We start from the raw sequence: 57,671 nt of genomic DNA, 5'->3' as shown, positions 1-57,671 counted from the left end.
CTTAGACCCCAAAATTAAGGAACTAATTATTATTAAATAGGAAGCATAAAAAAACCCGGAAGGTTGCTTCCGGGTTTTTCATTATATAATTTCTACTAGTTCTTAACCTTAGTCTTTCCGTCAACATCTGCCAGTTTATTTCTGGTGATATTGTTCATTTGAATATCAGAAAGCACATTGATGGCTTCTTCTATATAAACATCTTTACTTAGACTCTCATGCCATCTCTGTCTTTTTTCTTTCAGAATAGTATCTGTAGTGAAAAGCTCTTCTTCATATGGTAGTGAAGTATAAGTTAGATTCGTTTTATAATCTTTTATAGCATCAAACTGCTTAGCCATTTCTTTATCTTTTTCAGCCTGCTGAGCGTATTCAGCATAATTTAAAGGATAGCTGCTATCTTCACTCTGAGTTTTCACCCACTTCGCATTCTCCTCGATAAGCTTTAATTGATCGTTTGTACTCATTCTTTTCTTACTAGCTTCAATAGCTTCATCGTATCCTACATAACCATTCCAGATACTATAATCTGCCGCATCTATCTTATCCCATGGAAGAGGGTTTTCCTGATCTTTCTCACCTATATCCACAAAACTATATCTGTCTGGAACCACAACATCACTTTTAACTCCTTCAAGCTGAGTAGAACCACCATTTACACGATAGAACTTCTGGGTGGTGATCTTAAGTGCTCCCATATCTCCCATTTCATTATTTCGAAGCCACCTGTTAAGGTCTATTACATTCTGAACTGTTCCTTTACCATAAGTTTGTTTACTACCAATGATAACCGCTCGTTTGTAATCCTGCATTGCTGCAGCCAGAATTTCTGAAGCTGAAGCAGAAAGCTCATTTACGAGGATAACCAATGGCCCATCCCATAGTACCTGAGGATCTTCATCTTTAAGTACCTCTTTTCTGGCACCATTAGATTTCACCTGAACAATTGGACCTTCTTCTATAAACATCCCTGCGATATCTACCACCGTCTTAAGAGATCCTCCACCATTATTTCTAAGGTCAAGCACAAGGCCTTCCATTCCTTCTTTCTTCAATCTAATAATATCCTCTTTGATATCTGAAGCCGCATTACGTTCATCATAATCGGTCATATCAAAGTAGAATTTAGGAAGATTGATCACCCCATATCTTCTATCATCCTTTTTAACCATAGATGACTTGGCATAAGTTTCTTCGATTTCGATCACGTCACGAGTTAAAGTAACTTCTTCAATATTACCCATTACTTTTTTACGAACTGTAAGGGTAACCTTCGTATCCTTAGGGCCTTTAATAAGATCAACAGCGTCATCCAGCCTCATTCCCACGATACTTACCGCCTCTTTTTCATCTGACTGTTTTACTTTAAGGATAACATCTCCTTCACCAATTTCTTCACTTCTCCAGGCCGGCCCACCAGAGATCACTTCAGTTATAGTAATATCATCACTATCCTTAATTAATCTGGCACCAATTCCTTCTAACTTACCAGACATGGCAATATCAAATCTATCCTTGTCTTGCGGAGCGAAATAGAAAGTATGCGGATCAAATTCTTCTACGATCGCATTGATATATACTGAAAAATAATCCTCTCTTTCCAGGTCGTCTGTAAAATCGTAATACCTGTCTATATTAGAAAGTGTGGTTTCCCTGGCTTCTTTTTCAAGATCTGCATCAGATTTCATTTCATAAGACGCATCATCTTCTTTCTTCTTTTTCTCATCCTGTCTCAGATCGTAATAGGTAATAAGTGTATTGAATTTCAATTGCTCTTCCCACCTCTTCTTCATTTCATCTTTAGAAGATGCATATTCCAGACTATCATAGTCCGTATTAATTTTCTCATTTTCATCAAAATTGAATGGCTCTGAAAGGATCTCTTTGTAAAGAGACCTGGCTTCTTCCATTCTTTTTCCCAAACGGCCATAAGTAAGGTTAAAAAAGTCTATGTTCTTTCCCTTAATCTGGTCATCTATTTTACTCTTATAAGCATCAAATTCCTTAATATCTTCAGCATAGAAAAAACGTTTAGAAGGGTCTAATCCTTCCAGGTAATCTTCATATACATTCGCTGAAAAATTGTCATTGATATCCTTCGCATCATAATGTCCCTGGTTAAGAACATAAGTAATAAGGTCAATAAGAAGTTTATCCTTGTTTGGATCGTCAAATTTCTTAGTGGTAAAGCTACATGAGGCAGCAGCCATTAAAAGAACAACTGCTATGATCTTGATATTCCTTTTCATAATTCGTTTAAATTTCGTCATCGTTTGGTTACCATAAGTATAGTAAAAACTGTGCCAATAAGTTAGATAGGCGATACTAATTTGTGATAGCACTAATATAAGCTTTCCTTATTTAAATTCTTATTTTAGCAGAACCAAATAATTATGCATGAATAAGAATAAACCACTTATCCTGGTAACTAATGATGACGGTATAACTGCTCCAGGAATAAGGACTCTGGTAGATGTTATGAAAGAATTAGGAGATGTGATCGTGGTCGCTCCAGATAGCCCGCAAAGCGGTATGGGACATGCCATCACTATAAGCGACACTCTTTTTTGTGAGCAGGTAACGATCAAAGAGAGTTACAAGCACAAGGAATATAGCTGCTCTGGTACTCCAGCCGATTGTGTGAAAATTGCCACTCAGGAGATCCTGCATAGAAAACCAGACCTTTGCGTAAGTGGAATAAATCATGGCTCCAACTCCTCTATTAATGTAATTTATTCAGGAACAATGAGCGCCGCCGTGGAAGCCGGAATAGAAGGAATACCTGCTATAGGTTTTTCACTCCTGGATTATTCATTGAATGCTGACTTTGAACCAACAAGAAAGTTTATTAAAACTATCACCAAAAACGTTCTAAAGAATGGCTTACCAAAAGGTGTTGTTTTAAATGTGAATATCCCGAAATTATCAGAAACTGAAATAAAAGGTATAAAAGTATGCCGACAGGCAAATGCCCATTGGGAAGAAGAATTTGATAAAAGAACGAATCCGCAGGGACGTGAATATTACTGGCTAACCGGAACCTTTGTAAATAAGGATGAAGGAAATGATACTGATGAAAAAGCTCTTGAAGAAGGCTATGTATCGGTGGTTCCTGTTCAATTCGATCTAACCGCACATCATTTTATAAAAGATTTAAGTAGCTGGTCTCTTAATGATTAAACAAAATATTTTTACCGGATTTCTAACTGGGATAGCCGCAAATATTGCCGGTGTGATGCTATACATCTCCCTGCTTTCAAATGCCGATATCGATGCAACCCTGAAAGATGCCGTTGCCAATGATTATCTAGGGAAGATCATTGCTTTAGGAGCAGTACTTAATTTTCTTCCATTCTTTGTATTCCTTAAAAAGAAACAAAATTATCACGCACGCGGCGTCCTGTTGGCAACTGTAAGTATTGCAGTGGCTGTAGCAATCTATAAATTCGTATAACATGAAATATTACATCATCGCCGGTGAAGCTTCTGGAGATCTGCATGCCTCGAATTTAATGAAGGCTTTAAAAGAAGTAGACTCAAATGCTGAATTTCGATTCTGGGGTGGTGATCTAATGGAAAACCAAGGCGGTACTTTGGTGAAACACTACAAAGAACTAGCCTTTATGGGCTTTTCTGAAGTGATCATGAACCTTAGAACCATCTTCAAAAATATAAGTTTCTGCAAGCAGGATATTAGCGAATACAAACCGGATGTCATCATTTTTATTGACTACCCCGGCTTCAATATGCGTATTGCAGAATGGGCAAAAAAAGAAGGGTATAAAACGCATTACTATATTTCTCCGCAGATCTGGGCCTGGAAAGAGAATAGGATCAAGAAGATAAAAAGGGATGTGGATGAGATGTATGTGATCCTCCCTTTTGAAAAGGAATTTTATACTGAAAAGCATAGTTTCCCGGTACATTTCGTTGGCCATCCCTTGCTGGATGCAATCGAGAACAGGCCTCCCGTAGATACCGAATCTTTCAAAAGAAATCACGACCTGGACTCCAGACCGGTTATAGCATTGCTGCCCGGAAGTAGAAAACAGGAGATCGAAAAAATGCTAAAAGTAATGCTTAGTGTTACCACAGAATTCCAGGATTATCAATTTGTGATTGCAGGAGCACCGAGCCAGGATGAAGAATTCTATCATACTTTTATGAAGAAATCTAACATCAAACTTATCATGAATAAGACTTATGATGTACTGGGAATTTCTCATGCCGCGCTGGTAACATCAGGCACGGCGACCCTGGAAACCGCACTTTTTAAAGTTCCGGAAGTAGTTTGCTATAAAGGAAGCTTTATCTCATACAATATTGCAAAGCGTATTATCGATCTTGATTATATTTCACTGGTGAACCTTATCATGGATCGTGAGGTGGTAAAAGAGCTTATTCAGAATGAATTCAATTCAAAAAACCTAAAGCTCGAGCTTGAAAAGATTCTGAAAGAAGAAAACCGCAAGCGAATCTTCAGTGATTATTTTGAATTAGAACAACGTCTTGGTGGTAAAGGAGCTAGTAAAAATACCGCCGAACTGATATATAATAAGATCTCTGAATAAAAGAAAATCCAGTATACGGCGTTATGGTAAACCACCCAGCTTCGGCAAAACAGGACAATTAAAAATTAGGAAGATGAACAGACAGTCTCTTTTAAAAATCTCTTCAATATTGGTTATAGCAATATTCTTTTCTTCCTGTGGATCTTCACGTAGCAGTGTGGTTACAACTAAAAAAGAAGAAAAAAAGAGAACTGAAAACGTTGCAGAACCTTTTAAGCATGATCCTACTGCCCAACCAGAAGATAAAATTGCTTATAAGGTAATTCGTACTGCAAAGAAATTTGAAGGTACTCGATATAAATATGGAGGGACAGACAAAAAAGGAATGGATTGTTCGGGCTTGGTATATGTATCCTTTCAGGAAGAAGGAATTCCTTTGCCCAGAACATCGAGAGATATGTCGCTCCAGGGCAAAAGATTATACCTTAAAGAAGTTAGTGTGGGTGACCTCCTATTCTTCGAAACCAACAAAAATCGAAAAGTGATAAATCATGTGGGGCTGGTGGTAGAAGTAAATGAAGATGGAATTTATTTTATTCATTCATCCTCCTCCAGAGGCGTGATAATTTCTTCGTTATCAGAATCTTACTGGCATAATAATTTCGTAATGGCCAGGCGAGTGATCTAATTTTTAATTACCTTCTGAAGGCAAATCACTCCAGGTGAAAAACTTTCAGTTTATATTTCTAAGACTAGCTATTTACCTTATCGCAGGTATTTTGCTTGCATTTACTGTTGAGATTACCAAAGCTCAAATATTATTTACCGGGATTCTTATCCTGGTTCTTTATCTATTCAACTTCTATAGGGCTCAAAAAACACTATTCCCGGATGCTCTGGCCGGTATCACAACCTATTCCCTTATCTTTTTCCTGGGCTTTTCAACAGCCTATTTCAATAAACCAGAAAACCAGCCAAGGCATTTTCTAAACCATAATATAGAGGAAACCGATAGTCTTTTTCTCCACGGCAAAATTTTAGAAGAATTAAAACCAACTGCCTATTCAAAAAAATTCATTGTCGAAGCAAGGCAGATAATAAGTCAGAATTCTAAAAATGCTATCAATGGTAAAATTCTACTGAACATAAATCATGACTCTTTAATCACAACAGAAATAAATCCTGGTAGCATGATTTTGATTCCCTGGAAAACTGAACAGATCAATGCTGCATTAAATCCATATCAATTCAGTTACCAGGATTATATGACCAACCTTCAGGTAGAGCGACAGCTGAAAATTAATATTCCAGAGCTAAAAAGAACAGGATATGAATCCAATATTAGATCACTGGCCTGGAATACCAGAGAAGAGATCATTTTAATTTTAAGAGATCTTGATTTTGGAAAAAATGAGTTAGCAGTATTTCAAGCGCTGATCCTGGGGCAACGCAGAGATGTAAGTGACAAACTTTATAAAGATTATGCATCTGCAGGTGCAATTCATATCCTGGCCATCTCGGGATTACACATTGGCATCCTTCTAATACTACTTAATTTTTTATTCAAACCTATAGAAAAGGTAAGACAAGGTAAAATTATAAAAGCTTTATTGATAATTCTTCTACTCTGGAGTTTTGCTTTTCTAACTGGTTTAAGTGCTTCGGTAGTTAGAGCGGTTTGTATGTTTTCATTTCTTGCTATAGGACTGCAATTAAAAAGAAAGACCAGCAGTCTTAACAGTCTTTTCCTGTCTCTATTCTTTCTTTTGTTGATAAACCCCTACTATATATTCCAGGTTGGATTTCAGCTAAGTTATCTGGCTGTTTTTAGTATTATCACTTTTCAACCAATCATTTATAGATTATTCAGTTCAGACTTTAAGTTAATAGACTACTTCTGGAAGTTAACTTCGGTAAGTATGGCAGCCCAAATAGGGGTTATTCCCTTGAGTATTTATTATTTCCATCAATTCCCAGGCCTGTTCTTAGTAACCAACCTCTTAGTTTTACCATTCCTGGGGCTTATTTTAATTTTTGGAATCACTGTAATTCTGATGGCTTCATTGAAAATTCTACCTGGTTTCCTGGAAGATGCATTCAGTCTTTTACTAAGAATTCTAAATGAATTCATTGGGAAGATCGCTGAATTTGATGCATTCGTAATTTCGAATATTAGATTAAGTCTTCTACAGAATCTAAGCCTTTATGTGATTGTACTTTCAGTATTACTTCTGATCAGGAAATTGAATTTCTATCGTTTAAGTTTCCTACTTATTAGCATCCTTATATTCCAGGCAGCTACCTTCTATTCCAAAATTAGTATTCCTGAAAATGAATCGATCGTATTTCATAAATCAAGACAGTCAGTTCTAGGAGAAAAGGTTGGAGATGAACTCAAAATTTATTCAGATTCGCTAAATAATACTAATATTCTGAACGATTATTTAAGGGAAAGGCAAATTGAAAATATTGCCTACCAAAATTTGCCGCATATCATCAACCTATCTGGTAAACTTAGCCTGGTTATCGACACTGCTGGGAATTATAGATTAAACAATTTTAAACCCCAGCTTCTAATATTAAGGAACTCCCCCAGGATCAATCTCGATAGGTTGCTCACTATGTATTCTCCTGAACAGATCATTGCAGATGGAAGCAATTACAGCTCTTATATTAAAAAATGGAAAAACACTGCGCTAAAACAAAAAATCCCTTTTCACCATACCGGCGAAAAGGGAGCATTAATTATTAAAAATGAATAATGTCTAACTTGAAAAAGTACCTTCAAATTCTTCCTGATATTTTTTCCACTCCTCGTCTGTCTTTACCTGCTTGTAATCATTGGTAGCGAAGATCTTCAGGAAGATTTCCAGTTTTTGCGGCGTAAGATATCCTTTTACCGGACTTAGAAACCCAGCATTTTCATCAAAAAATACCATTGTAGGATATGCGCTCACTCCCATGGCAATCGCAAACTCGTGAACGGCATTTCTACCCTTCTTTTCAGGATCGTAACCTGGATTTTTGAATACCTTATCCTTAAATTTTATTACTTCATTACCTTCCGCATTGAATTTCACGGCATAATAATGCTTATTAATATACTTAACGACGTCTTTATTAGTAAAGGTATTTTTATCCAGCAATTTACAGGGGCCACACCAGGTGGTATAGGCATCTACAAAAATCTTTCTGGGAGCTTTCTTCTGGGCCTCCAAAGCTTCATTCATACTCATCCAATTAATTTCCTGAGCCTGAATGACTGAAAAAGAGGAAATTATAATGACTAAAAAGAGTATATTTTTCATGGCTTAAATTTAATTCAAAAGATTTAAAACAAAAAACGTTCCTAAATAATTAGGAACGCTTTTCTATTTTAATATCAGCAAGTTTACCTGATACCGTGCATTTTCTTAATAAGGATCTTATTGATCATGATCATAATAAGTCCCATTACCACGGGAATTATAGTAAAGATCAGGAAGAAAACTGATAGTCCATATTTCTCAGAAATACTGTCAATAGCTCCACCGGTATAACCTCCAAGGATACCAGCTATAAAATTAGCCAAGAACCATATTCCAAACATTAAACCAACTAATTTTGGTGGTGAAAGTTTACTTACATAACTAAGACCTACAGGAGAAACACATAATTCTCCAACAGTATGGAAAAAGTAAGCTACGATTAAAAATATCATACTAACTGCGGCTGTCTCAGCTCCGTCTGGAATAGACATTGCTCCGTAGGCTAATGCTGAAAATCCAATACCTAATAAGATTAATCCAATACCAAATTTGACTGGTCCTGATGGATTGTATTTGCTTTCCCAAATCTTAGAAAAAACAGGAGCTAATAATATTATAAATAGCGAGTTTAGAACAGAGAACCAAGAAGCAGGAACCTCTGCACTATCCGCACTAAATTCTCTATATAGCATCCAGATCACTATTCCCCAAATAATCGCAAAACTTAAACCTAAAAAGATATTAGATTTAGCATATCTCCCAAATATTTGACGGAAAAGCATTAATAGAACATAAGTTATTACCAATAGTGGTACTATGGTAATTATTGTATTTATAATCTTAAAAGTAAGCGCCTGGCCACCTTCTAACTCTCTATCGGTATAGTCAGCTGCAAATATGGTCATAGAACCACCTGCTTGCTCAAATGCCCACCAGAAGAATATTGTAAAAAATGCGAATACGGAGATTACAATAATTCTATCTCTTTTAACGACAGGAGAAGGTTCAGGTTTTTTTGATTGATCTAAACTATCGTCTACTATCGCTTTGCCCTCGCTATCTTCTACTTCACCTTTTACTGTATGATCATCTACATAATCATCTTTATCCTTTTTTGGTTTCAAACCTATATTTCCGAAGATTTTTTGAGCAAAATAGAATTGCAACATACCAAAGAACATAAAAATTCCAGCAAGACCGAATCCCCAGTGCCATCCTACATTTTCACCAATATAACCACAAAGCAGAATCCCCAGAAAGGCACCTGCATTTATCCCCATATAAAAAATAGTATAACCAGCATCTTTTTCTTTATCTTCAGTTTTGTAGAGCTGTCCTACCATGGACGAAATATTCGGTTTGAACAACCCGTTACCCAAAATTAAAAGAACCAGTCCCAGATAGAAAAAAATATTTGTAAATCCTTCAAGAGCCATAGAAGCGTGACCTAGAGTCATTATTAACGCTCCAAGAACAACAGCTCTACGGTATCCCAGAAGTTTATCGGCTATTAATCCACCAATAATTGGTGTGATATAAACAAGCCCAATATACCAGCCATAAAGCTCGAGTGCGTCTGCTCTAGCCCATTCCCAACCATTATCCATTATTGAAGAGGTAAGGAAAAGGACCAATAGGGCTCGCATACCGTAGTAGGAAAAACGCTCCCACATTTCAGTAAAGAATAATATAAATAGGCCCGAAGGGTGTCCCAGCACCGTTCTTTGATTGTATTCAGATCCTCCGAATTTGAATTCCATTTTTATCTAGTTTTAATTATAATTTTTCCAGTATAAAATCTGTCATAAGAGTATACAGATGCAATCTTGTGTTACCACCGTAGATCCCATGGTTTTTGTCAGGATATATCGCCCATTCGAATTGTTTGTTAGCCTGTATAAGTTCTTCTACCATTCTCATAGTATTCTGAACATGTACATTATCGTCACCACCACCATGAATGATCAGGTATTCTCCTTTAAGCTTATCTACATGGGACAAAGGTGAATTATCATCATATCCTGAAGCATTCTCCTGCGGAATTCCCATATACCTTTCAGTATAAACCGAATCGTAAAATCTCCAGCTGGTTACCGGGGCTACAGCGATGGCTGCAGTGAACACATCATTTCCTTTAAGGATAGCATTAGAAGACATATATCCTCCATAACTCCATCCCCAGATCCCAATTCTCTCTGAATCTATATATTCTCTTTCACCTAATTTTCTGGCAGCAGCGATCTGATCTTCAACCTCATATTTTCCAAGTTCTTTATAGGTCACCTTTTTAAATTCGGCTCCTTTATAACCTGTCCCTCTACCATCTACGGTTACAACAATATATCCTTTATTCGCTAAAAGTTGATGCCAGTAGTCATTGGATCCATAATATGAATTAGAAACCGATTGTGATCCCGGTCCTGAATACTGAAACATTAATAGTGGATATTCTTTGTTCTCATCAAAATCTGAAGGTTTGATGATAGACATGTTAAGATCGTTTCCAAGAACGTTTATTGTAGTTAATTCTTTAGGAGCGAAATCATATTCAGAAACCTTGTCTAATAATTTCTGATTATTTAAAATTTCACGTACCTGCTTACCATCTTTTGCTTTATGCAAAGTATATACCGGCGGAGTATCAACGCTATTGAAAGTATTGATGAAGTAAGTGAAATCTGCGCTAAATGATGCTGAATTGGTTCCAGTTCTTTCGGTTAGCTTGGTCTTATTTTTACCATTTGGTTTGATCGAAAACACATCTCGATTTACACTCCCATTCTCGGTACTTTGAAAATAGATCCTGTCTGCCTTGGCATCATAACCATAGTAATTTGTTACTTCCCAGTTTCCGCTGGTTACCTGATCCATAAGATCTCCATCTTCATCGTAGTGATAAATATGGTTATACCCATCTTTTTCACTGGTCCAGATAAAGCTGTTATCCTTTAAAAAAGTTAAGTTATCTGTGATATCAACATAAGCAGCATCTGTTTCATTAAGAATAACCTCGGTGTCATTATCATCTGCATCCACAAAGATCAGGTCTAGATCATTCTGAGGCCTGTTAATCACCTGCACACTTAAGATCATAGGATCTGCCGTCCACTTAATACGCGGAATATAAAAGTCTCCAATAGCATCCTCATTCATATCTGAGGTTTCCTTGGCGATATCATATTTATCTCCCAGGTCTATTTCTTCTGAAGACTTCTCCTCTACATCATACATATGCAGACTTACTTTAGAATTAGCTTCTCCGGCCTTTGGATATTTAAAAACTTCCTGGGTTGGGTAAAGATCTTTACCAAAAAGATCCATAGAGAATTCGGGAACGTCAGTTTCATCAAATTTTATATATGCGATCTTTTCACCAGTAGGATTCCATTCAAACGCTTTTACAAAAGAAAATTCTTCCTCATAAACCCAGTCTGTAACCCCGTTAATGATCTTATTCATTTCACCATCCTGGGTAACCTGAACTGTCGCTTCTTTATTAAGATCAAGAATGTATATATTGTTATTCAAAACATAGGCTACTTTGCTAGCATCTGGAGAAAATGATGCCTCCTGAATTTTCTGGTCGCTTACCTTTTTTAGTTCTTTAGTTTTTATATCGTAAACGTAAAAAACCTCTTTAGTAGATCTTCTAAAGATAGGCTCAACCTCTGTAGATAATAGAATTTTATCTTCTTTTTCACTGAATTTGAAATTTGAAAATGACTTGATCTCATCAAGATCTGCACTACTCAATATAGTTTTTGTTTTCCTCCCTGTTTCGTAGCTGTAAACATCGATGCTAGAAGAACCGGTTTTACGATCACGATTTAAGATCACATATTCTTCACCATTATCTAAGGATTGCAGGGATTGTAATCTTTCCTGACGGAAGGTGCCACTCCAGATTTCTTCAAGACTTACTTCTTTTTTTTGTGCTGTTAACACAGAAGAGGCTGCTAAAATAAAAGCAACCAGTATTGCGGGGAACTTCATATAAATTATAGAATATTTAATGCAGGCCAAGTTTACTAAAATTTACCGAAAAAATAACCTGCAGAGTTGATAAATAATAACAATCTGTCAAGAAAAGTTCGGCTTTAGATACTTCATCCAGACTAATTTATAAGTCTCTAAAAAATAAGCTTTGTATCTTTGACCTCCTGAAATACCTAAAAAATGACAAAGCCCGTAAACGGATTTTCAAAACTTAACAAAACTGAAAAAATAAATTGGCTGTCGGAAAATTATCTTGATAATTCAGCCGCAGCAGTCTCGGTCCTGAAACAGTACTGGAATGATGACAATGACTTGCAAAAGCTTCATGATGAATTTATAGAAAATACAGTTTCAAACTTTTACTTACCACTAGGTCTTGCACCAAACTTTTTAATAAATGGCAAATATCACGTTTTGCCAATGGCTATAGAAGAAAGCTCTGTTGTAGCCGCTGCCAGTAAAGCAGCGAAATTCTGGAATGAAAGGGGAGGCTTTAAAGCCACAGTTATCAATAACAAAAAAATTGGCCAGGTCCACTTTCTGTTCCAAGGAGATTTTTCTAAGCTCGACAAATTGGTCACAAAGATTGAACCGAAACTTAGAGAATCTGTAAAACCCATTACCCGAAATATGGAAAAAAGGGGTGGTGGAATTCTGAATATCAACCTGATCGATAAAACCGAAGAACTGGAAAACTACTACCAGCTATTTGTAAATTTCGACACCAGGGATTCTATGGGAGCGAATTTTATAAATTCCTGCCTCGAGAAATTTGCTGAAGTTCTGGAAGCCGAAGCCAAATCTAACCCTGTTTTTACTGAAGAGGAGAAAAATCTCGAGGTGATCATGAGCATTTTATCCAATTATGTTCCGGAATGTACTGTTAGAGCAGAAGTATCCTGTCCTGTAAATGAACTCTCAGAAGATAGCACTATAAGCGGGGAGCAATTTGCGAAGAAATTTATTCAGGCTGTTAGAATCGCTGAAATTGAACCTTACCGGGCTGTTACCCACAACAAGGGAGTAATGAATGGAATTGATGCCGTTGTTTTAGCTACAGGAAATGATTTTAGAGCTGTAGAAGCCGGTGTCCACGCTTTTGCTTCGAGAAACGGAAAATATTCCAGTCTTACCCATGCTACAATCGAGGACGGAATCTTCAAATTCTGGATGGAAGTGCCTTTAGCCCTTGGAACCGTAGGAGGATTAACCAGCTTACATCCACTGGTAAAATTAGCCCTGGACATTTTACAAAGACCATCAGCAAACGAATTAATGGAAATCACAGCGGTTGCGGGATTGGCTCAGAATTTTGCTGCTTTGAGATCTTTAATTACTACAGGTATCCAGCAAGGACACATGAAAATGCATCTTATGAATATCCTGAACCAGAACCAGGCGACAGAAGAAGAAAAAGAAGAAATGGTAGAATTTTTTACGCATCATACTATCACCCATAGCAGTGTGATTGAACAACTAGAAAAAATGCGATCTTAATGTTAGAATTCAAAAGCAATGGAAAATTATTAATCACCGGAGAATATGCAGTTCTAGATGGCGCAAAATCATTAGCTGTGCCCACTACCAAAGGGCAAAGTCTGGAAGTGTCCGAAAACGGACCCAACATTATTTCCTGGAAAAGTCTGGATGAAAATGGTAAAATCTGGTTTGAATCAGATTTCAAGATCGAAAATGGAGAATTCCAGGATATAACGAATAACCAGGATCCTGAATCTAAAGAAATCTCTAAAAGACTTCAGCAACTTTTACAATCGGCTTACAAGGCTAATTCCGATGCTTTTTCAAAAACGGGTTTCAGTATTACCACCCGCCAGGATTTTAATAGAAAATGGGGCTTAGGAACATCTTCCACATTGATTAACAATCTGGCGCAATGGCTGAGCATAAATCCTTATGAATTATTAAAGGAAAGCTTTGGCGGTAGCGGATACGATATCGCTGTTGCCGGCAGCGACCTTCCTATTACCTACCAGATCACGAAACATGGACCTGCAGCTTACACGGCAGATTTTGATCCTCCATTTAAAGATCAGCTTTTCTTCGTTTATTTAAATCGAAAACAGAATAGCAGAGAAGCTATAGCACATTACCGCAATCAGCCCAAAGAAAGCATTACAGGACTGGTTGAAAAGATCTCAGGCATCACCGAGCAGATCATAAGATCTGAAAGCCTGGAGGAGTTTAGAATATTGCTTAAGGCTCATGAAACTCTCATCTCAAAGGCCATTGATCTCCCGAGAATTAAAACAGAACTTTTCCCTGATTTTCCCAATCTAATTAAAAGCCTTGGTGGCTGGGGAGGAGATTTCGTTCTCGCTATCGGAGATGAAAAGAACAAACAATATTTCAGGGCCAAAGGATATGATACGATCTTAAATTATTCGGACCTGATCAAATAAAAAAACCTCACGAAATGGTGAGGTTTTTAATTTAATATAATATCTAATTTCTAGTAAAATCTAGATCTGTTATCTTCAATTTCAGCCTTCTTTTTTAAAGCTTCGAATACTCTGGATCCTGCCTGCGCTCTACGAGCAGCACTTTCCTGTTGTGCAAAACCTTTATAAGAATCCATAGCCGGAGCTTCGAACTTACTTACTAATTCTCCTACATAAACACCTTTTTCACCAGCGATTGGCTCACTTACTTTTCCAGCTTCTAAAGAGAATATTGCTCCAACAACTTCTGGCTCTTCACCAGCACCTGCCAGAGTAGGGCTACTAAGGTTCACCGCATCTGCAGTTTGAACACTTACACCCTGATTACTGGCAATCTCCTGAAGTGTACTACCTTTTAATCTGCTTTTAATAACTTCAGCCTTTTTCTCCTTCTTAAGGATAGGAGTAACAGTCGAAGAAGCTTCTTCTACACTCATTAATCCTTTATCTTTCTTGGAAGTTAACTGCGCTACGATATATCCATTATTAGTATCGAATCTTCTTACATCTCCAACACTAGCTTCATCTTCAAATGCCCACTGAATAACTCTACGTTGAGCACCAGCACCCGGGATATTTTCTTCTAAAGCTTTAATATCTTTTACTGTCTTTACTTCGTAATTCTCTTTTTTAGCGACTTCAGAAAAATCTCCTTCTGATGCAGAGATCTCGAATTTTGTCACTTCATTAAAAAGATCGTTCATCGTTTTCTCTGAAGCCTGTATTTCTCTGGCGATAGTCGCAACTTTAACCGCTCTAGCAGCCTCCGTTTGATCTTCGACAGAGATCACATGGTAACCAAGTGGAGTTTCTACCACCCCAATATCTCCGGTTGAATTATCAAATACATAATTCTCAAACGCCGGGATCATCATTCCTGGTACAAAATATCCAAGATCTCCAGCCTGTTCTTTGTTTGAAGTATCAGCAGAATATTCCATAGCTAATTCTGCAAACTTCTCTTTATCTGCACGTGCTACATTAGCAATACTATCTGCAAGTTGCTCAGCTTCTTCCTTATTTCTTGCTGAACCGGCTCCTAACTGAGTCCCTTCATAAGCAATAAGAATATGGCTTGCTTTTACAGAATCTGGTATGTTTTTAGTTTCAACAACCTTACTTAATTTCCAGTACCCATTCTCCTCGTAAGGTCCAAAAGTTTCACCTTCATTCAGATTAAAGACAGCTTCAGCATTTTCTCCTGAAAAATCATTTCTGAATTTGAATCTGTTTTCAAAAGGTAAATCTGAATTGTTACTGATAAAATCAGCATAATCTGCTGTTGAATCGAATCCAGCCAGCGTATCATTTGCTCCAATAGCAGCATTATATTCCACACGCTGATCTCTTAATGAGCTAATAGCTTCTTTAGCTTCAGATTTATCATCTCCAGATGCATTCTCAGTGAAGATCACATACTGAAGACTTCTTGAAGCATCTGTTTCGAATCTTGAAGAATGATTATCGATATAAGATTTGATATCAGATTTAGTTACCTCTACTTCGCTATCTGGAATAGAAGAATAAGGAACCTGTACGAACTTCATGTTGATATTATCATTCTGAAGTCTGTAAGCCTGCTCACCTTCTAAAAGAGTTGCTCCAACACCTGCGCTTACCATATTATAGTAAGTATTCAATTTGGCAGTTTTCGCCAGGTTAGAAGTGAATTGTTGCCATTGTGCATAAGCCTCAGGAGAAGTCTCCTTTAAATTAGCAACATACTCTCTTAACCTGTTCTCATCGAACATTCCTGCTTCATTGGTGAAGTTTGGATTTCCAGCCATTTGCGAACGAACCAGATTTGTGATCTGTCCTTCTCCAGCTCTAATTCCAAGCTCGTCAACCTGCTCATTTAAGATCACTTCTCTTAACTTCTGATCCCAAATACGGTTGACAGCCTGAGTAGTGCTTACGTTTCTACCCATATTTCTTTCAAATGCCTCTACTTCACGGGCAAATTCCTCTCTACTAATTTCGTCACCGTTTACGGTAGCAATAACGTTCTGAGAATTCTGAGAGCTTAACCCTCCATTTCTAATCACATCGGCCAATACGAAAGAGAATAAAGCCAATGCAATGATGATAATCAAGAAAACAGACCTTTGTCTGATTTTATTTAATACTGCCATTTGAATGTGTAATTTATCAAAATATAGGGGGCGAAAATAAGGTTTTTAGGCTAATAATAAAATTTAAAATTAGCAAATTCTTAACTTTCAAGCTTTAATCCTCAGGATCGATTTTCAGCTCCACCAATTCGATTTTGGTATTAGAAGTTTCTAAGATTTTTATTTCGAAATCTTCAATTTTAATCACCTCTCCCTGTTGAGGGATTTCTTCAGTATAATTCACGATGAAACCACTGAGAGTCTCATAATTTTCACCTACAGGAATATCAACCCTATAATTCTCATTTAGATAATCGACTTCTAATCTTGCTGAAAACTTAAAATGATCTTCCCCAAGTTTTTCCTCGATAAGAACGGCCGAATCATGTTCATCTTCAATCTCGCCGAATAACTCTTCAACAATATCCTCAACGGTCATCATTCCACTGGTACCACCGTATTCATCAATTACGACTGCAATACTCTTTCTTTTTTTGATTAGAATGTTAAGTACATCCTTGATCCACATAGTTTCAGGAACAAAGATAACGGGCAGTAAAATAGACTTTATAGATTTCGGTCTTTTGAACAATTCGAAAGAATGAACATAACCAATAATATCGTCTATGGTATTGTTATAGACCAATAACTTGGAAAGGCCTGTTTCTGTAAATTTTTCAATTAGATCATTTGGAGCCTGATTTTGATCAACCGCAATAATTTCGGTCCTAGGGATCATTACTTCCCTGGCCTTGATATCTGAAAAGGAAAGCGCATTCTGAAAGATCTGAATTTCACTATCCACATCTTCATGTTCCTCCACAGTTTCCATTTGCTCACTAATAAAGTTACCCAGCTCAATTTTACTAAAGGCCAGCTGAACCTCATCTCCATCTGTTTTAAAAAAACGTTTTAGGATAATATCTGAGATCCATATCACGAAGGAAGAAACAAAGCTGAAAATTATATAAAATATATATGCCGGTACCGCAAAGAACTTAAGCATGGTATTGGCATAAATCTGGAAGATCACTTTTGGCAGGAATTCTGCCGTAAGTAAAATGATAAGAGTAGAAATAATTGTTTGGGTAAGCAGACTAAGATCTGTGATTAAATAATTCACAAATCCGCTTTGAGATTCCACACCTGCCAACCAAGCCATTAGTAAATCCCCCATAAAAAAACCATAGACAACCAGGGCTATATTATTCCCCACTAGCATGGTAGCAATAAATTTTGATGGTTTTTTGGTTAGCCTTTTAAGGACTATGGCCAGAAAGTCATTCTGCCTTTTTTCAATCTCAATAAAGATCTTATTCGAAGAAACATAAGCAATCTCCATCCCTGAAAAAAATGCAGAAAGCAGTAGAGAACAAACTATAATAAGTATATCAACCTCCATTCAGGTTATTTATTACGATCTTCATACTTACGTCTAAAACGTCTTTTGAAGAAGAACATAAAGATGGCGATACAAACAAAGAATAGGAACAAATAGGCTCTATTTCTTTCAGTATTCCAAATTCTTATTGCTTCAAAAATAAAGAATGCTGCAAAGAACAAATATGCATATTCAAAATATCTAAAAAATTTACTCATCCTTTTCTTCTTCTATAATTTGTATACCTGTATTGGTTCTAGATCGAAAATTACTGAAATCCTGATTAGAATCAAAACCTAGATCATCTGTATAAGAACCGTCTGGAAATCTAATGGTATTAGGCTTATCTGTGAATATCCAGCTTCTATCCTGATCCCAGAATATCTGGCTGGCTTCTAATTTTGTACTATCTGCAGTTAAAATAACAACATTCCCCTGCAAATCTATGAGCTTGGTATTCTCATACACGATCCCATAATCTGCATTTACCGTATTTTTTTTGTTTTGTTCATCAAAGAACTCTACTTCTACCCCATCTGGAAATTCACGGTAAGGAAAAGATTTGTTGGTGTAGTCCAGCATTCTCGGACTCTTTAGTGTTGCTACTAACCTTCCAGAATCTGTAAATTTTAAATTGATGCCTTCGGCTATTGCCTGAGGTGCATCTTCCTCTAAACTAAAGGCTCTCACTTCCTGGAGATTACCTTCGCATGAAAAAAGCATTGTCACGCCTATGAGCGTGACAATGCCTGAAATTATATTACTATATGTGAGTTTCATCTATCTTATAGACTCGGGATACGAACAGTTTCTCCTATCCAGCATCCAATCGAGATTGCATCACCAGCATTTTTACTAGACTGGAATACATCAGATTTCTGTGGCGCTCTACCTTTATAAGCAGCAGCAGCTTGATTTGCATTACTAGAGATAGATGGATCTACTCTTGCGGCTTTTGAAGCATATTCAGCAGCTAACCAGTATACCGCTCTTTTACTGAATGCATCTTCACCACAATTATTAGCACTCTGAGCATACATATTCGCGATCTGAAGGTAAGCACTACCTAATGATGGCTTCGCCTTAAGAGCTTTATTATAAAAGTTTCTTGCCTGACCATAACTACCTTTTTCTTTATAGTTACTAGCTATTCTGTAATAAATCTTAGCCTGATCTGACTTGTTCGTTTCAAGTTCTGCAGCTTCATTATAGTAGTCCAGCGCTTTAGCTCTGTCTCCTTCAGATTCAGCTAACTGACCTAAAGAATACGCAGACTTTGCAGAAGGCTCTAATCTATGTAGCGCTTCAGAAACCTTGATAAACAATGGATCTTCAGTACAATCTTTAGCAGAAAGTCTTGCATTAGCATTCTTCAACCATGCAACATCTGTCTTTTTAGATTCAAAATCCTTATTGTATAAAGGAATTAAGTTATCACAATCTGCTCTTGCACCAAGCTTTGCATTAATAGCCTCTTTAACTTTACTGTAGTTAGCAAGGTTGATCTCTGCATACTTGATCTGTTTTTGCTCCTTTGAAGTAAGACTTTCACCTTCTTCTTGTTTTTTCAATAATGGAGCAAGGTTTTCTGCAGCTTCGTTTTCTTCTTCTTCGATCTTAGTAAATACTCTATCGTAGCTATCAAATACATCCTGAAGAGTTTTTTCACCTTCATCCTGCATTTCAGCCATCAGGTCAAAATATGCATAAAGACCTTTTGGACTCTTAAAGTTATCTTTATCTTCAGTATAAGCTTTATCAAAAGCCATGTACTGATCTTCTTTATCTCCAATTTTGTTATCAAACTTTAATAACGCAATATCTGAATATATTTTACCTTTTGAAGTTTTCTCAGGATAAAGCTCCAGTCTTTGTTCCCAAACTCCAATTAGCTCTTCAACTAATTCTTTCTTATCTCCTTCTTCAGCTTTATCAATTTTGAACTCGATTGCTCTTTCAAGATATTGATAGGTCGCAAGATTATACTTAGGACACTCTTCTCTTACCTTTTGTAAAGCAGGATAAGCAGCCTCATAATTTTTTGCCTTTGCGTCGTCATAGGCTAAAGCAGCCATAGTAGTACAATCTCCTGATTGTGCACTTACAGACCCTAAACCAGACAAAGCAATTGTTACTAGTGCTAGAAATCTCTTTTTCATTTTGTCGTTTATTGTAGTGGTTAATTAAATTTTCTCTTAGTGAACCATTTATCATTTAATGACAGCCCAATAGACAGTCTTAAAAAGTTCTCCTGAATTAATCCTGAATCCCTGGTACCTCTTTGCCCAAGCTCGATTCCTAAATTAATGTTGGAGAAGTTTGACCCAACTGGCAAACCTAATCCAAAAGACATGCCAAACTCATTTATAGGCTCATCATTTACAATAAGACCGGTCTCATCAAACCTAAATCCAGCCCTGTAAACTACTCGTTCAAAGTAACTTGAAAACGAGTTATATTGTGGAATATAAAATCCTCCCACAGAAATCTGAGAAGCATCTTCATACTCCCCGTTATCACCTCTAAAACTAAAACTATCTTCATAAGAAGAAGAACCAACATTCGCATACTCTGCTCCTACAAACCATTTATTTCTTTCTCCAAGTCCAGCACCTAAGCTCACCTTAGAAGGAAATTCAAACTGTGTATTAGCAAGATCCAGCTCTCTAAAATCTATAACACGACCAGTCCCTCCAGAAAAATCTACCGTAGAAATCGCTCTACCATTCTCTGAATCCAGATCCATTGCCGGAGCATAGGTAGATGAAACATGCAATGTCAGGGTCTCGTTTATCATTTTTTGATAATTAGCCCCAAAGTTAAAGGTAAATCCTTTAATATCAGACCTGTTTACATCTGTGGTTCCATATTGCAGCTCTCCCCGATTTATACTCTGGGAATTCTGAAAGTTTCCGAAATTATAATTCGCATCTACTCCCACACTTAATTCGTTGGTCACCGCCCAACCAGCAGAAAGGAACACTTTATTCATCCCTCCTCTACCATTTAATAAACTAGCGGAACCTTCTTCAGTATCAAGGATCCTGTAACCTACAGAGGTATACGGCACAACTCCCAATCCAATCCCTACTTTATCACTCACCGGGAAGGCAAGGGATAAATAATCCAGGGATGTGATCTTTGCATTATCACTGGCAACATCCGATTTAAGATTAATACGATCATGACTGGCTCCAATAGAGTAATTAGTCATCTTTAACCTACCGTAACTTGCAGGGTTTTGCATATTGATATGTATGCTATCTGCAAAGATACTTAATCCTCCCATAGATCTATTCTCTACGGTTCCCTTAAAGTTGGTTAAACCAATGCCGTAATACGAATAAGGCGAAGAAACGTTTTCCTGTGCTTCAGCTATGAATGCCGAAAAAAAAGCTACGATTACTATAAATCGTTTTATCATTGAGTCTTGTTAAATTCTAGAATGAAATTAAGTCCTTCTAACAAAAAATTTGAGTTGGCAAATATGCTATTTTTTAATGGTATAGACAAAATTTGACTATCACCTCCTGTAAAAATAACTGTTAAATCTTCAAATTGAGAGCTATAAGATTCTATAGTCCCTTTTAATTCCATTTTAATCCCGTTAATAATTCCAGATAATATGCTATTCTCGGTAGTATCACCAATTAAATCAGCTTCTGGCTTCGGAGTAACTAACGGTAAATTTGCCGTAAACTTGTGCAGACTTTTAAATCTCATACTTAAACCGGGAGAAATTGCACCGCCCAGATATTTTTCTTCTGATGTTTTTAGATCGTAGGTGATACATGTACCTGCATCTATGATTAGAACATTTTTCTTTGCAAAAGAATTAACTGCAGAAGCTACTAAAGCGATCCTGTCTTTCCCTAAAGTTTCTGGTGAGGCATATTTATTTTCAAAAGGAACAGGGGTAGAATTATTAAATTCCATAACCTGAAATACCTTTTTGACCTCAGAAATCATATTTAATTCATCAAAAGTGACACTGGAAACAATCGAATTTCTGATTTCAGGATATTTTTTTTGAGTTTTTTCAAATTCTACTGAAAATTTTTCTTTAGTAAAAATTTGCTTCTCAATTAATCTATTGTTTTGAAAAACAGCAGTCTTTACTGAAGTATTCCCGGCATCAATAACTAAATTCATTCCTGTTTTCTTTAAATAGCGAAAATACAAAAGCATTTTTTTAATATTTCCTTTGTGAGTTCCTAAAAATGAAATTATATTTGCCACCGCTTAACAAAGCAACTGGTGCCTTAGCTCAGTTGGTAGAGCAAAGGACTGAAAATCCTTGTGTCCCTGGTTCGATTCCTGGAGGCACCACCTTTAAAAACCCGCTTCAAATGAAGCGGGTTTTTTTATTTTATGAGCTTTTCGTTAAAATCATAATAACTTAAGCTCCCTCATCTTACATCCCACACGAACTTATTTTATAGGTCTTTTATCACTAGTCCCTATCTTGGTAATGATAATAACTGATCCCCATACAATTGAAAATTATGATCTATTCACCAGCATCTTTATACCGATTTTGCAATTGAGCTGGGTACAGGATCAAAAATTCAGAATAACCATTTATTAAAACTTGTAATTAAAATTTGACTTTCTGTAAACATCTTTGACCAAACAGTCACATAATTTTGCGGGAAATCTTTTGAATGAACTTAAAAACATTTCTCTTAAATCACTTTTCGTTACCAATCATTAAAGGTGAAATTAGTTTTTGTTTTTACATTGAAAAAAAGGCCCGATTAGGAAAAGATCATGTAATTCATTCTAAAGCCTGCGAGCTTTTACCTGATAGATCTGGCAGGATTAAATTAGGTGAATTTGAGAATTTTGAAAAAATCCTCCTGGCCGGAAAAAAAGAATTTAAACATGTACGCTTATGCTCCTTCTGTTGTAAACATTAGAATATGATCTTTAACCCGATAAAAAGGTAGCCCGAAAATTAAACATCACCCTTTAAATAAATAAAGTCCGATCGATTGATCGGACTTTTATATTTTACAGGACTGTTTTATCCAGTCCATATTATATCCTTCAGGATATACTAATAATTACCTGCCCAGAGTTAACCGGGTCAAATAATAAAATGTCTTGAAAAATTAAATAATTCAACAATTATACGTTGAATACAATCACGTTCACAATGGCTCCTATCACAGCGATAAGAATTAGTGCCAAAGCAAGAGTAACCCCAATTTTCGCAAAGATGTTTAAACCTTGAAGCGATTTGTTATAATTGTGAACAAAATCAGTAAAAATTTCCATAAGCCTTCCTCTTTAAGATTAATATTCAGTTCTACTAAATATAAGCATCAAGAAGGCTGTTTCAAAATTTAATCGTTTAACTCACAATAAATTAGGCATAGTACACGTCGCCTACAATTCTGTCAGGAAATTTTCTTTCAAATTTGACCATAATCAAGAAAATCTGTTTTCACTACATTCTTATTATTCGATTACCACCCCTTCTACCTTCTGGTTTTCCTCCACCAAAACTGCTGAATTTATATGTAAAACTCAACATTCCGTATCGCTGCAGTATTAAATTATTCACATCCTGTATATAATCATCACCAACTAATCTTCGTGTATCGACGTTCTGATTCAAAAGATCATAAACTTTCACTTTTAGAGTAGCTTTTTCCTTAAGGAACTGATAGCCCAGACTCATATTCCAAAGTAGTGAGGTATTATCAAACCCAGGAGAAACATTACCATATTCATTATAAGAAATATCATTTCCAAAAACGACATTTTTGGGCCAGTATGTTGTAGCCTCTAAAGATAAAGTATGATTCACATAGCTTTGATCTCTTCCACTATTAATATCATATCTAATATCGTTGTAATTTAATGTATAACCAGGATTGATCTCGAAAAGATCATCTATTGCATAGGTTAATTGAATTCCAGGACTCAAAGTATATTGATCTGAATTATACTTCACCGCGTTAATAAATCCTACGTTATGATTGTACCCGGCATTCGCTCTAAGACGCATACGCAGTTCTCTAGCATCTTTTTTGAAAGTTTTAGTGTATGATCCCCCAAGATTTCCGCTAATCACACCATCAACATTTGTATAGGTAGTTCTTCGAATAAAATTTTCATCGAGGCTGCTAGTGGCAACAACCTGGTTATCTGTAAAATTAAAATACAGATACGTGAAAAATCCACTCCTACTAGCAAAATCAAAATTCCTGAAATTAAAATTCACCCTTTGATTAAAAGTAGGTTGAAGCTCAGGATTACCCACTACAATATTTAGAGGATTTGTTCTGTCTATTACAGGCTGTAATTGTCTAACTGAAGGAACTTCAGCATTAGTGCTATAACCTAAACTTACACTCTTGGACCTTTCTAGCGAATAGCGCACATCTGCATCTACAAATAAATTATTATAAGTATTATCAAAGGTAACTTCTTCTAAAAAGTTATCTGTTTTAAGTGTAGTACTTAGAAGACCTAACTCGGTACTTATTCTCCATTTCTCACCTTCATAATTAACCCCGGCATTAGGAGTATGTTTATAACTCTCCACCTCAAAATCATTACTTAAAAGTTCATTGAAACCAGAGTAATCACCATCTATTGCATCGAATACATTTCGGGTATTCCTGGATCTCGAAGTTGAAAATTCATAATTAATATCTAGGAATAATTTGTCTGCCAGGACACTTCGCTTGGAAACTCCAATTCCAAATGAATTTTCCTTTTCATCCTGATCTATTAATTGATCCTGAACCTCTATTTGATCTGTTCCTCCTGAACTAAAAACACTTTCAGAAAAAATAATATTATCATTTTGCTGTTTACTATGAGAATGATCCAGATCTACCTGAAGATAGGATCCTCGCCCTCCAAACCTTTTTATAAAATCTATCCGGTTGGTGAAATCTGCACTAGCGAGATCTTCCATCTCATCGGTAACAGATGCATTTTGAATTTCCTTATTTTCATCAAGGGTTTCTTCCAGCCTATTCCTTGACGAAAACCCAATATTAGCATTGAATCGTGGACTAATAGAAAGCCTGGTTAAAGTATCAAACTCTACCTCATACCTTAAATTAGCCCTATGACTGTCATTAACCAGGTTACTGGAACTTTCAGAATTTGTAAAGTATCTGGAATCTGGAAGAATATTTTCACGCTCAATTCTGGTACGAGTTTCGGTATCATTTTTTCCATAGAAATAGTCAACGCTGAGCTCCATATCATTTTCCCATTCGTTCACAAAATTAAATCCGGCAGTTTCAGACTTAGTAATACCACCACTACTCCCAAATCCATTACCATTGATACTAAAGGATCCATTACTATTGAATCTTACACTACGAGCATTACCACCCATCATATCAAACACTTCATCAAAACTGAATCCAGAGCTATTAATATTATTTGAACTCGCCAGAACGCTCACCCTAAGGTCATCCTTAAAATAATTTCCTATTCCACTTAGTTCATAACGATCATCTGTTCCTCCACCAGCTGTTAATCTCGAGAAATACCCTTTATTTTTGTCTTCCTTTAATTCAATATTAATGGTCTTATTGTCGGCATCCCCGGCCTTTCCTGTAAACTCTTCACTTTTGGTCTTGGTATCTGTAACCTGAACTTTATCAATTATTTCTTTCGGAAGATTTTTAGTTGCGATCTTGGGATCATCTCCGAAGAACTCTTTTCCGTTTACCAGTATTCTGGAAACCGGTTTTCCATTAACGGTAATATTCCCGTCTGAATCTACTTCAACCCCAGGTAGCTTTTTCATAAGATCTTCCAGATTAGCATCCTGACGGGTATTAAATGAATTCGCATTGAATTCCAGCGTATCTTTCTTTATGGTGATTGGTGCCCGGGTTGCAGTAAGGGTTACCTCGTCCAAGGCATTATCCATGAGTTTAAGCTGAATATCCTCCAGAGCGATATTTTTCTTAACCTCTATTACCTGTTGATGGGGAGCGTAACCATTGTAACTAATAATTAAATTAAGCTTTTTAGCCTCCGTATTACCCTTAAGCAGGAAAGAGCCATTCTTTTCTGAAATTGTATAACTCACCAGGCTACTATCTGCCGGTATCTCTGTATAAATTGTTGCAGATTCAAGTGGATTGGAAGTGTCATCAACGACCTTCCCGGAAATTTGAAATTCCTGCGCAAAGGACATACTACTAATTAGAATTCCAAGCAGACTTAGGTATAAACGCATTGATTAGATTTATTAGGTTAAAAGAAAAAGCCGATAATTGGCCTAAAAGCTAATTATCGGCTATTCCTAAGACTTTATAATTTAACAATGGTTTAAACCTGACCGTTATTTTTTTCTGAAGAAAATTGAAATCGGTACGCCTTGGAAATCAAACTCCTGTCTTAATTTATTTTCTAGAAACCTTTTATATGGATCTCTAACATATTGCGGAAGGTTGCAGAAAAACGCAAATTGTGGATGCGGCGTTGGCAATTGCATGCAGAATTTGATCTTCACAAATTTCCCTTTGTACGCCGGCGGCGGATTTCTTTCAATAATAGGAAGAATTACATCATTAAACTCTCTGGTTTTGATCTTCTTACTTCTATTCTCAAATACCTTAACAGCAGTTTCGATAGCTTTAAAAACTCTTTGTTTAGTCAAAACTGAAATAAAAACAATAGGCACATCTGTGAAAGGTTCGATCTCACGACGAATCATCGCTTCGTACTCTTTCATAGTATTCGTTTCTTTATCTACAAGATCCCATTTGTTCACAAGAATTACGATACCCTTATGGTTTCTTTGCGCAAGCCAGAAAATATTCTGTACCTGTCCATCAAACCCACGCGTTGCATCTAAAACAACCAGACATACATCACAGTTTTCTATAGCACGAACAGATCGCATCACCGAATAGAATTCCAGGTTCTCCTTTACCTTAGATTTTCTTCTAATTCCTGCAGTATCTACAAGATTAAATTCAAAACCAAATCGGTTATAACGTGTATCAATAGAATCACGAGTTGTACCAGCTATATCTGTTACGATATAACGATCTTCCCCGATCAAGGCATTTATAAATGAAGATTTCCCGGCATTAGGTCTTCCCACAACGGCAAATCTTGGTAATTCAGATTCTTCTTCCTCTTCGATTTCTGGAAGCGCTTCAATAAGAGCATCAAGAAGATCCCCCGTTCCACTACCATTTGTACTGGCAATCGGGAAATATTCTCCTAAACCAAGGGAATAAAATTCTACTGCATTAGCAAGACGTTTATTATTATCTACTTTGTTTACAGCAAGTAATACAGGTTTATTTACTCTTCTGAGTAAATTCGCCACCTCTTCATCCATTGAAGTAACACCAGTTTCAACATCTACTATGAAAATGATAGCATCTGCCTCTTCAATAGCCAGTTCTACCTGCTTATCAATTTCAGCTTCAAAGATATCATCGCTACCTTTTACGTACCCACCGGTATCTATTAATGAAAATCTCTTTCCATTCCAGTCAGACTTTCCATAATGCCTGTCACGGGTCACCCCACTAACAGAATCAATAATGGCTTCACGACGCTGTATAAGTCGGTTAAAAAAGGTTGATTTACCTACATTAGGTCTACCTACAATGGCGACAATATTGCCCATAACTATAAATTGATTTCAGAAAGCAAAATTAATGGTTTTTAACCAATTAGAAAGCTTCCTGTATTATGCTGAAAAGTTTATTTTTTATCGTTGTACCCGAATCTTCGAAGTTGTTTACTATCGCTACGCCAGTTTTTATTCACCTTCACATATAACTCAAGATGAACCTGCTTTCCGAAGAATTTCTCAAGATCTTTTCTGGCTTCAACTCCTACTCTCTTAAGAGCGGCTCCTTTATGGCCAATAATGATCCCTTTTTGGGTATCACGCTCCACCATGATCACACTTCGCATTCTTATGATCTTATCTTCCTCGAAAAACTCACTTGTTTCGATCTCCACACTGTAAGGGATCTCTTTTTTATAATGAATCAGGATCTTTTCACGGATGATCTCATTCACGAAAAATCTTTCCGGCTTATCGGTAAGTGTATCCTTTGGATAAAATGCCGGAGATTCTGGTAATAATTCTATAATTCTATTGAAAACTTCAGAAACATTGAAGCCTTCTAAGGCTGAAATTGGATGAATTTCTGCCGTAGGAACTTTTTCTGCCCAGTATTTAACCTGTTCTTCCAGTTGCTCCTGATTCGATTTATCAATTTTGTTCAACAGTAAAAGAACCGGCACTTCAGAATGAGCGATCTTATTAAAAAAGGCTTCATCCTTTAATCCCTGCTCTCCAATTTCCACTATATAAATAAGCACATCGGCATCTTCAAAGGCAGATTTTACAAAATCCATCATCGAAGCCTGCAATTCATAAGCTGGTTTAATGATCCCAGGTGTATCACTTAAGATCATCTGGAAATCTTCCCCGTTCACGATCCCTAAAATCCTGTGACGGGTAGTTTGTGCTTTAGAAGTAATGATAGAAAGTCTCTCCCCAACAAAAGCGTTCATTAAGGTTGATTTTCCCACGTTGGGATTACCAATAATATTTACGAATCCGGCCTTATGTGCCATAATGATAATTTTTGCAAAGGTATTTCATTTGGATTCTGTTACCTAATCTTTATTGAATTTCTAACAATTGACGCTCAGCAGCTTGAATATTCAGCATTTTAATGAAAGAATTTACCTGTTATCACAATATAACTCATTGAAAATCATAAATTAATAAAAATATGAATCTACTCTTTCAAAGAGTTGCGCTTCTATTTTTAATGACTATTTTTGCCGCTTCTTAAAATCAAGCTGAAAAAGCCCATTATGAAAAAAGTACTGAACCTGTTCGACTTCAAGCAACAAGTTAACTATAAGACGGAAGTGCTTGCCGGATTAACAGTGGCGATGACCATGATCCCAGAATCATTATCGTTCGCTATCTTAGCTGGATTCCCTCCTCTAATGGGATTATACGCTTCCTTTATAATGGGATTGATCACCGCAATATTTGGAGGAAGACCAGGAATGATTTCCGGAGGTGCCGGGGCAACAGTTATTGTTCTAATTGCTTTAATGAAATCTAACGGACTGGAATACGTTTTTGCCGCCGTTGCTTTAGCAGGGGTCATTCAGATTGTAATTGGAGTTTTCAAGCTTGGAAAATTTATACGTTTAGTACCTCATCCTGTAATGTTTGGATTTGTGAACGGGTTAGCGATCATTATATTCATGTCTCAGCTAGACCAGTTTAAAACTGTGGTAAACGGTGACATTGTTTGGCTAACTGGAACTTCGTTATATATCATGGCCGGTTTAGTAGCTTTAACCATTGCAATTGTGGTCCTGCTTCCTAAGATCACCAAAGCAGTTCCATCCTCGTTAGTTGCCATAATAGTAGTTTTCATTTTGGTATACTTCCTGGGAATAGATACAAAAACAGTAGAAGACATCGCCTCTGTTAGTGGTGGTTTTCCTCCTTTTCATATTCCTGAAATTCCATTAAACTGGGAAACATTAGAACTTATCGCGCCATATTCTATGATCATGGCAGCAGTAGGATTAACCGAAGGTTTACTTACCTTAAACCTGGTAGATGAAATTACAGAAACCAAAGGGAATGGAAACAGAGAATGTATTGCACAAGGTGGCGCAAACGTATTAAACGGATTCTTCTTTGGAATGGGAGGATGCCCAATGATTGCTCAAACTCTTGTAAACTTATCTGCAGGCTCCAGAGCTCGTTTATCAGGAATTATTGCTGCATTTACTATCCTGGCAATCATCTTATTTGGTGCTCCAATAATAGAACAGGTTCCAATGGCAGCTCTTGTAGGTGTTATGATCATGGTGGCTATTGGTACTTTTGAGTGGGCCAGCTTAAAGATCTTTAATAAGGTCCCTAAAAAAGATATATTCCTGGTAATTATAGTAGCACTTATAACTGTTATTCTACACAATCTAGCTTTAGCTGTTCTGGTAGGTGTTATACTTTCGGCATTGTTCTTTGCGTGGGAAAGCGCCAAGAGAATTAGAGCCCGAAAGAGTATTGATGAAAATGGTGTAAAACACTATGAAATTTATGGCCCATTATTCTTTGCTTCTACCACTAATTTCGCAGAAAAATTTGATGTTCTTAACGATCCGGATGAGATTATAATCGATTTTAAGGATAGCCGTGTTGCCGACATGTCTGCCATTGAAGCTTTAAATCAAGTTACACAGCGTTATAGTAAAGCTGGTAAAAAAGTACATCTAAGACATTTAAGCAGGGACTGCCGAAGATTACTAGAGAATGCTGATGCCCTTATCGAGGTGAACATTCTGGAAGACCCAACTTATAAGGTTGCGGCAGATAAATCCTAAAGCCGATTATCATTAATTTCGATCCAGTAACCATCTGGATCCTGAAAATAGATCTGTTTAATACCATCCGGGCGGGTGTTCGTAGTATTGGCTTCGCCCGGCCAGTTTTCAAATGGAATATTCTTTTCAATTAGAAATGACCTTAAATTTTCCAGATCTGGAGTACTTAGAGCCATATGAACACCTTTATATTTCTCAGTGAGTTCATCGCTTTCGATTAAATGTATCTGCTTTTTATCACCTAGCTGAAACCATCTTATATGATCTGGAAGTCCGCCATTGGGAATCTCTTTCAGTCCTAATATTTCAGCATAAAATTTAGCTGAAGCTTTTACATCCTTCACCTGGATTGCATCGTGGTCTTTAAGGAGACCAAATGGATTGTTTTGGTCTGAGTCATTATTCATAGTTGTAAATATTAAAAAGAATAAAGAAATCTTTCATGGAAATAATTTTTGTCTATTAAAGTAAGATTAATTTATCTCTTCTAAACAGGGAGTTGATCAGTATATTTTCAATTCATAAAAAAGGAAAGTTAATGAGGCCTTGTTCACATTTATTACCTTATATCCTCTTAAATTATTTTAAACATTACTTAAAATTTACGACAGGCACATTAAATATTCCTAACTTTCAGATACAAAAAATTGACCCGTATGAGTTCCTTAAGCGATGATGAATTTGAAAACATTTTATCTATTCAGAATAAATGCACCAGACTCAATCTGAATGAGAATGTTTATGGAACCTTCGCAGAAATTGGTGCCGGACAGGAAACCGTTAGACATTTTTTCCGCGCCGGAAATCCAAAAGGCACCATTGCCAAAACTCTTAGTGCCTACGACAAGGATTTTAGTGACGCGATCTATGGCTTAGATCCTCAAAACAGGTATGTGACCGTTCGCCGCCTTAAGCGAATGATAGATTATGAAGCCGAATTAATTGAGCAAAGGCTTTCCAGAAAAAAGTATCCGAATAAATTATTTTTCAGTTACGCCAATACCGTGGCAACCATAGATTGGGCCAAAAAATATAAAGGTCATGGCTGGCTTGGGATAAAATTTCAAAAAGAGCCTAAGCAGGAATACAGTGAAATCATCCTTCATGTTCAATTTCATGAAAATAATGCCTCCCAGCAGCAAATTAGTCTTGGTATCATGGGCGTAAATTTAATTTATGCGGCATATTATCAAAGTGAAGACCCCAAGGTTCTAATAAAAAAACTATACGACCATTTAAGTAAGGATAAGATCGAGATAGACTCTATCAATTTCAAAGGTCCGGTTTTTAAAAATGTCGATAACAGGTTAATGAGCCTGGAACTGGTGAAAGAAGGCATCACGGAGGCGGTGATGTTCTCGCCAGAAGGAAATAATATTCTTCCCGCCAACGCACTATACAAGAAGAACATTCTCACTTTGAGAGGGAGTTTCAGACCCGTAACTAATCTCAACCTTAACATGTATATGAGCGCCAGGAAACTTTTTATGGAACAGGAAGAGGTGGACCCGGAAAGAAGCATAATTATTTTTGAAATGACCTTAAGCAATCTTAAGTCTGAGGATAATGATGAGATCGATGAAAAAGATTTTCTGGATAGAGCAGACTTGTTATGTGCATCTGGACAAACTGTGATGATCTCGAATTTTCAGGAATATTATAAGGTTGTTGAATATTTCTCAATGCACACTAAAAAGGAACTCGGCCTGGTGATGGGCGTAGACAACCTTATAGATATCTTCAATGAAAGGTATTATCGCCACTTAAGCGGTGGTATCCTGGAGGCTTTTGGTAAGCTATTTTTTAAAAGCCTGAAAGTTTACCTGTATCCAATACGGGATGAAAAGACCGGCGAAATTATAACCAGTAAAAACTTAAAGGTGCATCCAAGGGTCAAGGAACTTTATAAATTCTTTGTGGATAATGGCAAAGTAATAGACATCGAAGATTATGACGATGATTCTTTAGACATACATCCTAGAAAAGTATATGAAATGATCAAGGAAGGTGATCATGAATGGGAAAACATGGTTCCAGGATTAACTGCAAAAATGATCAAGGAAAAAGAACTTTTTTCTGTTCAAAAGGATTAAATCCAGCATATTTTAAGTAGAAAATTCGGTTTTTAACCCCCGGTCATACATTACAATACTTCCTGCTACAGAAACATTCAAACTTAATATAGATTTAAATTTCACCAGATAATGTGCCTTTTCTATAGCGGCATTAGAGAGCCCGTGGTCTTCTGCGCCTAAAAGATAGACACATCTCCTGGGATGCTTAAATTCTTCGAGAGGCTGTGCATTTTCTGTAAGCTCTACTCCAACAAGCATTGCACCTTTAGGAAGGTGAGCATAAAAGTCTTCAAAGGTTTTATAAGGAAAATATGGCATGGCCCCTACCGCCTTATGAGTATCGCATGCCTGTTTTGAATATCGATTTCCGATAGTAAAAATAAAACTGGCTCCCATATTTTGAGCTGATCTCCACAGTACGCCAAGATTTTCTGGAGTCTTCCCGTTTTGAATTCCTATACCAAAAAAACCCTGCTTTAGATTATCTGTTTCCATGCCACAAAAGTAATATTCTAATCTGTCTGCACACAAATATGGATTAACCTGAATAATGCAGATAAACGTTTTTCAAGTCGAATTCATCGAATATAATATTCAATATCAATTAGTTACACTAATTTAGAGTTGCTATCAACCAATACAATATTTAAAAATGATCAACAAAATCCTAAAAATTCTGAATGCAAAATTTATACTTCAGAGTGTTATTCTTGGTTCGCTATTATTTTTAACCTCGTGTAATGATAAAGAGTATAATGAGGTTCCAGAAGAAAAGAAAATGACTGTAAAAGACAGTATTAGCAGGGGTAAATACCTTGTAGAGACCATAGGCTGCTATGATTGTCATTCTCCTAAAAGAATGACTGAAAAAGGACCGGCAGAAATTGCAGAACTGGCACTTTCAGGTTTCCAGGCCGGAGATAGCCTTCCTAATATGAACACTGAAGCTCTGAACGATGGCTGGATGCTCATGAATGGTCAATTAACCGCATTTGTGGGCCCGTGGGGAGTATCTTACGCTGCAAACATAACCTCATCAGATTCAGGAATTGGAAACTGGACCATGGAAAAATGGAAAACAGCAATGAGAGAAGGAAAGTTAAAAGGAGATAAGAACGGACGAATGATGCTCCCTCCCATGCCATGGCAAAATTTCGCAAAATTAAACGATGAAGATCTGGAGTCTATGTTCAAATACCTTCAGAGCACCAATCCAGTAGATAATGCCGTCCCTACCCCTATTCCTCCTAATAAATTAGATAGCTTAAAAACAACATAAGAAAAATCCCGCTTTTAGCGGGATTTCTTTTTTACTTTACACTGAATGTTTTAAGCAAACCTTTACCTTCAGGATCTGGTACTTCAGAGATCAATGCATATTCTCCGGGCCTTAAATCTACCGTAAAATAGCCTTTTTTACCAGCTCTCATTTCCTGCATTCCTCCTAAAAATTTAAATCCTTGAGGTGATGGAGTTTGCAATCCTTTGGGATCTGTCCAGTTCATCCAGTTATTAAGTGCAGTCATATCAGCTCCCTGATCTACCCAAACTAAATGTACATCATGCATCACAAAATTTTCATGTAATTTCTGCTCACCAAAATTTACTTCAAAAGTTTTCTTTCCTGCGGATACATTTTCATCTAAAACAATTCCATCTGTTGCATTGATAGAAATTGTATAATCTACCTGGGGCGGTTCAGATTTATCGCTTTCAGCTTCAACAACATCAATTTGTTTAGCCATTCCCTGGGTATTATGAAAAACTCCATTTGCCATTTTTACATAACATTCTATAACGTAAGTTCCAGGCTCCAGAAAGATCGTAGATTGAGCAGTACTTTTTGGTGCTATTAAACCTACTCCTCCTGTAAATTCAACTTCCTGAAACCATTCTGGTAGCTTCCCAAATTCGGCATTAGCCTCTTCCAATTTACCTTCATTGATAAGGTCCATCCCTTTTTGAAAAGGTGGCCCAACCTCTTTTTCAGCATCCTCTATCGTCTTACCTTCAGGATACTTGTCGAAAAGAATAAAATGGGTTTCATTAGAATTATTCTTGTATCTAATCGTTGTCCAGCCAGAATGCCACTTATCTTTTGTTTTAAATTCCATGGCAGAGGTGACTATACTCATCAGCTGATTTTTAGAATCTTCCTTTTCTTCTACTTTGGTTGCAGAAGCCTCTTCACTTTGATCTTCCCCTTTTTTCTTCTCTTTATCCTGACATGAAAAAATTAGAACACTCAGAAGAATTAAAAAGAAAGATCTAAACGCTAACAAACTTAATTTACTGATTTTCATATGTGTAAAATTTGATTGGTTTATTCTTTATATTGAAAAGAGGCCACTCTAAATTCTTAATTTTTAATGAATTCACCAAGCTTTTGATTCGAACATTGAAATTATAAACCCCTAAAACTTAATTAATTGTCAAAAAATTAAACAAGTTTACAAATTAGAATGATTTTCGAAATCAGTTTATTAAATTTAAGATTCTGGTTAATCAAGAACTATAAAAAACAAGACCCGTATGCTGGAAAAAAGCAGAATTGTTATTGAGAATATTACACCTAGTATTAACTGTGGAGACTATGCGGTAAAAAGGGTAACAGGTGAAGTTGTAGACGTAAACGCAGATATATTGGGAGATGGCCATGATATAATTCAGGCCTCTATTTTTTTTAAATCTAAAAACCAACGTCGCTGGGATGAATCCCGGATGAATCCAACGGTTAATGATAACTGGAATGGCGTTTTTACTGTAGAGACCCAGGGTGAGTACGAATATTATATACAGGGATGGGAAGATCATGGTCTAAACTGGAGGCATGGTATTATTAAAAAAATAGAGGACGGGCAGCAAGTACATTCAGAATTACTGGAAGGAGCAGAACTTCTAAAACCTATTCTTAAGAATTGCACTAAATCTGAGTCGGAACTGGTAAAACGGGCAATAACCTCATTTAGCGACAGGGAAAAATATGAAGAAGCAGTTAGTATTTGTCTAGACAGGGAACTTGAAAACATCTTTATAAAGTATCCAGTAAAAGCAGTTCCTTATAAATCTCAAAAAATACCGGTGTACGTAGATCGACCAAAGGCCAGGTTTAGTACCTGGTATGAGTTCTTCCCGCGCTCATCTTCTTCTGAAGAAAATAAACATGGAACTTTTAGGGATTGTGAACGCATTCTCCCTCGAATTTCAGAAATGGGTTTCGACGTATTATACTTCCCTCCTATTCATCCAATAGGTGAGGTAAACCGTAAAGGAAAAAACAACGCGACAGATGCTGCTCAGGGTGATGTGGGTTCACCATGGGGAATTGGTTCGAAAAAAGGCGGACATCGAGATATTCACCCGAAACTTGGAAAACTTAAAGAATTTAAATCCCTCGTAAATAAAGCAAAGGACCTTGGAATTGAAGTTGCCATGGATTTTGCGCTACAGGCCGCACCAGATCATCCCTATGTAAAGCAACACCCAAAATGGTTCAAATGGCGGCCAGATGGCAGTATACAATATGCTGAAAACCCGCCTAAAAAATATCAGGATATACTCCCTATATATTTTGAATCTGAAGAATGGAAAAAAATGTGGTCAGAGTTTAGGGATATTGTATTGTACTGGATCGAAGAAGTAGGAATTAAGATCTTCAGGGTTGACAATCCACACACAAAACCATTCTATTTCTGGGGTTGGCTCATAGCCGAAGTAAAGAAAAAACATCCTGACATTTTATTCCTTTCTGAAGCCTTTACCAGGCCAAAGATCATGGAACAACTGGCAAAACAGGGGTTCACTCAATCATACACTTATTTTACCTGGCGTAACAGTAAACAGGAGTTGACCCAATATGTAAATGAACTTACTAAAACAGATCTAAAGGAATACTTCCGGCCTAATTTCTGGCCAAATACCCCAGATATTAATCCTTTTCACCTGCAAGGAGCAAACGAATCCATGTATATGATAAGATATTTCCTGGCAGCGACCTTAAGCTCCAATACAGGAATATATGGACCTGTATTCGAGTTTATGATCTCAGACGCGGTACCTGGAAAAGAGGAATATTACGATTCAGAAAAATACCAGTTACGGCATTGGGACTGGAATGCAGAAAATAAGTTGATGCGGGTAATTACCAAGATCAACCAGGCGAGAAAGGATAATACTTCTTTACAACAGACCAATAATATTCAATTTTGCGAGATACATGACGAGGGCATGATGGCTTATTACAAATATGATCAGGCAAGGGAAAATCATACTTTAATGGTCGTAAGTCTGGATCCTCATTATTCCAAGCAAGCTTCAGTAAAAGTTCCGAGGCACGAACTGGGACTTGATTTCGGTCAATCTATTACTGTAGAAGATTTGATTACCGGTAATTCATACCATTGGGATCAGGAATGGTGTTTTATAGAGTTACATCCGGGTATGCCATTTCACCTATTCAAAATCCATAAAAATTAAGAGTATGTCAAAAAAGGCTAAGCCAGTAATAAATACATCAGATTTTCAGTTTAAATGTACCTGGGATACTGCATTTGAAGATCCGGAATTCATCAAGACTTTCAGTACAGAGATCCTTGAGAATTACATTCTGAAAAAGCGCTGGTATGCCGGAAAATCAAGTACTCTTAAATATATAGATGTTGTAGATCACGGAAAATTAAGTTCAGATAAAAATACTTTTTACGGAGTGTTGATTGAAATTAATTTTAGTGAAGCATTCTTCCAGGATTATTTCATTCCACTAAGTTTTATAGTTGAAGAAAAAGAAAAACTGGAGACGAATACGGTTATCGCACAGGTTACTTTTCAAGGTGAACAGGGATATTTAATTGATGCAATTCACATTGAAGATTTTCGTCAACTGGTCTTTGATAAGATCATGAATTATACTGTAGAGCAGGAAGAGGACTCCAAAGTTATTTTTCACAGGTCTGAAACCCTTAAACCTTCTAAATACAAATCTTCCAGATTTATGGGAGGAGAACAGAGCAATACTTCAATTATCTATAATGATAATTATGTAATGAAGTTTTTCAGAAGGATCTATACCAGTAAAAATCCCGATTATGAAATTAGCAGATTCCTGACTGAAAAAAGTAATTTCAAGAATACTCCGGCTTACGTGGGAAGCATCAATCTGGCACTGGACAATGGGGATACGATCACCCTCTCATTAATGCAGGAATTATTAGAAAATAATGGGGATGCATGGAAATATATGTTGCAGGAATTAAAGTCTGTTTACACCAATCTTGAAAAAAAGAAGATAAACGTAAGCAAGCTTCCAAACATACCATTATACCAGCGACAACCTATTAATACCATCCCTCCTGAAATTATAGATTTTGCAGGATTGAATATTTTCCTGAAAGTCTCAAAACTTGCGTTAAGAACTGCAGAAATGCATATTGCCCTAGGAAGTGATATGCAAGACACAGCCTTTACTCCTACAAAGTATAATGGTGACTATGCTGTATGGCTGAAGAACAGGCTTATTTATATGTTTCAGAATCGCCTGAATACGATCGAGAATAACATGCATAAACTTGATGGTGAAGCGTTGAAACTCGCCAATGAGTTCCTGGATAAGAAAAAAGAGATCAGGGAACATTTTCTCAATTTCAACTGGACCAAGATGAAAAGTGAGCGTATCAGGATACACGGTGACTACCACCTGGGACAGGTCCTGGTAGATCACGATGATTTCTATTTGCTGGATTTTGAAGGAGAACCCGAAAGTACGATCCAGGATAGAAAAGTAAAACAACCCCCATTAAAAGATGTAGCAGGAATGTTCAGATCATTCCATTATGCTATATATTCAACCATCTTTAACAATGATGGAAGCTTTGCTACATCACAGGAAGAAATGTTCCAGGCAGGAGAAGTACTTTATAAATTTATGATAGGGGTTTTTATGGAAACTTATGTTCAAAAAGTACAAACCGAAAATCTTAACATAGGCTATAAACAAGAAATAGAATTTTTACTTGATTATTGCCTTCTGGAAAAAGCGGTTTACGAATTAGGATATGAGTTGAATTCCAGACCACGCTGGACAATAATCCCTTTAAGAGGAATAGCCAGTATTTTAAAGAATAAGAAAAACTAAAACCAACTATGAAAAAAGAAGTACAGGTACACTCTTTATTTTCAGATTTCGATATTTCCCTTTTTAAAGCAGGTAAACATTACCGCCTGTATGAAAAATTTGGCGCCCATATAATGGAAGTGAACGGTGAGAAAGGAGTTTATTTCGCGGTTTGGGCTCCAACGGCCAAATCGGTCTCAGTCATTGGAGATTTTAATTACTGGCTGGAAGGGGAACATCCATTGAATGTTAGATGGGACGAAAGCGGCATCTGGGAAGGATTTATTCCGGGAGTAGAAAAAGGCGCAAAATATAAATACAAGATTCAGTCTAACAATAATGACATGAACCTGGAAAAGGCAGATCCTTATGCTCTTAAGTGTGAACATCCACCAAATACAGCTTCTATAGTCTGGGATCTGGACTATAAATGGAAAGACAAAAAATACATCTCTAAAAGAAAAGATATCAATGGGCTGGATAAGCCATATTCAATTTACGAGGTTCATTTAAGTTCCTGGAGAAAGAATATGGATGAGCATCGTTCGCTTACATATTCTGAAATGGCAGATGAGCTGGTTTCCTATGTTAAGGAAATGGAATTTACCCACGTGGAGTTCATGCCAATTATGGAATACCCTTATGATCCGTCCTGGGGTTATCAACTAACCGGTTATTTTGCTCCCACTTCAAGATTTGGAACTCCACAGGAATTCATGGAGCTTATGGATGCTTTTCATAAGGCAGGTATTGGAGTTATCCTGGATTGGGTTCCCTCCCATTTTCCAGAAGACAAACATGGTCTGGGAATGTTTGATGGCTCACATCTTTATGAACATCCCGACCCAAGAAAAGGATATCATCCAGATTGGAAGAGCCTTATTTTCAACTACGGAAGAAACGAGGTTCGTTCTTTCTTAATTAGTAATGCTATTTTCTGGCTGGACAAATATCATGTAGATGGTCTACGTGTAGATGCTGTAGCTTCGATGCTTTACCTGGATTATTCAAGAGAGGATGGAGAATGGGAACCAAATGAGCATGGCGGCAGGGAGAACCTGGATGCTATAAGTTTTGTTCGCGATCTAAATACCGAAGTCTACAGGAGTTTTGAAGGCGTACAGACGATAGCTGAAGAATCTACCTCATTCCCAATGGTTTCGAAACCTGTAGACCTTGGAGGTCTTGGTTTTGGCATGAAATGGATGATGGGCTGGATGCACGATACGCTGGAGTATTTTAAAAAAGATCCTATTTACAGACAACATCATCATAATGATATCAGTTTCAGTATGACCTATACCTTTACTGAGAATTTTGCGCTACCATTAAGTCATGATGAAGTAGTTTATGGTAAGAAATCCCTTTTGGGAAGAATGCCGGGTGATGAATGGCAAAGATTTGCCAATTTAAGATTGCTCTATTCATATATGTATACACATCCCGGAGCAAAATTGCTTTTTATGGGAGCTGAAATTGGACAATATGAAGAGTGGAATTACAACACCAGCTTAGACTGGCATTTATTGGAACATGAACCCCATCAGGGAATCAAAAAAGCACTTACAGATCTTAATAAACTGTATAAATCCAGACCAGCACTTCATGAGAAGCAATTCTCTGCTGAAGGTTTTGAATGGATCGCTTATGATGACAGTCAGAATTCGGTGTTGAGTTATCTAAGAAAAGGTAATGATCCAAAAGACACGCTTGTAATTGTATGTAATTTCACACCTACAGTTCTAAAAGATTATAGTTTAGGACTGCCCTCAAAAGGTAAATTAAAGGAGGTTTTCAACTCTGATGACAAAAAATACTGGGGCTCCGGAATGCGCAATAAACCTGTGAAAATCGAAAAAAATTCCTTTCATGGAAAAGACTATTCTGCGAAAATATCTATTCCACCTTTAGGCACTGTTGTTTTTGAAATTTTATAAACAACTAAATAAAAATTCAGGAGAATAAGCTTCTTTTGTACTTCTTAAAAAAGATTGTAAGACTATGATTACCAATACAGAACTAGAACATAAAGGGAATCTCTATCCCACCAGTTTAATATCTTTTGAACACGACCAGGATTCTATAAGTTTTATTACAAAAAATGGAGTGCGATTGCTTATTCAGGTACTTCGTGACAATATGCTTCGGCTTCGATATTCCACTACTGGAATTTTCGGACATGATTTTTCTTATGCCGTTGATGAAAATCATCCACATGGTTTTAATCAATTGAAGGTTGAAGAAACAGAAACCCATATTGTGATCACTACAGAAAAATTCATCTGTAAAGTTGCGCGGGATGATATTCGAGTAGGCATGTATAACCTCAACGGGAAGCCCATACTTGAAGATGAACTAGGTTTCCACTGGGAAGAAAGTTTCGAATTTGGGGGGAATTTTGTAAAAATGAGTAAATCTTCCAAAGACCAGGAAAACTTCTTCGGACTTGGAGATAAACCAACCAACTTCAATTTAAAAGGAAAAAGACTCAGTTTATGGAATACAGACCAGTATGCCTACGGAAAGGATACTACTGAACTTTATAAGGCGGTTCCATATTACATGGGATTACATAATAATATGTCTTACGGGATCTTTTTCGACAATACTTTTAAAACGCATTTTGATTTTTGTGCTGAAAGGAGAAATGTTACCAGTTTCTGGGCAGATGGGGGAGAAATGAATTACTACTTCATCTACGGGCCAGAAATGAATGACGTTTTAACTACCTATACAGATCTTACAGGAAAACCGGAACTACCACCAATGTGGGCGCTTGGTTTTCACCAGTGTAAATGGAGTTATTACCCGGAAAGTAAGGTTAAGGAGATCACATCTAAATTCAGGGAATTAAACTTTCCTTGTGATGCCATATACCTGGATATAGATTATATGGATGGTTTCAGGTGTTTTACCTGGAATAAGGAATATTTTCCAGATCCAAAAAGAATGGTTGCTGAACTGGAAGCAGACGGATTTAAGACCGTAGCGATCATTGATCCGGGGATAAAAATTGACCTTAGTTACGATATTTTCAAAGAAGCTCTGGATAAAGATTATTTCTGCCGAAGAGCAGATGGTCCGTACATGCGCGGTAAGGTCTGGCCTGGAGAATGTTATTTCCCAGATTTCACCAATCCCGAGGTACGTGAATGGTGGAGCGGACTTTACCGGGAACTTATTGGCGATATAGGGGTAAAAGGAGTCTGGAACGATATGAATGAACCTGCCGTAATGGAGGTTCCGGGAAAAACGTTCCCTTTAGATGTACGTCATGATTATGATGGCCACCGATGCAGTCACCGTAAAGCTCATAATATCTACGGAATGCAAATGGCCCGTGCGACCTATGAAGGTGTGAAAAAATACAATTTCCCCAAAAGACCTTTTATCATCACCAGAGCCAATTATTCCGGAGGGCAAAGATATACGTCCACCTGGACTGGAGACAACGTAGCGACCTGGGAACATTTATGGCTGGCAAATATCCAGATTCAAAGGTTATGCATGAGCGGTATGAGCTTCTCGGGATCTGATATTGGAGGTTTTGCTGAGCAACCTTCGGGAGAACTTTATACCAGGTGGTTGCAACTGGGAATTTTCCATCCATTCTGCCGTGTGCACTCGTCAGGAGATCACGGAGAACAGGAACCATGGTTCTTTGGAGAAGAAGTCCTGGATATTTCAAGAAAATATGTAGAGTTAAGATATCAATTACTGCCTTACTTATATACAGCATTCTATAACTATGTACAGGAAGGAATTCCTATACTAAAGCCACTGGTATATTTTGATCAGGAAGATGTGCAAACACATTACAGAGCCGATGAATTCATCTTCGGAAATCAGATCCTGGTTTGCCCGGTTCAGGAACCTAACGTACAGGGAAGAAGAATGTATATTCCACGTGGAAAATGGTACAACTTCTGGACAGATAAGCATGTACAGGGTGGCAAGGAAATGTGGGTAGATGCACCCTTAGACATTATTCCAATTTACATAAAAGAAGGTGCCGTTATTCCAAAATATCCAGTTCAGCAATATGTAGATGAAATTCAAATCGAGCAAATGACCCTTGATCTTTACTATAAACTTGGAAAGGAAAATTCTGAGTTCTATGAAGATGCTCACGACGGCTATGAATATCGTCAGAATATATACAGCCTGCGAACTTTTAAGCTTACTGGTAAAGAAAATGAGATCATTCTTCAGCAACATAAAAGTGGAAAATATTCTGCTTCTTACACCAGCTTTAGATTAAAGCTGCATGGTCTTCCATTCGATATTAAAAGAGTTTACTATGAGAATGAAGAAATTCCATTAGAGAATCTTCAGTTCAATGCAGAAGAGCAATCGATGATCATTGATAAAGATTTTGGTGAACTCCACCTCGTAGGATAAAAAGATTTTATCTAAAATTAATTAGCCTGTCTGGAGAAATCCAGACAGGCTAATTTTTGTCAGGGCATTAGTGACTATGGTTTATCCTGCATAGATTCTGCAAGACCGTATCCAAAAAATTTCTTGAAGGAGCTGTAAAACAATTTAGGACTTGAAAATCCAGATTTATAAGCGATCTCCATCACATTCATATCGGTATGTTCTGTAAGATCTCTCGCGTAATTAAGCCTGGTGAATTCCATAAAATCCTGAGGAGAAAGATTCACGATACTCTTCAGTTTCATGAATAAGGAATTACTGCTTATGCCTACAGCAGCACTCAGTTCATGAACAGAAAAATTCTCATTTTTAATATTCTGGATAACAAGATCTGTAAGTGCGAGGATGAATTTTTCATCTTTCTTACTTCTAAATTTTACCTCAGCGTGTTCCACATGCGCTTTTACATAAGAATCTCTCAGATCCTTCTGCCAACCAAGAATTTTATTGATCCTATCTAATAATTGATTTATATCAATAGGTTTATTTATCACCTCGGTGGTCTCATCCAACTGAATTTCATCAAATATCTGGCTCACTTCTGCCATTAGAAATATATTGATATGATTAAGCCCAATATTACTCTTTAGCATTTTAGAAAGTTGAATGGCATTCATATCTGGCAGCACGGTTGCCGAAACAATGATATCCGGGAAGATCATACCCGCCTTTTCCATGCCTTCTTCAGCATTTACCGCCTGATAGATCTGGCAGTATTTACCAATACTATTTACAAGCAATTCCCTGGTTTTATTGTCATTCTCGATAATAAGGATTTTGCTCTCGCTTAAATTATTATTTGCAGGAGCATCCTCTTTCTGCGAAGACTTAGTCGTCTGTGCTTTTAAAATATTCGCTGCACGTTCAGGAATTTTTCTATAATCTTCTTTTTTGCTCTTAAGAACTGCAGTAAAAGTTGAGCCTTCATTCTTTTCGGTCTCGTAACTGAAACTTCCGCCGGTAGAAGCGAGCAATTCTTTTGCCTTTATAATATATCTTAAACCACTTCTGTCTCTTATGCCAGGCCCGTTGTTTAGCGATCTTTTCTTTTCAAGCACCTTAATATCATTTTCGGGTATGCCACGGCCATTATCGGTTATCTGGATCTTAAGATCTCCAACGCTGGTTTCTATAATATTAACAATGAGCTTACCATTCTTGAGCGAATACCCAGTGCTTCCCGATATCAGGCTATAAAAAACCTTATCCAGCATTTCCCTGTTATAATAGAATTCTGAATCGCCCCATTGGTCATTTACAATTACTTCAAGATCTTTCATCTTATAGATAGGCTCAATATCTTTAACCATCTGCTTGATATGTTTATGCAGATCGATCTTTGAGATTTCATACACAGATCCCTGATAATTGAAATTGAGGATCTGATTGAACAGATCATCAAATCTCGCGGCAAACCTTTGTAGATCTTCGGTATTACCTTGCTCAGCTCCTGCAGAGATCTTACTGAGAGATTTCACAGCACTTTCCACCGGCTGTTTAAACTCTTTTTTAAGTTGCTCTCGTAATTCAGCTCGTGCCTCTCTATCTGCACTTTTAGACCTTTTGATGAATACTACAATAAATATCCCTACCATAGCCAAAATGCTCACTCCCATAAATAGATAAACACTACTTACCGTACCTCCAACAGCCTGGACATTTATTGTTAATGATTGAGGTTTAGACCATGCAGAGCCTGCTAGTTTAGATCTTACTTTAAAGGTATATACCCCAGGTGCAAGATTTGAATAATTAGCAGCTGTTAATGGAGAAGGTTTAGTCCAGTCTTTATCCACTCTTTCAAGTTTCCATGAATACTGAATAGAATCTGGATCCAGATGAGAAATTGCGGCAAAGCTTATTCTAAAACCAGAATCTTCATCGAGACTAACTTTAGTCTTTGACTCCAACGCAATATTTCCTTTGTCTGCATCTTTCTCTTTTGGAAGAAATAAATTTTTAAGCTCTAAACGAGGTTTGAACTCTTGTTGTGCCAGCATGGTTTTTGGCTTGAATACATTTACCCCGTTAGTACTCCCCAATACGAGAGAACCATCCTTAAGCCTGGCAAAATTGGAAGTAAGTTCATTTGTAGTTAATCCATTTAATTCTGAGAATACTTTTACTTCATTAATTCCTGGTTCGTAAAAGGCAAGACCCTTATCTGAAGCTAGCCAGTAACCGTCTTCAGAATCCAGTTCAAGGCCGGTAATATTATTGGAAGGCAAACCATCTTCTTCTGAAAGTATCCTCACCTCTTCAGATTCAAAATCATACATTAAAAGTCCGGCACCATTAGTTGCAAACAAGCCTAGTCCTTCACGAGTGATCTTCACTTCATTCATAGAATAATAAAGTAGCTCCTCGTTTGCCGTAAGCTTTTTCAGATCTATAATGCGGCCGGAATATGGATCTAGGGAATGCACTCTGGATTTTGTAGCCACTATGACCTTTTTAGGCCCTAGCTCGGCAATGGACTGAACATCTCTAATTGGATATTCTTTGATCTGGTTATTTGAAGATATCCTGGTTAGATATCCATCTTTACCTCCAACCCAGATATTATTATCGGCATCAGCAAAAAGTGAAGTAATTGACTGAATTTTTATTTTATTTAATGCGTTTACAGAATAATGCGCCCTTAGCAGGGTATTGATGTTTATCTTATATACGCCATCATCTGCCGTTGCAACCCACATATGCTCACCAATTGAAGCAAAATCTGTAATCTCATCGGGCTTTGTCATTACACGGTTATAATTCAGGTTTTTCATATGTCTCCATCGATCGGTGGTGGGATTCCAGATACTTAATCCCTTGCCTGTTCCAAACCATATATTCCCCTTAGAATCCTGTTTAGCAGCCGTTACATAATCATCTGCGAGACTGGAATATTTTGTAATATCGTTCTTCAGTTTATTAACTACATAACCTGAATAATTCTGAAGGTAAAGACCATCATTAGAAACCAGCCATAAAAGGTTTTGATCATTTAAATGCAGCTGAAAGATATTGTCTGGATACGTTAGGTAATCATCAATTAGGCTTAGGTCTTCTTTCAATCTTAATAAACCTGCACCTTTGGTGGCGACAATAATTTCATTTTCAAAACGCTCAATTTCTGAGATCTCTTTTTGAGCAGCAGCCCAGGGAATAGTTGAGACTCTTTTAAAGATCTTTAGATCTGAAGTTAGCGTATAAAGCCCTCTATTCATAGTACCTATAAGAATTGAATTTTCCATAGCCAGGAGACTGCTAATTTGCAGATCCTGATAAAATCCCATATCTATTTTATTAAATTTACCCGACCGCCTGTCTATAGTTAATAAACCATTAGGTCCTCCAAAAATTATTTTATTCTGAAATAAGATGATATCAGCTGCAAGAGTATTTTCAGAAATGAACCGGGAGAGTTCAAAATCTGGTTTATCTGAATCAACTTTCAGTTTAAATATGCCATTTTCAGCAGCTATCCAGAGTTGGTTGCCTGCATCTTCCTTCATGCCATAAATGGCACCTGTAGTAGCGCTAACAAATTCGAATTCATCCTTTCTTGAATCAAATACTGCGATTCCCAGGTTACCTGAAAGCCAGGTTTGATTTTTTGAATCTGTATAGGTCGCTCTATATTCTTTCCCGACCTCTTTAGGAATTCCTCGAAACTTATTATAATCTTCAAGCTCAATAGAGTTGTAGCGTATAACTTTCACGGGGGTAGTAATCCAGAGATCATCCCCGTACCCTTGTTGAATGTGTACTTCTTCGGCTTTGATAAATGGTTCAACAGCCTTAACTCTTTTAACTGAATTTGTATTCTGCCCGATAACTTTACCGGTAATCCCGAAAATGATAAAAACGGTAAACAGAATTATAAATTTAAAATGCCCCAATTCTCAAATTTTAAATAGTAATATCATTGATAATTTAGGGATTATAAGAGTTACAAGAGTCTGTTTTATAGATTATTGGAAGCAATTTATTAATACGATATCAACAATTTAAAGAAGGAGATTTCTTACCAATAAACTCGGTGGTAAAGAAAAAAGGCTAACCAATACACAAACGCATATTTAGTTAGCCTTCGTGCTAATCCTTTTACCGATTAACAACATTATAAATTTACGAAGTGGAAACTATATTTCAAATAGCTTTTCGACAAAAGACTAATAATACGGGTTTTCCCGTACGTCCTATTCATCGTTTTCCCGACCGCTTTGAATCATTCCTATTACGATTAGGACCAGGGCAAAGCACACAACCCCGAAAAATAATATAATACCCGTCCCCAGCGACCAGTTAACCAGCGGTAGTATAAGTTGATGTTTCATATTTATGATTTTGTGATTTGTAGTGGTTTATGGCAATCTAATTCTGATGAAATCTCCTGGGTCTGTAATTTTGGCGATACATAAGGAATCCCAAGACCTATTCCTCTAAGTATGAAAAGAACAGCTATTATACCTATAAATACAGGGATTAACCTGCGAATATATTTTCTGCTTTTTACAGAAATAATATTACTTATCCAGATCGCGCTGGTCATTAACGGGATAGTTCCAGCACCAAAAACTACCATATACAAACTTCCCTGTACAGCACTTCCTCCAGCAATAGCTCCTAATACTGCCAGATAAACAAGTCCGCAGGGAAGAAATCCATTTAAAAAACCAACCGTAAAAAAAGTATCAGGGCTTTTCTTTTTCAATTCTTTTCCCAGATAATTCTTGAGGTCCATTACAATCTTAAAACCGGCATTTTCAGGATTGAATCTACCCAGTTTCTTTTTCGGAATAAGGACCAAAAGCAACATTATAATTCCGATAATTATTGATAACTGCTGCTGTAATCCAAATAGTGAAAGACTTTTCCCAACAATCCCAAATGCCAGGCCTATAACTCCGTAGGAAAAAAGACGACCCATATGATAAAGAAAGATCTGCAGGGTTTTTTTGAAATTATTATTCCGGTCTAGAGGTAACAAGAATGCTATAGGGCCACACATCCCTATACAATGGAAGCTTCCTAATAAACCAAATATGAGCGCGGAAAGTAGCATTTAGTATATAATTTCCTTTTTAAAAAGGTAGTCCTTATCATCGTTCTTCCAGGTAACCTTGACATTCCATCTACCTTTTACCAGCAGATCTTCTGGGATCTCGAATTCACGGTTTTTAATTTCAGAAAAAGAAATACTGAAATCTAGTTTCTTATTAGACGGCCTGTAAAGGCTAACATCACCGTCCATCTTTTTCAGGTCGATAATTTCAGGAAAAAAAACAACCAATTTTGTTCCTCTTTTTTCAACCCTGACCTTACCATCCAAAGCCAGGGCATTTTCTTCAGCATCAATATCTTCCTGGTAATGTAGCTCTGCTTTATAATAATCTTCAACAACCAGGTCATGGTCAAACTCTGAGCTACTCATCATGGTCACTACAAAATACATGATGAAAGTGATGAAAGCTACCATCCCTATTACCAAACCTGTTCCCCAATTGATCTTCATAATTTCGGTATTTAATTCTAAAATCTATACTTCAGGCTTTGTAAAAACCATCGATTAAGCTACAGCTGACATGTAATTTTATAATTGTGTCACGAATGCCTGAATATTAATATGCCTTTTAAACATCTCCATTCTAATCTCTATTTATAACTTCTTGGACCTAAAAAGGTAGTCCCTGTAGTTTCAATAAGCCGGTCTCCACTGTAAATAGCGATCTTAAGTTTATCCTTCTCTTCTTCCAGGGCTGCCCTATTTATTTTAATAAAAAGCGTTCCTTCTGCCAAGCCGTTTGCCGGGACAAGGATTGTATGTCCCTTCACAGTATTTATATCTCCATTATGCGAGAGCAGTTTAAACTGAACCTCCTCAAAATCCTTTGAAGTTTTGTTGATTAGTTTATAGGTATAAACATTACTTATAATATTGTTCTCCTTGTGCTCGTAAAGCTGGCCGGGAAGTCTTAATATATTCGCCTCCACCTCACTCCTAAGGAATAGCATTCCAGATAACACAGAGACCAGAATGAACAATACAGCCGCATAGCCTTTGATCCTCGGGGTAAATCTGAATTTTTTCTTCTTTTCAATGTTTTCTTCACTCGCATACCTAATAAGCCCGCGTGGAAGATCTACCGCATCCATCATTTTATTGCAAGCATCTATACAGGCGGTACAATTCACACATTCCAATTGTGTTCCATTCCTAATATCTATCCCGGTTGGGCATACCTGTACACATTGGAAACAATCTATACAATCACCTTTACCGCTCGCCTCCCTGTCTTCCTTTTTTTTAAATTTGGCCCTTCCTTTTTCCTTTTCCCCTCGTTTATGGTCATAGGCAACCACTATAGACTTATTGTCCAGGAGAACTCCCTGCAACCTTCCGTAAGGACAGGCTATGATACACACCTGTTCTCTAAACCATGCGAAAACAAAATAAAACACACCTGTAAAGATCAATAGTGAAATTAGAGTGCTAATGTGAGCTAGAGGGCCGTCTTTTATGTAGAGTAACAACCGGTCACTACCAATTAGGTACGCCAAAAATACATTGGCGATCAAAAAGGAAATGATGAAAAAAATGAACCATTTCAGGCCTTTTTTCCTGATCTTTTCAGCATTCCATTCCTGCTTATCCAGTCTTATTTGTTTACCCCTGTCGCCCTCTATCCAGTATTCTATTCTGCGGAAAACCATTTCCATAAATATGGTTTGCGGACAGATCCATCCGCAAAATATCCTTCCAAAGGCTACGGTAAATAAAACAATAAAAACCACCCCTATCAACATCATTAAGACGAACAAGTAGAAATCCTGTGGCCAGAAAATATTACCGAAAAGATTGAATCTACGTTCCAACACATTGAACATGAGAAACTGATTTCCTTTGATCTTTATGAACGGAGAGACAACAAGAATAATAAGCAGGATGTAACTTACCCATTTTCGGTATTTATATAATATCCCTTCCGGCTTTTTAGGGTAGACCCAGGAACGTTTTCCCTCGGAGGTTACCGTTCCTATACTATCCCTGAATCTTTCGTACTCCTGCTTTTCCAAAATATTTATTCTTTGGCTTCTTCGTAATCCATTTGTATCTCCACAGAAGTTGAATCTTCCATTTCCACCTCAACCTCATCTACTCTTGCATCTGGATCTATCCAAAGTTCCCCTTCTGGTTCCTTAGGATCTGCCGGAGTAGTGCTATGCAAACTCAATACATAGCTTGCCACCTGAGCCATTTCCTCTGGTTTCAAATCGGTTTTCCAGGCTACCATGCCTTTTCCTGCACGTCCACCTTCAGAAATAGTATTGAAAACATTTTTGATTCCTCCACCAAGGATCCAGTAAGAATCGGTTAGGTTAGGTCCAATCCCACCACCACCGTCAATCTTATGGCAGGCTGCACAGTTCCCTGAGAAAATTGCCTTACCGGCATTAATGTCTTCTTCACCGGTTAAAAGCTCTACGGTATTGGCATCGATAAGACCTTTGGCGTTCTTTTTATATGCTTCAACAGCAGCCTTCGCTTCAGCAACTTCTACCAGATATTCTTCCTTCTGCGTTGCTCCGTCAAAAACATGATATCTGGCCAGGTAGATTCCGGCGAAGATGATACTAGCATAAAATCCATAAAGCCACCATGGGGGAAGGTTATTATCAAGTTCCTTGATACCATCATAATTATGATCCAGGATGATCTCTTCTTCTTTCTCAATAGGTTTTTTATCGAGTAAATTATCATAAGTCTTCTTAAACCAGGCAAACTGATTCTGCTTCTTCACCGCCATGGCATTTTCATACCTGGCTCTTGCATCTGGTTTTAAAGACATATATAAAGTCCGGTCCAGGGCAGCCACCGATACTTCTATAGCAACACCAATGAATAAGATCACTCCAAGGATCAACCAAATTATTGGATATGCTTCATAAATTGGTTGATCGCCAGTATCCAGTGTAACTTCAGCCAGAACTATAGCCAGAACCAAAAGCCCTATAACTCTTAATGTTGAAAATACCTTTTTCATGATCTGTTTTCTTTTTGATTAATTTCAAGAATGCTATCATCCTCCAGCTCCAATGGGATATCACTTACTTTTTTGATATAATCTTTCTTGGCAGTGAATACCCACCAGAATAAAGCGGTGAAAAAAATGAAGAATATCAAGAGCGAAATGATAGGATAGATCGCTACCCCTTCAATGCTTTCTAATGGACCTTTTACAAATTTCAACATGGTCTCTGATTTTTTATTTAGTTGTTACTTCTTTTAAATCCTCAGCCTTGATGTCTGTACCCAATCTCTGGAGATAGGCTATTAGAGCTACGATCTCCCGATCTCGCATTTGAGTGAATTCCTGGCCATTCTCTTCCGCATATTTCTTATCGGCTTCATAACTGGTCACAAAATCTGGATCTGAATAAAGGTTTTCTTCGATCTGTTCTCCCTGTTCATTCATCCATTGCTGGGCTCTCTCGATCTCCTCATCTGTATAAGGAACACCAAGGGTTTGCATCGCTCTCATTTTATCTTCGGTATCAGACTTATCAAGCTCATCCTGCACCAGCCATTGATAAGCCGGCATAATAGAACCTGAAGAAGTACTTTGCGGGTCATACATATGGTTAAGATGCCAGTTATCTGAATATTTCTGACCAACCCTGTGCAGATCTGGACCGGTTCGTTTACTTCCCCATAAGAATGGGAAATCATATCTATATTCTCCCGCTTTAGAATATTCGCCATATCGCTCTACCTCACTTCTAAAAGGTCTCACCATTTGTGAGTGACAGGAAACACAACCTTCCCGAATATAAATATCACGTCCCTCCAGTTCTAAAGGTGTATATGGTTTTACACTGGAGATTACCGGCACATATTCATCTACCATCAAAGATGGAATGATCTGAACCATACCTCCAATCAGAATAGCAATAGTGGCGAAAATGGTTAATTTCACAGGTCTTCTTTCCAACCAGCTATGATAAGCTTCACCTGCCGTTCTCTTTTTAGTTACAGGTTGAAGAGCGGCAGCTTCAGCAAGTTCGTCTTCCACTTCGCTACCCTGGCGCACAGTTTTCACGACGTTATAAAGCATCACAAATGCTCCAAGGATATATAAACTTCCTCCTATCGCTCTCATCCAGTACATCGGGATGATCTGAGTTACCGTTTCCAGAAAATTCCCATAAGTAAGGGTTCCATCTGGATTGAATTGTTTCCACATAGAAGCCTGAACAAATCCGGCAACATACATTGGCAAGGCATAAATTATAATTCCTAGAGTTCCAATCCAGAAATGTGTATTCGCCAGTTTCAGGGACCATAGTTTTGTTTTGAATAATCTTGGTACTAACCAGTAAATCATTCCGAATGTTAAGAAACCATTCCAGGCAAGTGCTCCCACGTGAACGTGAGCAATGATCCAGTCACTAAAATGAGCAATTGCATTTACATTTTTTAGTGAAAGCATTGGACCCTCGAAAGTTGCCATTCCGTATCCGGTAATCGCCACTACCATAAATTTCAAAACGGGATCTACTCTCACTTTATCCCATGCTCCACGCAAGGTTAATAAACCATTGATCATCCCACCCCAGGATGGAAATAACAACATTACAGAAAAAGCTACCCCAAGATTCTGAGCCCAGTCTGGAAGAGATGTATACAGTAAATGGTGTGGCCCTGCCCAGATATAGATAAAAATAAGCGACCAGAAGTGTATAATCGAAAGTCTGTATGAATAAACCGGCCTATTGGCAGCCTTCGGAACAAAATAATACATCAATCCAAGGAATGGTGTAGTAAGGAAGAATGCCACTGCATTATGACCATACCACCATTGCACCAGCGCATCCTGAACCCCTGAATAGAAAGAATAACTCTTAAGCGCCGAAACTGGAATTTCAATATTATTAACAATATGTAAGACCGCAACAGTGACAAATGTGGCGAGGTAAAACCAGATCGCTACATATAAGTGGCGCTGTCTCCTTTTGATCATGGTGCCAATAAGGTTAGCTCCGAACGCAACCCAGATAAGAGCAATTGCTATATCAAAAGGCCATTCAAGCTCTGCATATTCTTTAGAAGAAGTATATCCCAGCGGTAAGGTTATCGCAGCCCCTATAATTATTAGCTGCCAGCCCCAGAAGTTGATATTACTAAGGGCGTCACTCCACATCCTTGCTTTTAAAAGACGCTGAGTAGAATAATATACCCCGGCAAAAATGGCATTCCCCACAAAAGCAAAGATCACCGCGTTGGTATGCAACGGTCTTAATCTTCCAAAGCTAAGCCAGGAGATACCATCGGTCACATTGGGAAAAATAAACATGAAGGCGAGCAGTAACCCAACGCTCATACCTATAATGCCCCAGAACATGGTGGCAATAATAAATTTCTTTACGATCTTATTATCGTAATAAAATTGCTGTACTTCCATAATTAACTTGATTTCACTTTATTGACAGGTTGATTTTTTTCAGGATCGGGTTTAACAAGTTCATCATCAAACAGCATTCTTACCGACGGGGTGTACACATCATCATATTGCCCCTTTTTCACAGAAACTATAAAGGCGATAAAGAATATGATGGCTACAACCACACTAATAGCCAGTAACATGTAGATAATGCTCATTATTATTAAATATGGGTGTAAAAGTATTCTGAGAGCTACAGGCAAAAAATGACAATTATCAGCTTTAAGACCTTATTTTATTTTTTAAGCTTTTTTGAAAGAATTTGGGTAGCGAGCGTGGTGAAAACCACAATGCTTATAGAACTTAAAGGCATGAGGATTGCTGCTACCACTGGCATTAGATTTCCGGAAACGGCAAAACCAAGTCCAATAATGTTGTAAAAAAGTGAGAGCAAAAAACTGAACTTTATCACGGAAATTGCTTTACCTGAAAGGTCAAAGAAGTTTCCCAGCTCCCGAAATCTTTTCGCATCAAGAATGCCATCACAGGCCGGCGAAAAAACGTTGACATCTTCTGATATTACTATTCCCACATCACTTTGAGCCAGTGCTCCTGCATCGTTCAGGCCGTCACCAACCATCATCACTTTTGCACCGCTTTTCTGAAGATCTTTAATAAATTGAAGCTTATTTCCTGGTCTTTGGTTGAATAGCATTCTGGTTGCTTCGGGCACTATCTGACTCAATCTGGACCGCTCGCCGTCATTATCACCAGATAGTATTATCAACTCTTTGTCTCCATCTAACTCCTGAAATAATTCAGATAAACCATCACGATAAGAATTATGAAAGCTAAAACAGCCTTTATACTGGTTATTCGAACTTATATGTACAGTAGTTCTTGCCTTTTTATCCATAACCTGAACTTCTGTAAAAGAAGATCCCGTATCACTGGTAAAAGCTTTTGAACCTATCTTTAGATTCAAGTCTTTATATGAGGTCTCCAGTCCCATCCCCGTATGTTCCATAAAATGCTCGGGAGTAGAAATGTTATTCTTATCAAGAATCTCATAAAGAGACCTGCTTAGGGGATGGTTGCTTGCCCGGAGACTTCCTCCCAGCAATTGTTTTTCTACTTCTGTAAGTTTAACACCTTCATATTCAATCCGGCTTCGATCATTCTCTGTTATAGTTCCGGTTTTATCGAACACCACTGTATCGATCTGGGCAATCTGTTCAATCACATTGGCATCTTTAAGGTATAGTTTATTCTTACCAAATATTCTCAGTATATTTCCCAAAGTAAAGGGTGCGGCCAAAGCGATCGCGCAAGGACAGGCAATAATAAGTACCGCTGTAAATACATTCCAGGCTTTGGAAGGATCATAAAATATCCAGAAAATAGCTGAAAGAACTGCAATGCTCAGGACCGCATAAGTAAATCGCCTGCTTATCTGGTTGGTAAGATTCTGGAAAGCTGAATTCTTATCCTTTTTAAAAACCTCATCACTCCACAATTCGGTAAGGTAACTTTGCTTTACCGGTTTTAATGCTTCCAGTTCTATGATTCCACCCTGTTGTCTACCACCGGCAAAAACTTTTTCTCCGCTACTTTTTGAGACAGGTTCAGCTTCACCGGTCACAAAACTATAATCTATTTTCGCCTTCCCCTTAATTAAGATCGCATCCATAGGAATGAGTTCTTCATTACGAATAATGATTCGGTCTCCTTTCTGTATCTTATATACCTGGACCTGTTCTTCTATGGTTTCCCCATTTACAGTATGAATGCGGGTAACGGCGATTGGAAAATAAGATTTATAGTCCCTTTCAAAAGAGAGGAATGAATAGGTCTTTTGCTGAAAGAATTTGCCAAGCAGTAAGAAAAATACGAGTCCGCTGAGACTATCAAAGAAACCTGTGCCAAGATCCAGAACAATTTCAGCAGTACTTCTTAGAAAGAGTACTGTGATCCCTAAAGCAATGGGAACATCGATATTTAGTATTCCAGCTCTTAATCCTTTGTAAGCCGAAATAAAATAGTCTTTGCCTGAATAAAAAACTACCGGCAAAGAAAAAGTGAACATCAACCAGCGAAACAGATGCTTGAATTTTTCCAGCCAGAATTCATTGATCTCAAAATATTCAGGAAATGAAAGAAACATGATATTCCCGAAAGCAAATCCTGCTACTCCTAGTTTATAAATAAGACTTCGGTCTATATTAGAGTCCTTTTTCTCATAATTATCCAGAGAGATATTTGGTTCGTATCCAATACGAACCAGCAAAAGCACCAGGTTCTTCAGATTTAATTCTTCCGAAGAGAAACTTAGCCTGATCTTCTTTTTGGGAAAATCTACCTGTGAGCTTTTTATCCCCTTATGCAGTTTGTTGAGGTTCTCCAGAATCCATATACAGGAGCTGCAATGAATAGAAGGTATGGTAAAAGAGGCAATTTGGGTCCCATCATGATCAAACTCCAGTAGTTTTTCTATGATCTCAGTATTCTCAAGGTAATCATATTTGCCTTCATTTATTTTAGGTGAGATCCCGGGAGTTTTTTCCAGGTCATAATAATAGGACAGGTCATTACTATTTAAGATCTCATAAACCGTTCTACATCCTGAACAACAAAATGATTTCCCATCATAATTAATGATCTCTTCAAGGCAATCTTCGCCACAGTGAAAGCATGATTTCATAGGTTCAAATAATCTATAAGGGAACAAAACTGTGAAAATGAAATATGGGAAAATATGACAGGCGTCAGGAAAGCATCTTTTCTTAACTATAACGTTTTAGGCACTTACCAGGATTTCTAAATATACCAAAACCTGATTTTCATCATAATTTACTTTCTACTCCTGCTTCATCTTTGTATTGATTTAAAAACGTAATCGATATGAAACCTTACAGCAACTTCAGGATTTTAATAGCAGTGTTACTTCTAAGTTTTGGAGTAAATGCGCAATCCTACAAACTGAATAATGAAGCTTCAGATCTAAAGATAGATGGGACCTCTAATATTCATGACTGGTCCATTAACGCCGAAAACTCCAGTGGTGTTCTTATTACCGAATTTGATGAAGGAAAGCTGGAAGATATCGGGAAACTTCAGTTTACTGTAGTCTCTGAAAGCTTAATGAGCGGTAAAAGTGGAATGGATAAGAATACCTATAAAGCTCTGAATACTAATAAATATAAAGAGATTACCTATAACCTTAAAAAGGTTAATACCATAGAAAAGATCTCGGCAGACACTTATAAGGTAAGGAGTACCGGAACTCTTCACATCGCCGGAACAAAGAAAGACATCAATCTGATTTTTGATCTAAAATCTAATAACGATCAAATTATTCTAACTGGTGAACATAAGCTCAATATGACCAGTTACGGAATAGAAGCTCCAACTGCAATGTTCGGAACCATTAAAACCGGTGAAGAAGTATTGATAAAATTCGAAACCCATTTCAATAAATAACATCAACCTTAAAATCAAATAAAATGAAAACTATTACTCAATACCTCAGTTTAGTACTTATGGTACTTATGGCTATCCCAGCGATGGCACAGACTCAAAGAGACCTTGATAACTTTAGATATCGCGATCAAAGAGGGGTTAACCAATTTGAAGCACCAAAGGATACTGCATCCACTTTTGACGGACTTCACGTGAGAGTTGGCGGGGCTTCTACCATACAATTCCAGTCATTAACCCAGGAAAATGATGGCCCGGTAGAACTAGTAGATCTTGGAAGTAACTTTAACCTGGCTACGGCAAACCTTGATCTTGATGTTGCTCTTTATGAAGGGGTAAGAATGCACTTAAGAACCTATCTATCTTCTCAACACCACAACGAATCTTATGTAAAAGGCGGATATATCCAGATAGATAAATTAGATTTTATAAGTGAAGGATTTGCTGAAAGCCTAATGGATCACCTTAGAGTTAAGATAGGTCACATGGAAAATAACTACGGTGACGGCCACTTTAGAAGAACAGATAATGCACAATCTATTTATAACCCATTTGTTGGAAACTATTTAATGGACGCATTCACTACAGAAGTTGGTGCCGAAGTGTATTATTTTAAAGGCCCATGGTTAGGAATGATTGGTTTCACAAATGGTAAACTTAACCAGAACGTATCAGATAAAGACCAGACCAGTCCTTCTTTTATGGCCAAGTTTGGATACGACAATGCTTTTTCTGATAATGCAAGATTCAGATTAACAGGATCTGTTTATCACAGTGCTCATAACGCAGCCAGAGGCGTTTACCTTTACAGAGGTGACCGTGCAGGATCTCGTTACTACGAAGTACTTAGCGATGTAGATGGTGGTGGTGATGGATTTAGAGGAGGTATGGTTGTACCAGATTTCAGAAACGAAATGACCTCTTTCATGATCAACCCATTCGTAAAGTTTGGTGGCCTTGAGTTCTTTGGAATAATTGAAACAGCTACAGGTAAAGATAGTGGTGAATCTGATACCAGAAGTTATAACCAGTTCTCTGGTGAGCTTATAT

42 protein-coding genes and 1 tRNA gene (1 of these 43 only partly in view) are annotated in these 57,671 nt (G+C 37.3%); 17 read left to right on the top strand and 26 right to left on the bottom strand.

The window, feature by feature from the left end:
- Positions 1–95: 95 nt before the first annotated feature.
- On the bottom strand, positions 96–2,249 hold the full coding sequence (locus G530_RS0114810; RefSeq protein WP_035716572.1) for a carboxy terminal-processing peptidase: 2,154 nt from the start codon (positions 2,247–2,249) through the stop codon (positions 96–98).
- Between the two features lie 148 nt (positions 2,250–2,397).
- Here G530_RS0114810 and surE point away from each other — a divergent pair, with 148 nt between their 5' ends.
- From surE to G530_RS0114785, 5 genes are all read left to right on the top strand, one after another.
- Positions 2,398–3,180: a 5'/3'-nucleotidase SurE gene (surE, locus tag G530_RS0114805; RefSeq protein ID WP_026935270.1), complete on the top strand. Its 783-nt coding sequence runs from the start codon at positions 2,398–2,400 to the stop codon at positions 3,178–3,180.
- Positions 3,173–3,454, top strand: coding sequence for a hypothetical protein (locus G530_RS0114800; RefSeq protein ID WP_026935269.1), 282 nt, complete (start codon positions 3,173–3,175; stop codon positions 3,452–3,454). Before surE ends, G530_RS0114800 begins: the two co-directional genes overlap by 8 nt.
- A 1-nt stretch (position 3,455) precedes the next feature.
- Positions 3,456–4,571, top strand: a complete 1,116-nt coding sequence (gene lpxB, locus G530_RS0114795; RefSeq protein WP_026935268.1) for a lipid-A-disaccharide synthase — start codon at positions 3,456–3,458, stop codon at positions 4,569–4,571.
- A gap of 73 nt (positions 4,572–4,644) precedes the next feature.
- Positions 4,645–5,199 carry a C40 family peptidase gene (locus G530_RS0114790; protein WP_035716571.1) on the top strand — a complete coding sequence of 185 codons (555 nt, stop codon included), beginning with the start codon at positions 4,645–4,647 and terminating at the stop codon, positions 5,197–5,199.
- 34 nt (positions 5,200–5,233) lie between these two features.
- Positions 5,234–7,273, top strand: coding sequence for a ComEC/Rec2 family competence protein (locus G530_RS0114785; RefSeq protein ID WP_026935266.1), 2,040 nt, complete (start codon positions 5,234–5,236; stop codon positions 7,271–7,273).
- Positions 7,274–7,276: 3 nt separating this feature from the next.
- Here G530_RS0114785 and G530_RS0114780 read toward each other — a convergent pair whose 3' ends face one another.
- The 3 genes from G530_RS0114780 to G530_RS0114770 form a co-directional block, all read right to left on the bottom strand.
- Complete coding sequence (locus G530_RS0114780; protein WP_026935265.1) at positions 7,277–7,819, bottom strand: thioredoxin family protein; 543 nt, start codon at positions 7,817–7,819, stop codon at positions 7,277–7,279.
- 83 nt (positions 7,820–7,902) lie between these two features.
- The gene (locus G530_RS0114775) at positions 7,903–9,519 is read right to left on the bottom strand and encodes a peptide MFS transporter (protein WP_026935264.1); all 1,617 of its coding nucleotides are present in this window, start codon (positions 9,517–9,519) and stop codon (positions 7,903–7,905) included.
- Between the two features lie 16 nt (positions 9,520–9,535).
- Positions 9,536–11,752: a S9 family peptidase gene (locus G530_RS0114770; protein ID WP_026935263.1), complete on the bottom strand. Its 2,217-nt coding sequence runs from the start codon at positions 11,750–11,752 to the stop codon at positions 9,536–9,538.
- Positions 11,753–11,935: 183 nt separating this feature from the next.
- Here G530_RS0114770 and G530_RS0114765 point away from each other — a divergent pair, with 183 nt between their 5' ends.
- Both G530_RS0114765 and G530_RS0114760 read left to right on the top strand, forming a co-directional pair.
- Positions 11,936–13,252, top strand: a complete 1,317-nt coding sequence (locus tag G530_RS0114765; protein WP_026935262.1) for a hydroxymethylglutaryl-CoA reductase, degradative — start codon at positions 11,936–11,938, stop codon at positions 13,250–13,252.
- Positions 13,252–14,175, top strand: a complete 924-nt coding sequence (locus G530_RS0114760; protein WP_026935261.1) for a GYDIA family GHMP kinase — start codon at positions 13,252–13,254, stop codon at positions 14,173–14,175. Before G530_RS0114765 ends, G530_RS0114760 begins: the two co-directional genes overlap by 1 nt.
- Positions 14,176–14,225: 50 nt before the next feature.
- Here G530_RS0114760 and G530_RS0114755 read toward each other — a convergent pair whose 3' ends face one another.
- The 7 genes from G530_RS0114755 to G530_RS0114730 form a co-directional block, all read right to left on the bottom strand.
- Positions 14,226–16,346 carry a peptidylprolyl isomerase gene (locus G530_RS0114755; RefSeq protein WP_026935260.1) on the bottom strand — a complete coding sequence of 707 codons (2,121 nt, stop codon included), beginning with the start codon at positions 16,344–16,346 and terminating at the stop codon, positions 14,226–14,228.
- Between the two features lie 94 nt (positions 16,347–16,440).
- The gene (locus G530_RS0114750) at positions 16,441–17,727 is read right to left on the bottom strand and encodes a hemolysin family protein (RefSeq protein WP_026935259.1); all 1,287 of its coding nucleotides are present in this window, start codon (positions 17,725–17,727) and stop codon (positions 16,441–16,443) included.
- A gap of 5 nt (positions 17,728–17,732) precedes the next feature.
- The gene (locus G530_RS17550) at positions 17,733–17,924 is read right to left on the bottom strand and encodes a hypothetical protein (RefSeq protein ID WP_084519477.1); all 192 of its coding nucleotides are present in this window, start codon (positions 17,922–17,924) and stop codon (positions 17,733–17,735) included.
- Positions 17,917–18,486, bottom strand: coding sequence for an LPS export ABC transporter periplasmic protein LptC (lptC, locus tag G530_RS0114745; RefSeq protein WP_026935258.1), 570 nt, complete (start codon positions 18,484–18,486; stop codon positions 17,917–17,919). Before lptC ends, G530_RS17550 begins: the two co-directional genes overlap by 8 nt.
- A gap of 5 nt (positions 18,487–18,491) precedes the next feature.
- Positions 18,492–19,865 carry a hypothetical protein gene (locus G530_RS0114740; protein ID WP_026935257.1) on the bottom strand — a complete coding sequence of 458 codons (1,374 nt, stop codon included), beginning with the start codon at positions 19,863–19,865 and terminating at the stop codon, positions 18,492–18,494.
- 20 nt (positions 19,866–19,885) lie between these two features.
- Positions 19,886–21,130: a BamG family beta-barrel-assembly machinery protein gene (gene bamG / locus G530_RS0114735; RefSeq protein ID WP_026935256.1), complete on the bottom strand. Its 1,245-nt coding sequence runs from the start codon at positions 21,128–21,130 to the stop codon at positions 19,886–19,888.
- Entirely contained in the window at positions 21,127–21,858 is a 732-nt protein-coding gene (locus tag G530_RS0114730; protein ID WP_026935255.1) for a type III pantothenate kinase, read from the bottom strand. The genes bamG and G530_RS0114730 overlap by 4 nt, the downstream gene beginning before the upstream one ends.
- Before the next feature lie 104 nt (positions 21,859–21,962).
- On the opposite strand from G530_RS0114730, the gene G530_RS0114725 reads away from it, so the two are divergent.
- Positions 21,963–22,035, top strand: a tRNA-Phe gene (locus G530_RS0114725).
- Positions 22,036–23,158: 1,123 nt separating this feature from the next.
- On the opposite strand, the gene G530_RS0114710 is transcribed toward G530_RS0114725, so the two are convergent.
- The 3 genes from G530_RS0114710 to era form a co-directional block, all read right to left on the bottom strand.
- Positions 23,159–25,927 carry an outer membrane beta-barrel protein gene (locus tag G530_RS0114710; RefSeq protein ID WP_026935253.1) on the bottom strand — a complete coding sequence of 923 codons (2,769 nt, stop codon included), beginning with the start codon at positions 25,925–25,927 and terminating at the stop codon, positions 23,159–23,161.
- Between the two features lie 105 nt (positions 25,928–26,032).
- Positions 26,033–27,337, bottom strand: coding sequence for a ribosome biogenesis GTPase Der (gene der, locus G530_RS0114705; protein WP_026935252.1), 1,305 nt, complete (start codon positions 27,335–27,337; stop codon positions 26,033–26,035).
- 77 nt (positions 27,338–27,414) lie between these two features.
- On the bottom strand, positions 27,415–28,302 hold the full coding sequence (gene era, locus G530_RS0114700; protein WP_026935251.1) for a GTPase Era: 888 nt from the start codon (positions 28,300–28,302) through the stop codon (positions 27,415–27,417).
- 246 nt (positions 28,303–28,548) lie between these two features.
- Between era and G530_RS0114695 the strand changes: the two genes are divergently transcribed.
- Positions 28,549–30,087, top strand: coding sequence for a SulP family inorganic anion transporter (locus tag G530_RS0114695; RefSeq protein WP_026935250.1), 1,539 nt, complete (start codon positions 28,549–28,551; stop codon positions 30,085–30,087).
- On the opposite strand, the gene G530_RS0114690 is transcribed toward G530_RS0114695, so the two are convergent.
- The gene (locus G530_RS0114690; protein ID WP_051199813.1) at positions 30,084–30,494 is read right to left on the bottom strand and encodes a VOC family protein; all 411 of its coding nucleotides are present in this window, start codon (positions 30,492–30,494) and stop codon (positions 30,084–30,086) included. The two genes, G530_RS0114695 and G530_RS0114690, sit on opposite strands and share 4 nt — an antisense overlap.
- A 249-nt stretch (positions 30,495–30,743) precedes the next feature.
- On the opposite strand from G530_RS0114690, the gene G530_RS0114685 reads away from it, so the two are divergent.
- Positions 30,744–32,180, top strand: a complete 1,437-nt coding sequence (locus G530_RS0114685) for a hypothetical protein (protein WP_026935248.1) — start codon at positions 30,744–30,746, stop codon at positions 32,178–32,180.
- 12 nt (positions 32,181–32,192) lie between these two features.
- Here G530_RS0114685 and G530_RS0114680 read toward each other — a convergent pair whose 3' ends face one another.
- Positions 32,193–32,657 carry an RNA methyltransferase gene (locus G530_RS0114680; protein ID WP_026935247.1) on the bottom strand — a complete coding sequence of 155 codons (465 nt, stop codon included), beginning with the start codon at positions 32,655–32,657 and terminating at the stop codon, positions 32,193–32,195.
- A 157-nt stretch (positions 32,658–32,814) separates the two neighbouring features.
- Here G530_RS0114680 and G530_RS0114675 point away from each other — a divergent pair, with 157 nt between their 5' ends.
- Positions 32,815–33,441, top strand: coding sequence for a c-type cytochrome (locus tag G530_RS0114675; protein WP_035716569.1), 627 nt, complete (start codon positions 32,815–32,817; stop codon positions 33,439–33,441).
- A gap of 31 nt (positions 33,442–33,472) precedes the next feature.
- Here G530_RS0114675 and G530_RS0114670 read toward each other — a convergent pair whose 3' ends face one another.
- Complete coding sequence (locus tag G530_RS0114670; RefSeq protein ID WP_026935245.1) at positions 33,473–34,465, bottom strand: hypothetical protein; 993 nt, start codon at positions 34,463–34,465, stop codon at positions 33,473–33,475.
- A gap of 229 nt (positions 34,466–34,694) precedes the next feature.
- Between G530_RS0114670 and G530_RS0114665 the strand changes: the two genes are divergently transcribed.
- The 4 genes from G530_RS0114665 (at position 34,695) to G530_RS0114650 (ending at position 42,672) form a co-directional block, all read left to right on the top strand.
- A complete protein-coding gene (locus tag G530_RS0114665) occupies positions 34,695–36,638 on the top strand; it encodes an alpha-1,4-glucan--maltose-1-phosphate maltosyltransferase (RefSeq protein ID WP_026935244.1) in 1,944 nt (647 codons plus the stop codon).
- Between the two features lie 4 nt (positions 36,639–36,642).
- Positions 36,643–38,292 carry a maltokinase N-terminal cap-like domain-containing protein gene (locus G530_RS0114660; RefSeq protein ID WP_026935243.1) on the top strand — a complete coding sequence of 550 codons (1,650 nt, stop codon included), beginning with the start codon at positions 36,643–36,645 and terminating at the stop codon, positions 38,290–38,292.
- 8 nt (positions 38,293–38,300) lie between these two features.
- Positions 38,301–40,208, top strand: a complete 1,908-nt coding sequence (glgB, locus tag G530_RS0114655) for a 1,4-alpha-glucan branching protein GlgB (RefSeq protein WP_026935242.1) — start codon at positions 38,301–38,303, stop codon at positions 40,206–40,208.
- A 64-nt stretch (positions 40,209–40,272) separates the two neighbouring features.
- Positions 40,273–42,672, top strand: a complete 2,400-nt coding sequence (locus tag G530_RS0114650) for a glycoside hydrolase family 31 protein (RefSeq protein WP_026935241.1) — start codon at positions 40,273–40,275, stop codon at positions 42,670–42,672.
- A 74-nt stretch (positions 42,673–42,746) separates the two neighbouring features.
- On the opposite strand, the gene G530_RS0114645 is transcribed toward G530_RS0114650, so the two are convergent.
- From G530_RS0114645 to G530_RS0114605, 9 genes are all read right to left on the bottom strand, one after another.
- Positions 42,747–46,601, bottom strand: coding sequence for a triple tyrosine motif-containing protein (locus G530_RS0114645; RefSeq protein WP_026935240.1), 3,855 nt, complete (start codon positions 46,599–46,601; stop codon positions 42,747–42,749).
- Between the two features lie 440 nt (positions 46,602–47,041).
- A complete protein-coding gene (locus G530_RS0114640) occupies positions 47,042–47,767 on the bottom strand; it encodes a sulfite exporter TauE/SafE family protein (RefSeq protein WP_026935239.1) in 726 nt (241 codons plus the stop codon).
- Positions 47,768–48,217: a FixH family protein gene (locus G530_RS0114635; protein ID WP_026935238.1), complete on the bottom strand. Its 450-nt coding sequence runs from the start codon at positions 48,215–48,217 to the stop codon at positions 47,768–47,770.
- 140 nt (positions 48,218–48,357) lie between these two features.
- Positions 48,358–49,779: a cytochrome c oxidase accessory protein CcoG gene (ccoG, locus tag G530_RS0114630; RefSeq protein WP_026935237.1), complete on the bottom strand. Its 1,422-nt coding sequence runs from the start codon at positions 49,777–49,779 to the stop codon at positions 48,358–48,360.
- Positions 49,780–49,784: 5 nt separating this feature from the next.
- Positions 49,785–50,747 (bottom strand): cbb3-type cytochrome c oxidase N-terminal domain-containing protein, encoded by a 963-nt coding sequence (locus G530_RS17075; RefSeq protein WP_035716567.1) that lies wholly within the window; start codon positions 50,745–50,747, stop codon positions 49,785–49,787.
- A complete protein-coding gene (locus G530_RS0114620; RefSeq protein WP_026935236.1) occupies positions 50,744–50,956 on the bottom strand; it encodes a cytochrome c oxidase subunit IV in 213 nt (70 codons plus the stop codon). Before G530_RS0114620 ends, G530_RS17075 begins: the two co-directional genes overlap by 4 nt.
- Positions 50,957–50,969: 13 nt before the next feature.
- Complete coding sequence (ccoN, locus tag G530_RS0114615) at positions 50,970–53,165, bottom strand: cytochrome-c oxidase, cbb3-type subunit I (protein WP_026935235.1); 2,196 nt, start codon at positions 53,163–53,165, stop codon at positions 50,970–50,972.
- A gap of 2 nt (positions 53,166–53,167) precedes the next feature.
- Positions 53,168–53,362 (bottom strand): cbb3-type cytochrome oxidase assembly protein CcoS, encoded by a 195-nt coding sequence (gene ccoS, locus G530_RS0114610; RefSeq protein ID WP_026935234.1) that lies wholly within the window; start codon positions 53,360–53,362, stop codon positions 53,168–53,170.
- A gap of 77 nt (positions 53,363–53,439) precedes the next feature.
- Positions 53,440–55,845, bottom strand: a complete 2,406-nt coding sequence (locus G530_RS0114605) for a heavy metal translocating P-type ATPase (RefSeq protein WP_026935233.1) — start codon at positions 55,843–55,845, stop codon at positions 53,440–53,442.
- Between the two features lie 200 nt (positions 55,846–56,045).
- On the opposite strand from G530_RS0114605, the gene G530_RS0114600 reads away from it, so the two are divergent.
- Entirely contained in the window at positions 56,046–56,624 is a 579-nt protein-coding gene (locus G530_RS0114600) for a YceI family protein (protein ID WP_026935232.1), read from the top strand.
- A 23-nt stretch (positions 56,625–56,647) separates the two neighbouring features.
- Positions 56,648–57,671, top strand: the 5' portion of a protein-coding gene (locus G530_RS0114595) for a hypothetical protein (protein WP_026935231.1). The gene runs 245 nt beyond the window's last position; the window shows 1,024 of its 1,269 coding nt (coding positions 1–1,024); the start codon lies at positions 56,648–56,650; the stop codon falls past the right edge of the window.

It is taken from the genome of Christiangramia echinicola DSM 19838, from assembly GCF_000423065.1.
Taxonomy (GTDB): domain Bacteria; phylum Bacteroidota; class Bacteroidia; order Flavobacteriales; family Flavobacteriaceae; genus Christiangramia; species Christiangramia echinicola.
The sequence above is the reverse complement of the archived record's forward strand: the minus strand, read 5'-3'. Positions and strand labels throughout refer to the sequence as shown.

What these genes read in the sequence shown, in the direction of transcription:
- G530_RS17075 (WP_035716567.1), bottom strand. Translation starts at nt 50,747, where the DNA reads ATGAAAAAGGTATTTTCAACATTAAGAGTTATAGGGCTTTTGGTTCTG.
- G530_RS0114765 (WP_026935262.1), top strand. Translation starts at nt 11,936, where the DNA reads ATGACAAAGCCCGTAAACGGATTTTCAAAACTTAACAAAACTGAAAAA.
- lpxB (WP_026935268.1), top strand. Translation starts at nt 3,456, where the DNA reads ATGAAATATTACATCATCGCCGGTGAAGCTTCTGGAGATCTGCATGCC.
- G530_RS0114660 (WP_026935243.1), top strand. Translation starts at nt 36,643, where the DNA reads ATGTCAAAAAAGGCTAAGCCAGTAATAAATACATCAGATTTTCAGTTT.
- G530_RS0114650 (WP_026935241.1), top strand. Translation starts at nt 40,273, where the DNA reads ATGATTACCAATACAGAACTAGAACATAAAGGGAATCTCTATCCCACC.
- G530_RS0114790 (WP_035716571.1), top strand. Translation starts at nt 4,645, where the DNA reads ATGAACAGACAGTCTCTTTTAAAAATCTCTTCAATATTGGTTATAGCA.
- G530_RS0114685 (WP_026935248.1), top strand. Translation starts at nt 30,744, where the DNA reads ATGAGTTCCTTAAGCGATGATGAATTTGAAAACATTTTATCTATTCAG.
- G530_RS0114695 (WP_026935250.1), top strand. Translation starts at nt 28,549, where the DNA reads ATGAAAAAAGTACTGAACCTGTTCGACTTCAAGCAACAAGTTAACTAT.
- G530_RS0114600 (WP_026935232.1), top strand. Translation starts at nt 56,046, where the DNA reads ATGAAACCTTACAGCAACTTCAGGATTTTAATAGCAGTGTTACTTCTA.
- G530_RS0114665 (WP_026935244.1), top strand. Translation starts at nt 34,695, where the DNA reads ATGCTGGAAAAAAGCAGAATTGTTATTGAGAATATTACACCTAGTATT.
- G530_RS0114640 (WP_026935239.1), bottom strand. Translation starts at nt 47,767, where the DNA reads ATGCTACTTTCCGCGCTCATATTTGGTTTATTAGGAAGCTTCCATTGT.
- G530_RS17550 (WP_084519477.1), bottom strand. Translation starts at nt 17,924, where the DNA reads ATGAGTAAATTTTTTAGATATTTTGAATATGCATATTTGTTCTTTGCA.
- ccoN (WP_026935235.1), bottom strand. Translation starts at nt 53,165, where the DNA reads ATGGAAGTACAGCAATTTTATTACGATAATAAGATCGTAAAGAAATTT.
- G530_RS0114810 (WP_035716572.1), bottom strand. Translation starts at nt 2,249, where the DNA reads ATGAAAAGGAATATCAAGATCATAGCAGTTGTTCTTTTAATGGCTGCT.
- G530_RS0114740 (WP_026935257.1), bottom strand. Translation starts at nt 19,865, where the DNA reads ATGAAAAAGAGATTTCTAGCACTAGTAACAATTGCTTTGTCTGGTTTA.
- G530_RS0114760 (WP_026935261.1), top strand. Translation starts at nt 13,252, where the DNA reads ATGTTAGAATTCAAAAGCAATGGAAAATTATTAATCACCGGAGAATAT.
- der (WP_026935252.1), bottom strand. Translation starts at nt 27,337, where the DNA reads ATGGGCAATATTGTCGCCATTGTAGGTAGACCTAATGTAGGTAAATCA.
- G530_RS0114730 (WP_026935255.1), bottom strand. Translation starts at nt 21,858, where the DNA reads ATGAATTTAGTTATTGATGCCGGGAATACTTCAGTAAAGACTGCTGTT.
- G530_RS0114605 (WP_026935233.1), bottom strand. Translation starts at nt 55,845, where the DNA reads ATGAAATCATGCTTTCACTGTGGCGAAGATTGCCTTGAAGAGATCATT.
- G530_RS0114635 (WP_026935238.1), bottom strand. Translation starts at nt 48,217, where the DNA reads ATGAAGATCAATTGGGGAACAGGTTTGGTAATAGGGATGGTAGCTTTC.
- G530_RS0114710 (WP_026935253.1), bottom strand. Translation starts at nt 25,927, where the DNA reads ATGCGTTTATACCTAAGTCTGCTTGGAATTCTAATTAGTAGTATGTCC.
- glgB (WP_026935242.1), top strand. Translation starts at nt 38,301, where the DNA reads ATGAAAAAAGAAGTACAGGTACACTCTTTATTTTCAGATTTCGATATT.
- G530_RS0114670 (WP_026935245.1), bottom strand. Translation starts at nt 34,465, where the DNA reads ATGAAAATCAGTAAATTAAGTTTGTTAGCGTTTAGATCTTTCTTTTTA.
- ccoS (WP_026935234.1), bottom strand. Translation starts at nt 53,362, where the DNA reads ATGAGCATTATCTACATGTTACTGGCTATTAGTGTGGTTGTAGCCATC.
- G530_RS0114680 (WP_026935247.1), bottom strand. Translation starts at nt 32,657, where the DNA reads ATGGAAACAGATAATCTAAAGCAGGGTTTTTTTGGTATAGGAATTCAA.
- G530_RS0114780 (WP_026935265.1), bottom strand. Translation starts at nt 7,819, where the DNA reads ATGAAAAATATACTCTTTTTAGTCATTATAATTTCCTCTTTTTCAGTC.
- G530_RS0114690 (WP_051199813.1), bottom strand. Translation starts at nt 30,494, where the DNA reads ATGAATAATGACTCAGACCAAAACAATCCATTTGGTCTCCTTAAAGAC.
- era (WP_026935251.1), bottom strand. Translation starts at nt 28,302, where the DNA reads ATGGCACATAAGGCCGGATTCGTAAATATTATTGGTAATCCCAACGTG.
- G530_RS0114775 (WP_026935264.1), bottom strand. Translation starts at nt 9,519, where the DNA reads ATGGAATTCAAATTCGGAGGATCTGAATACAATCAAAGAACGGTGCTG.
- surE (WP_026935270.1), top strand. Translation starts at nt 2,398, where the DNA reads ATGAATAAGAATAAACCACTTATCCTGGTAACTAATGATGACGGTATA.
- G530_RS0114800 (WP_026935269.1), top strand. Translation starts at nt 3,173, where the DNA reads ATGATTAAACAAAATATTTTTACCGGATTTCTAACTGGGATAGCCGCA.
- G530_RS0114770 (WP_026935263.1), bottom strand. Translation starts at nt 11,752, where the DNA reads ATGAAGTTCCCCGCAATACTGGTTGCTTTTATTTTAGCAGCCTCTTCT.
- G530_RS0114620 (WP_026935236.1), bottom strand. Translation starts at nt 50,956, where the DNA reads ATGTTGAAATTTGTAAAAGGTCCATTAGAAAGCATTGAAGGGGTAGCG.
- G530_RS0114755 (WP_026935260.1), bottom strand. Translation starts at nt 16,346, where the DNA reads ATGGCAGTATTAAATAAAATCAGACAAAGGTCTGTTTTCTTGATTATC.
- G530_RS0114750 (WP_026935259.1), bottom strand. Translation starts at nt 17,727, where the DNA reads ATGGAGGTTGATATACTTATTATAGTTTGTTCTCTACTGCTTTCTGCA.
- bamG (WP_026935256.1), bottom strand. Translation starts at nt 21,130, where the DNA reads ATGATAAAACGATTTATAGTAATCGTAGCTTTTTTTTCGGCATTCATA.
- lptC (WP_026935258.1), bottom strand. Translation starts at nt 18,486, where the DNA reads ATGAAACTCACATATAGTAATATAATTTCAGGCATTGTCACGCTCATA.
- G530_RS0114675 (WP_035716569.1), top strand. Translation starts at nt 32,815, where the DNA reads ATGATCAACAAAATCCTAAAAATTCTGAATGCAAAATTTATACTTCAG.